Here is a 57,671-nt window from a genome sequence, read left to right as displayed (position 1 = left end):
GGTATTGACCATGCTGGGCATCATTATTGGCGTGGCGGCGGTTATTGTCGTGGTCACCTTAGGCAGCGGCGCGACCCGGCAAGTGAGCCAACAAGTCGCCAGCCTGGGCAGCAATCTATTAATGGTTAGCGTGGGCAAACGGATGGGGCCGGGACAGGTATCCGGCGCAGAAGCTTTCAAGCTGGCCGATGCAGAGGCGTTAGCCAACGACGTTTATGGACTGGCCGCCGTTGCGCCCGTGGCATCGGGTTCAACCACCGCTATCTACGCGAACGAAAACTGGTCGACGAACGTTTCCGGCACGACCGATGCTTTTTTTTCGGTCAGCAACCAGCCTGTTGCCGAAGGCCGCCTGTTTACCGCCAGCGAAGCGCGGCTCGGCACGGCGGTTTGCGTTATCGGACAAACCGTGGCGGCCAAGCTGTTCGGCCAGCAAAACCCCTTAAACAACCGGATTCGCCTGCAAAAATTGTCCTGCGAAGTCATCGGGGTCTTAAAAGCCAAAGGCCAATCCACCATGGGGACAGACCAGGACGACCTGGTCGTTGTGCCGTTACGCACATACCAACGCCGTATAGCCGGTAATCAGGATGTCAACCTGATCAAAGTCTCGGTGCAGGACGGCCAGGATACTGAAAAAGTCAAACACGAGATTGAAGGCATCCTGCGTACCCGCAGGCACCTTGCTAGTACCGAGGAAAATAATTTTAATGTCATGGACATGAAAGAGATCGCCGCGATGCTGTCGAGCACCACCCAAACCATGACTGGCATGCTCAGCGCAGTCGGCGCCGTCAGCCTGCTGGTCGGCGGCATCGGCATTATGAACATCATGTTGGTTTCGGTGACGGAACGGACGCGGGAGATCGGTATACGGTTAGCCATTGGCGCTTTGGAGAATGAAGTGCTGTTGCAGTTTTTGGTGGAAGCCGTGGTGTTGTCATCCTTCGGTGGCCTGATCGGCATCCTTCTGGCGCTGGGCACGGCATGGGGATTATCCGGCCTTATGCAAGTGCCGTTTGTTTTTCAAGGCGGTATTGTTCTTACCGCATTTTTATTTTCGGCGGCGGTAGGTGTGGTCTTTGGCTATTTCCCGGCGCGAAAAGCGGCCCGGTTAGACCCGATAGAAGCTTTACGGCATGAGTGACTGAATTTCTACAGGATAAAAGGAGCTTACGTTATAAGGACTTATTGGCTGACTAGTCTTTGATGTGACTAGTACTCAGTCAGTATTAATATGTCGTGTAAATAATTTGAGCGCGTAGCCTTTCTCCATTCATCCTTCGACAAGCTCAGGACGAACGGGGAAAGGCTACATGCTCCCAACGTAAATCCGCCCATCCACGGAAAAATCCGTGCCCAGAGACTTAAACCATTCATGCTTCGACACGCTCAGCACGAACGGTTTAAGTCTCTGATGTAGCTTTTCAGGCTGCATAGCCTATTGATTTATAAATTTTATTTCTTAATTGTGGGCAGTGCCCTTAGGCCGTCAGTTCACGCAGCCTTTGCTCAAGAAAACGCCGTTCGGGTTCTTGCCGCACTAGGCTAAGGGCTTGTTGATAAGCCATGATGGCTTCCTCCGATTTTCCTAGCCGCCGGCACAAGTCCGCCCGCACCGAATGCGCCAAGTGGTAACCGGCAAGGTCGCCGCGCCCGAGTATCGCATCGACGAGGGCTAGCCCGGCGGCCGGGCCGTCGCGCATCGCCACCGCCACGGCGCGGTTCAGCTCGATGACTGGCGATGGCTCGATTTGCAGCAACAGCCCGTAAAGGGCGGCGATTTGCGCCCAATCCGTGGCGGTGGCAGCGCTGGCGCTGGCATGCACGGCGGCGATGGCCGCCTGCAAGGCGTAGGGGCCGGGCCGGCGTGATTTTAACGATTGTTCCACCAACGCCGACCCTTCCGCAATCTGCTCGCGGTTCCAGAGCGAGCGGTCTTGGGCGTCGAGCAAGACCAGCTCGCCCGTTGGCGAGCACCGCGCGGCGCGGCGCGATTCGTGCAGCAGCATCAACGCCAGCAAGCCTTGCGCTTCGGGTTCGGGCAGCAACTCGACCAGCAGCCGCCCCAAACGGATCGCCTCTTCCGACAGGTCACGCCGGGTCAACGACGCACCGGATGATGCCGAGTAACCTTCGTTGAACACCAGGTAAACTACCCGCAACACCGATTCCAGCCGGTCCGGCAAGTCGGCGTGGGTGGGCACTTGATAAGGGATGCTGGCATCGCGGATTTTGGCCTTGGCGCGGACGATACGTTGGGCCAGCGTCGGCGCGGGCGTCAGGAAGGCGCTGGCGATCTCTTCGGTCGCCAGGCCGCAAACCTCGCGTAAGGTCAAGGCCACTTGCGCGTCCGGCGACAGTGCCGGATGGCAGCAGGTGAAAATCAAGCGCAGGCGGTCGTCCTCGACACCCTCATCGTCCCAAGGTTCGGTAAGCTCACTGACGGGGTCGGCCAGCGCGTCGGCATCTTCCAGCACATCGAAGCGGGCACGGCGGCGCATGCCGTCGATGGCTTTAAAACGCCCGGCCGAAACCAGCCAGGCGCGTGGGTTGGCGGGCAGGCCGGCACTAGGCCATTGCTCCAGTGCCGCGCGGAAAGCATCGTGCAAGGCTTCTTCGGCGACATCGAAATCACCCAGCAAGCGCACCAGCGTGGCGAAAATATGCCGCGATTCCAAACGGTAAAGGGCGTCCAACGCCTCGCGCACGGCGTCTGCGTTGATGGGCGATGAGGCTGCATTTGCCGGGGCGGCGTGATGGCTGTCTAAGGCGAGGAGGGTGTCATGCGTTTCCTGAATCATCACGGCCCCTTAAGCATGGGCTTCGGGCAACTGGCACGTCCCTGGACCAGCGGCAAGACTTGTCCGGTCAGGACATGGTTGAATTTGTCCGGCTCCTCGAACGGCGGGTTATGCGCGGACTGCTCGAACCACACCAATTGTTTGCAGGGCGCCGTTAGCGTGTCGAAATAATGTGCGGCCAGTTCGGCGGGGATATGGCGGTCGTAGCGGCCGAGCAGGAAAAATATCGGCACGTCGAAAGACCGGTACTGCTGGGTCAGGTCGAGCCGGGAAATCTCAGGATCCAGCAATTCCAAGGAAAAACGGTTGCCTTGCCCGAACTTGACGAGGTCAATGAGGTTCGCCTCATCGGTGCCTAGCGCGGCCCAAATCAGTTTACCGGTCGACAAGCTAGCATGGAACACGCCGCCGAAACGCTCGACCCAGTTGCCGACCGCCAGCCGCTCGTCGATTGGCGAGTACGGCGGCGGGCCGATTTCTTCCAGTTCCGAGACGGCTTTGGTATTGCCGCGCCGCTTGGCTTCGGCAAGCGCGAACCCGTAGGACAGCTGGTCGCCGTGCGGCATGTCGGCAATTTGCGCCACCCCGACGTAGGCCGCGACCTTTTGTGGATGCCGGGCGGTATAAATGACCCCCAGCGCGCTCCCCCAAGAATGGCCGAGCAACACCACCTTATCTTGGCCAAAACGATGGGTGACCTGCGCCACCAACTCGTCCAAATCGCTGACGAAGCGGCTGATAGTCATGGATTCCGGCGGAATATCGGCGTGGTAAGAACGCCCGGCGCCGCGTTGCTCCCAATACACGACCAGGAAGTGCTGTTCCAGAGCCGGATTGAAATGCCGGAACAGCGCCGATTCGCTGATGCCGGGGCCGCCATGCAGCAGGATCAGGATAGGGTTGGCCTGCGACACGCCACGGAACCAGACGCTTTGCGGCACGCCGCCGATGGCCAGAGTTTCCATAGTTGCGATGCTGCCGGGAATCATGCGGCCTTCCGCATCCGTGAACGGGGCGGTATGGATGCCGCAGCCAGTGGCCAACAGCAGCAACGCCAAAGCGGCGGCGCGGTTAAGGGAAACGCAGCGGGCGGATATTTGTTTCAGTGTTTTATGGAAATTGTCCATGCCATGCCCCTTCATAATTTCTGGATACAGTTGGTTGTGGCTAGAAATATTTCTGGCGTCATGCCGTTGCCATCGCCATGAGTGTGCACACAGTCCGCCAATTGCGGCTGGTCGCCGAAACACCCAGCAGCTTTTCCGCCTGGGCGGCGAGCTTGGACCGGCCTATCCCCTTTGGGGCATGCAGATAAAAAACCTTGCCGATCAGGCGGAAGCGTTCGGTTTCCTGCTTGATGTTTGCAAGCGTTTCCAGGCCAGGGGTTTCCGGTGCGGCGCTCAAAAAAAACAGGTGCAAGGTATTGGGTTCGGCTTCCGCTTCAGGGAAGGGGTTTGACTTAAGCGCCTGTTCCAGTTCCTGTGGCTCCAGCAACAACACTTGCGGGCTGAAACCACGGCTTGTGTTGATTTCAGCGCTGATTTTATTTGCAAGCTGTAGCGTATTTTCTGCCTTGCCTTGAAAAACCACATTACCGCTTTGGATATAAGCCTTGACATTGATTAGGCCGATATTTTCCAGGATAGCTACCAGCCCCTTCATCGGCAGGCTATTATTCCCACCAACGTTGATACCCCTAAACAGAGCAATGTAAGTCTTCATTTTTTCACCTTCCGAATTATCCCTTTCGGGACGATGGCCGTCTGGAGCAGGCAATCCGGCGCGGCCAGGATGAATCGGTTGACAGGATACACGCCTGTTCCCCGTTATGCGCCCACCCACGGGTCGTAGCTGCCGACGCTCCACAAGCGGCCCTCCAAATCGCGGCACGTAAAACCGCGCCCGCCATAATCTTCGTCTTTGATGTCGAGCTCGATTTTAGCTCCGGCGGCGACGGCACGGACGTACACCACATCGGCATCGGCCACCACCAGATAGGAACTTTGCGTTTCAAAGCCGCCGATCTCGTCCGGTTGCTTGATGTGCTTGGAAAATTCTGTCGGCTTCCCCGTGGATGCCAGCATCAGCATGCCGCCGCCGAGCTTTAATTCGGCATGGGCAATCGTGCCGTCGGGATTTTCAAAGGCCTGGTGCTGCTCGAAGCCAAACACACGGCACAGCCAGGCTATGGCGGCCGGGGCGTTGCGGTAACGTAACACGGGGATGATGGTGCTGGCGGTTTGGGACGAAGTGGTCATGGCCATCTCCTGGATCAATCAGTTAGGTGGTTTACGAAGGTTTATTGGCTCGGACCGGTATCGCCCGGTCTGGATTAGTGAAAATATGGACTGGCGGCTATTTACGAATAACTGAAACGGGTCACCGCAAATGCCTGAAAATCCGCCCGAAGCGGGCCAGCATCTCCGGGGTTCCTTGTTTGATCAAGCCTTTTTCAGCCGCGTAACCGTTCTGGTTTTCGCCAAAGCCCAGCGTCAGGAATTCGATGCTGGTCGCCACCAAGACCAAGTCCGGATGGGACGCCGGGCCAAGTTCCCCTATGGCCTTGCCGTCGCCGACGGTGATATGGAATATTTCGTCGTCGATACGGAATTCATAGGTCTCCGAAATCCCCTGCGCCGCTTTAGGGTCGAAAGTGACCAGCAGCGCCTGCATCGCCCAACGCGGCTGGAAGAACTCGCCCGGTTTCGGTGTGCCTAGCAACGAGAAGCCCCATTTCACCAGTTCGCCGACCACCTTGCCCAACCCCCGGCCACGCTCGGTGAGCCCATAGACGGCCGATGCCGCCGGTGGCGGCAGTTTTGCCCGTGCCACGAGCGCTTGGCTTTCCATATCTTTTAAGCGCGCCGACAACAGGTTAGGGCCGATGCCGGGCAGGGCATTCTGCAAGTCCTTGAAACGCTTGGCGCCGGACAACAATTCGCGGACGATCAGTAATGTCCAGCGTTCGCCGACGATATCCAGTGCTTTGGCCAGGGCACAGAACTGGTTGTAACTGCGGGGTGTTTTGTTCATGGCTGAAATTTTCCGCCACCGGCAAATAAAAGTCAAAATAATATAGTTGACGATATATATTTTTTAAGTTAAAACTATATAAAACTTAATCAATAGGAGGCATCATGAAATCGTATCTACATTGGCTGTTACGTAACCGCATTGCCGTGATAGCGGTCATCTTGGCAATCACCGCGCTTGCCCCGTAAACTAGGCGCGGCATCTGAAAATCATCATCGACCCCATGACGAACGCATCATCAGACACCATTCGGTAGGACAAAGCGTAGCGGGCGAGTCCCGATCTTTGCCCCTGTGACTGCGTCGATGGCTACCGGTTTAATGTCCTCTCCCGTTTCAACATCCTGGATACGTACCAACGGGCCGCCGCCGCGATACTGATGCCCCCAGGCGCCAATCATAACCAGCACCGGCAGAAAATCGCGGCCGGCGGCAGTCAACACATATTCCTCGCGCGGAGGACGCTCCGAATACAGCCGTTTTTCCAATAGCCCTTCCTCCGTCAGCGTTGCCAATCGCCGGGTCAGCATCGTCGGCGCGATGCCAAGACTTTTTCGAAACTGGTCGAAGCGGGTTAGGCCAATATGGGCGTCCCGCAGAATCAACAGGCTCCAGGTGTCGCCGAGGAATGCAAGGCAGCGAGCGATCGGACAAGGGTCGGCGTAAATATTTTTATCGTTCATACTGTTTTAGTAGTGACTTAGTTTCAAAATGGTAGTAACATTACTATCGAAATGATAGTAACACTTAACCGATAGACAATCCACCCCAATAAGGAGATTTGATATGAACAATAAAGACAGTGCTGTAGCCCTGATCACTGGCGCATCCTCGGGCATTGGGCTGGTAACGGCCAAGGCCCTTCAACGAGCGGGGTACCGCGTATTCGGAACCAGCCGCAAGGTGCTTGCAAGCGCCGACGGCATCACGATGCTGACCTGCGACGTGACCGACGAAGCATCGGTAAAGAACACGGTCGCCGAGGTATTGAAACAGGCTGGACGTATCGACCTGCTGGTCAATAATGCCGGTATTGGTTTGCTTGGCGGGGCGGAAGAATCGTCCACCGCGCAGGCCCAGGCCTTGTTTGACGTCAACGTCTTTGGCATTACTCGTGTGACCAATGCCGTGTTGCCGACCATGCGCAACCAAGGGAAAGGCAGAATCGTCAATGTCAGCTCAGTCCTTGGCTTGATCCCATCGCCTTACAACGCACTCTATGCCGCGACCAAGCATGCGGTTGAAGGCTATTCCGAATCGCTTGACCATGAACTGCGTACCTTAGGAATCCGGGTTGTGCTGGTAGAGCCGGGGTTTACCCGAACCTCGTTCGAGGAACGCATGACAAATCCCGATCAGCCGCTTGCTGTCTATGACTCGGTGCGTGCCGACATGACAGCGCTCATGCGGAATGGGGTGAATGCAGGCGACGCTCCTGAAGTGGTCGCGCATACGGTGGTAAAAGCGGCGACTACGGTAGCACCAAGACGGCGCTATACGGCTGGAAAACAAGCAAGCCAAGTACGTTTCCTGCGCCGTTTCCTTCCGGAAGCCGTGGTAGACAAGAGCTTGCGCAAGTTTAACCAGCTGCCGATGGTCTGAATAATTGAAAGATAACGATAGCGAGGTTTCCGGAACGGCTGGCCGGGCAACTCTATGCCTTGTTCCAAGGCGCCATCGTTTCCAAACAATTGCAGCGCCATTCCGGCGCGGCCGTTGATGCCACGTTGGCCGCCAAGATACTGATCGAAAACAGCATCGAATGATTATTTCGAATATTACCGAACCTTTTACCGAAGGAGGAAGCAACATGCCGAAACCCAAAACTCCGATGATGCCGTCAAGTCGGGACTGGCTTCACTCTCGATCCACCATCAAACTTAGGGGCCGGCTTTTAGCCGGATTGTTACTGCCGCTGATGATAAGCGCCGGATGCAGCGATCAAGATAAACAAACACAAGCAGTATCCAGACCGGTAAAGGTTTTTCGAATCGAGGAAACCGCTACGGTCGGTGTTATGAGCTTTGCCGGGGAAATCAGGGCAAGAATCGAGACGCCCTTATCCTTTCGGGTGGCCGGTAAACTGCTGGAGCGGAAAGTAGACATTGGCGACCCAGTACGTAAAGGTCAGCTGCTGGCGATATTGGATGGCAATGATTACCGCTTCGCCGTGCAGGGCCTTAAGGCTCAGCTGGCTTCCGCCCAGTCCGACAGCAATTTCTTGCGGGACGATCTGGTGAGATACCGCGAACTGCTGGCTCAGCAAGTCATCAGTCCGCCGGAGTTCGAGCGGCACGAAACCGCTTATACCACGGCGCGGGAGCGGACGGCGGCTCTGGAAGCACAATTGGGCCAAGCGCTTAACCAGCTGACCTATACCGAGTTGCATGCCGACCGTGACGGTGTGGTCACCGCGCTAGATGTCGAGGCCGGACAGGTGCTGGCGGCCGGACAGGCTGTGGTAACTCTGGCCCGGCTCGACGAAAAGGAAATCCATTTCGACGTGCCCGAGCATCGCCTGCCAGAAATCAAGCGCCGACAAGCCGTTAGTGTGGCTTTATGGGCTGACGATAACCGGCGTTTCAAGGCTCGCATCCGCGAAATTGCCTCGGTCGCCGATCCGGCCAGCCGTACCTATCGCGTCAAGGCCACCTTGCTCGAAGGCATGGACGCCGCGCAATTAGGCATGACGGCGACCGTTCATATCGCGGCGAGCACCGCTTCCCGCATAGGCATCCCGCTTTCCGCCGTCTATACCCCGCAAAACCAGCCTGATCATCCCTTAGTCTGGCTGGTTGACGAGCAGGCAGCCACCGTCAAATCCGTGCCGGTCCGGCTGGGCGAAACGCTGGCTGGCGAACGCATTGCCGTCGAGGGAGTCTCCGCAGGCCAATTGCTGGTCAGCGCCGGCGTCCAGCGTTTGTTCGAGGGGCAGGCTGTCCGCTTGCCGGAAGAACCGGGATTGCCTAACAATCGCGGTGGAGAGGGGCAGCAATGAAAGCATTTAATCTCAGCGAATGGGTGCTTAAACATCGCTCCTTCACCGGTTTTATGATCGCACTGGTCGTGCTCGGCGGCCTATTCGCTTATTACCGGCTAGGCCAGCAGGAAGACCCGCCGTTCACGTTCCGGATCATGGTCGTCAAAACCCTCTATCCCGGCGCGACGGCGCAGGAAGTGGAACAGCAGTTGACGGACCGGTTGGAAAAGAAAATCCAGGAGTTGCCTAACCTGGATTATTTGCGCAGTTATTCCAAACCCGGCGAATCGGTGATTTTCGTCACGCCCCGCGAGGATACGCCGCCCAAGGAGATTCCCGAGCTTTGGTATCAAGTGCGCAAGAAGGTCGACGACATCCGCATGACGCTGCCGCCGGGCAGCATCGGGCCGTTTTTCAACGACGAATTTGGCGATACCTATAGCCTGATCTACGCTTTCTCCGGCGAGGGCTTTAGTTATGCCGACCTGAAACAGGCGGCCGATTCGGTTCGCCAACAGCTATTGCGGGTCAAGGATGTCGAGAAAGTCGATCTGATCGGCGTGCAGGACGAAAAGATTTTCGTCGAATTTTCCGATAAGAAACTGGCTGAACTGGGTCTGGATACGGCGGCGGTTGCCCAGGCCTTGCAGGCGCAGAACGGCATGGCGCCAGCCGGCACGGTGTTTTCCGCGCAGCGCAATCTGCCGATACGCCTGACCGGCGCGTTCGACTCGGAAGACAGCGTCGCCAATATGGCGGTGCGCATCGAAAATCGAACCTTCAAGGTCGGCGACTTTGCCAAGGTGACGCGCGGCTATGTCGATCCTGCGGATTTCAAGATGCGTTTCAACGGCAAACAGGCCCTCGGTCTCGGCGTGACGATGAACAAGAAAGGCAATGTCATCGACCTGGGGAAAGCCTTGGAAGACGTGTTGGCCAGCATCGAAACCGAGTTACCGTTAGGCATGGACGTAGAGCCGGTCGCCAATCAAGCGCATGTGGTTAGAAATCAGATGGCGGAATTCGGCCGTACTTTCTTCGAAGCCCTGGCGACCGTGTTGGTGGTGAGCTTTTTGAGTCTGGGCTGGCGCACCGGTTCCGTGGTGGCGCTGACCGTCCCTCTGGTGCTGGCCGCCACCTTGCTGGTCATGCTGCTGTGCGGCATCGACCTGCAACGGATTTCATTGGGCGCTTTGATTCTGGCGTTGGGCCTGTTGGTGGACGATGCGATGATTGCTGTCGAGATGATGGCGCGCAAGCTGGAAGAAGGTTGGGACCGGATGCGCGCCGCGACTTATGCCTATAGCGCCACCGCCTTTCCGATGCTGACCGGCACCTTGATCACCATCGCCGGTTTCCTGCCGGTGGGTCTGGCGCAATCCTCCGCCGGTGAATATACCGTGGCGATTTTCCAGGTGGTCGGCATTTCGCTGATACTGTCGTGGATAGGCGCGGTGGTGTTCACCCCCTATTTGGGATTTTTGATACTCAAAGTGCATGCCAACGGCGAGCAAGCGGCCCACGACCTGTTCGATACGCCGTTCTACAACCGTCTGCGCTGTTGGGTGGATGCCTGCGTGGTGCATCGCAAGAAAGTCATTATCGCCACGCTGGCGTTGTTCGGCCTAGGTGTCGTGGCGTTAGCCCATGTCCCCGAACAGTTTTTCCCGCTATCCAACCGGCCGGAAGTCATCGTCGACCTGTGGCTGCCGGAGGGCAGTGCCTTCGAACAAACCGAAGCCGCCGCCAAACGCATGGAAGCACTGTTAGCAAAGGACGAAGACGTCGAACATGTCGCCAGCTATATCGGCAGCGGCACGCCGAGATTTTTCATGTTGATCGTGCAGCAACTGGCGAATACCAATCTGGCCGAATTGGTGGTGATGACCAAGGATAATGCGGCGCGCGAACGGGTGATGCAGCGCGTCCGGCAGGCTTTGTCCACGGATTTCCCGAATGTCCGCGGCCGAGTGAAGCGCCTCAATGTCGGGCCGCCGATGGATTACCCTTTGCTGTTCAGAGTGCTCGGCGAAAACCCCAATATCGTGCGCGGCGTTGCCGAGCGGGTGGCCGAAGTCGTGCGTAACCATCCCGGCACCGTGGATGTCAACGACGACTGGCATGGCCGCATGCCTTCGTTCCGCTTAGTTCTTGATCAGGACAAGGCCCGGACCCTCGGCGTTTCGACGGCCAGCTTGTCGCAAGCCTTGCAGGCGCATTACGCAGGCATCCCGGTCGGGCAATTGCGCGAGCAGGATAAATTGATCGACATCGTCTGGCGGGCCAGCCCCGAATTGCGCACCGCCGCCGACGAATTGCCGGATGTCGCTATTCGCACCGCTAATGGTAAGTCAGTATCGCTGTCGCAGTTCGTCAAGTTCGAGACCGTGTTCGAGGACGGCGTGCGTTGGCGCCGTAACCGCTTCCCGGCTATCTCGGTACGCGCCGATGTGGCCGACGGCATGATGGCACCGGACGTGGCGGCGGAAATTATCCCGAAACTTATATCCATACAGGATAGCCTGCCGGTCGGTTATTTCATCGAAACCGGCGGCTCCAAGGAAGACGCGGTGACCGCGCAGAAGTCGATTCTGATCTGGATTCCGCTGGTGCTGATCGTCACGCTGATCTTGTTGATGATGCAGTTGCAGAATCTGTCCAGGACTTTCATGGTGTTCAGCACCGCGCCTCTGGGGGTGATCGGCGCCGCCTTCGCCTTGCTGCTGTTCGGAGCGCCGTTCGGTTTCGTGGCGTTGCTCGGCATCCTGGCGCTGGCCGGCATGATCATGCGCAACTCGGTGATTCTGGTGGATCAAATCGATCAGGATGAAAAGTCAGGACTCGATACCTGGTCGGCTATCGTCGAATCGACGGTACGGCGCTTTAGGCCGATCATGCTGACTGCGGCGGCGGCCATCCTGGCGATGATACCGTTGTCGCGCAACGATTTCTTCGGCCCGCAGGCTATCGCCATCATGGGCGGGCTGACGGTGGCAACCGCGTTGACGGTGTTCTTCCTGCCGGCGCTGTATGCGGCTTGGTTTAGGGTGGAGCGAGGGCAGCCGGATGCCGAATCAGCCCCAGTCGGTTTGCCGCTGGCTGATGCCGCACTCACTGCCCCTAGAGTCTAATTTGGAGTCTAATATGAATAGCCGATATTTAACACCGCTAGCCCTTCTGTCCTTGGTTTGGCTAAGCGCCTGTACGCCGACCCGCGTCAGTAATCAGGTGCCGATCGATAGCCCGGCGCAATGGCAACATGCGCCCAACGCCCAAAGCGCAGGAACGGCAGACCTGAAGACTTGGTGGCAAGGATTCAACGATCCCTTGCTGAATGAATTGATAGACAAAGCCTTGGCCGCCAACTACGATCTCAAAATCGCCACTGCTCGCGTTCGCGAAGCCAACGCAATGGTGACCGTCGCCGAAGCGGCGTTGTATCCCAGCCTCGATTTCTCACTCTCCGGCGGCCGGGAAAAACGCATAGACCGGATAGTCGGTGTACCGAGCGGGCAAGGCATCAAATTGATTACGCCCACCGCCGATGCCGTCAGCGGCGGATTAGCGGCACGCTGGGAAATCGACTTGTTCGGCGGCCGGCATTTGGAAGCGGAAGCCGCCGTCGCGCAAGCCGAAGGCAGTCAGGAAGGTTTGCATGCGGCGCAAGTCGGTCTGCTGGCCCAAGTGGCGACAAACTATATGGAGCTGCGCGGCGTGCAGCAACGTATCGGCATTCTGCAAAGCAATATCGACTTGCAGCGCGAACGATTGAGGACTTTGCAGGTATTTCTTAAAGCCGGACTGGCTAACGAGGCGGATATGGCCCGCCAGCAAACGCTGTTGCACGGCACCGAAGCGACGCTACCGGTATTGGTCAATGCCGAGAAAAAACTCACCCATCGTTTGGGGGTTTTGCTGGGCGAGCCGCCGGAAAACCTCGAACAGCGGTTGGCCGTCGCCGGCCCGTTGCCGAAGCAAGCGCCGACTATGCCCAAGCTATTGCCGGCCGATTTATTGGCGCAACGTCCCGATTTGCGTCTGGCTCGAACCGAAGTCAGTGCTGCTGCGGCCAGCCTGGGTTCGGCGCGGGCTGATCTCTATCCAAAGCTGGTGCTGTCGGCAAGTGGCGGTGTCGGCGCGCTGGCGGTCGGCGGTTTTCCGAGTCTGGCCGAGAGCGTTTATGCGCTGGGCTCGGGCCTTTCGGCGCCGATATTCAACGCCGGGCGCATCCGCTCCCATATCGCCGCCGCCGATGCGCGGCTGGATCAGGTCGCGGCCAATTACGAGAAGACCTTTTTGCTGGCATTGGAGGACGTGGAAAACGCCTTCGTCGCGCATCGTTCCGCTTCTGATAGCTTCGGCCGATTGACTGAAGCGGAAGCCTCGGCGGAAAAAGCTTACCGGCTGGTCGATGCCTTGTATCAGCACGGTGCGGGCAATTATCTCGCCGTTCTGGATGCTCAGCGCAGCAAACTGGCCGTCAGCGACGAACGTGCAAAAGCCGAAACCGCGGTTAGCGTGGCCATGGTGTCGCTTTACCGGGCTTTTGGTGGCGGATGGACAATTGCTTCATCGGATAGTGGTATCGATAAAGTCTCGATACGGTAATCAACGGCTGACAAGATCGCACGGCAAGCACTTGGAAAAACGATGAAGGCCATCATCCTATCGGCATTCCTAAAATCTCTAACGATCTACGCACAATGCCAATCGCAGCCACAACCCGTTTGTCAAAAATCCTTTTTTTTATCTGGTTGTGGGCGGTGGCGATCCAGGAAACCGTCGTCAATAACCAGTTCAAACGCTTCCAGCACGGGCTGACCTTCCGTATCGGCGACAAATGGCTGAATGAAACCCCGGAAGGCGAAATTGCCGGTATCGTTTCTTTGACCAGAAGCGATTTCGTGATCAAACCGAAATTGGCCTATGCCATTAACGACGCGTGGAAAAGCACATTGGGCGCGAACCTGTTTGGCGGCGAGGACACGGCGTTCTACGGACGGATGCACGACAATTCGGCGGTGTTTGTCGAGGTTAAATTCAGTTTTTGACCGTACCTTCTGGACTAGCCGTAGGCCTGCTAGGGGGGGTGGCAATTGGGGCGGCACCCTCGGCCATCATGGCCAAGTGCCGCCAATTCCCCCTGGATAGACTTGGTTGCGCCCCTGTTTTTTGGCCCGGTACAATGCCTCATCTGCGGTTTTTATCAGGCTATCGGGTTCTAGGCCGGGTTTGGGGATGATTGCCGTCACGCCAATACTGATGGTGACGAAACCGAAATCGGACAATTCGTGAGGTAAGGCCAATTCTTGAAACCTTTTGCAAATGTCCTGCGCCATCTTGAACGCCGCCACCGTATCCGTGGCGGGCGCAATGAACGCAAATTCCTCCCCGCCATAACGCGCCACCAGATCGCCTTCACGGCAGACGGTGTCCGCCAAGACCTTGGCCACTTTTTTTAGGCACTCGTCGCCCATCTGATGGCCGTAGCGGTCGTTATATTTTTTAAACCAGTCCACATCACACAGGGCTAAAGCGACAGGCAGCCCCGAGCGTTCGGCGCGAAGCCACTCGCTTGCCAGCACGTCATCGAAATGGCGGCGGTTGGCAATGCCGGTCAAACCATCGGTTGTGCTTAAGGCTTCGAGTTTTTTATTGGCCCTTTGCAGCTCAAGCGTACGTTCCATCACGCGTAGTTGCAAATCGAGTTCCGATTCCTTCATGTTTTCGAGCAAGGCCAGTTGGGCCATTTCCTTGTCTTTGCGCATCCTATTAAAACGGTCCGCCAAGGCAAACGCCAACAGCAGCATTTCCAACACTGAACCGACTTGCACGCTGTAGATGGTGATGGTGGTGGTGGGCAAGACCCCCATGCCCCTCAATATCGTCGCCAACAGACCCAATATAAAAACAAAAAAGGCCACTAAGAAAAAGTAGGCGCTACGTTGCCGCTTATAGACACAGAACAAGCACGTCCAAATAATCAAAGCGATGGAGAATACATTGATTGGCAAGGTAAGCTTATAAATAGCTTGTAACGGCACTTCATGCCCAACCCATAAAAAAATCAAATAAAAGCCAATGGCTAGCTTAATCAGCCGGTCGGGCATTGGGGCCACTAGCCGGGTGTTGAGCATCTGCCTCATAAAAATGAAGAACGCCGAAAAGGACAGGTTCCCCATCGTGATGACAGAATTGTCCAGCCAGAAAGAGGAGTCAGGGACTATGAATTCTTTGAACAGGCCATTTAAGGCGGCAATGGACAGCGCCACACACAAACAACTACCGACATACAATAAGTAGATGACATCGCGCAGCGAAATGAACAGCAGCAGGTTAAACAAGAGCATTGCGCTCACCATGCCAAAATACCAGGCTTGGACAAGATAATCATCCCGCTCATGGGCGTGGAATGCCTGCGGCGCCCATAATCTTGCCGGGATGATGGTTGGCGCTTTGGATTGGATCCTAATGTAGATAGTTTGGTCTGATTGGGGCGGCAGGGATACAGGAAAAACGAAGTTATGGTTTTTGTAGGGCCGGGTAGCGAAGGGCATGGCCATGCCGGTCACGGTGGCCTGATAAACGCCATGGGCGTCCGGTTGATAAAACCGGACATCCGAAAGCCCCGCTTCGCTAATTTCCAGCATCCGTTCAATGGCTAGCTTGCCGCTATTGCGCAAGGTCAAACGCAGCCAATAGGCTGAAGCCGTCAAACCATAACTCAAGGCCTCGGCAGCGGGCTGGCCTGCGTTAAAACGGTTTGCGGCAGGGGGCTTTTGCACCTCAGCTAAGGTGAGCGTTGTGCTAGGGTCTTCCAGCACGGCAACATATTCCGTTAATGAAACGGGCGAGTGCAGCACTTGGCTGGCGTCTAGCGGTTTGTCTGCGGCCAGCACATTTGCCAGGCATAGTTGCAGCCCCCACAACATAACAAACAAGATAAGCGGCAATTGTTTTGGCGGGCTTAAAAACACACAAAAACCTTAACAGGCTTCAAAAAACTGACGGGTCAGAGCGTGATGAATTGGCGTATCTTGTCCAATAACCTCGAACCTATCCCTTTCACTTTAAGCACTTCGTCTAAGGATTCAAACGGACGTTCAGAAACGATGTTTTCCGCCAGTTTCTTGGAAATGCCTTTCAATGCCTCAATCTCTTCCAAACTGGCTTGGTTTAGTGAGACGGAGGCTGGCTGTTTTGGCTTGATTTTTTTAGCCGTTTTAGCGGTTGGTGGCTTTTTATTGTCGGCAAAAATGACATTGATGATATTGCTTTCATCGCTACGCACCACGGTAGGTTTGGTGCTAACCATATAAGGCACTGCAAAATTGATATGATCCCGGGTGATATAGCCTGCTTCAGTCCATTCCCGTAACATCAGCGTCAGATACCAGGTGCCGTCGCCGGGTTGCTGAAAAGGCATTTCATAACGGCAATCCGCTAGAAAATACTGTCCATAAAGTTCGCCTATGCTGTTGCCAGCCAAGGCCAAGCCATTAAAATCGCCTCCCCAATACGGTTGAGGCAATGCCCACAATTCAACGGCAAGCGTGCCGCTGATGTTGCCGGCATCACGGTTATTGGCAATTTCGGCAATGGTGATGATGACGCGGCCATCTTGAATGTCATAACCACAATTCCCGGCTAAGGTAATGCCAGGTTCTGTTGTCGGGTAATTTAGTGCTAAGTGGGTGTCCATTAAAATCTCCTCGGATAAAAGGGTCATTCTATAAAATTTTAAATAAAACATGAAGTTAATATTCTATTTGCCTCTCTCTATGGCTGGCCAAAGCTTTTATCCATCATGCCTTTCCTGAAAAGTGCCGCGGTACAATTTTGAGGGGCGCCAGCCTTGCATCGTCGAGGGAGCCATAAGCAATGGATGCCTGTAATCACCTGTATTTTTTGGGTTATCTTTTTTGTCATGGGTAATATGACCTATCCCACGGGTTAATTTACCTTAACGCCATCCGGGCAATAAGACTAAGCTGAAGCCTACTTTAGTTAGCTTTAGCACCAAGGTTCAAGAAAGCAACTCGATAGTGCAGGGCACAATAGGGGGCCTTAGTTCTCCGTGTCCCGCTCCCCCCACTTGCTTTTAGCAGGCGGTTGTTAAGTAGCCTTTTATTTCCAATAGGTTACTGGCATATCTCCAATTTCAACAATCCACCTCATCAATTTAGGACATCATGAAAATATCCCTCCCTTTCAAATCCCTCAACCCAAGCGGCCGCTCCAAAGCGCCGTTGTTGGCCCCTTTACTGTTTGCAGCGCTGCTGATGGCGAACGCCACCCCGTCAGAAGCATTACAAAACACGGCTTATGGGACATACGCACTTTTTTCAAACACTACGGGAAATTACAACACGGCTTTTGGCAATAACACCCTTAAAACAAATACGACAGGAAGTGATAATACGGCCAATGGCGCTTATGCGCTTTATTCCAACACGATAGGAAGTGATAACACTGCCAATGGGGGTTCTGCGCTTTCTTCCAACACCACAGGAATCCGAAATACCGCCAATGGCAGTTATGCGCTTAAGAGCAATAATTCTGGAAATGACAACACTGCGAATGGTTTCCAAGCGCTTTATTACAACACCACGGGATTAGGGAACGCGGCCAATGGGGCTTTTGCGCTTAACCGCAATACCGACGGCAGCAACAACACCGCCAATGGATATTTTGCGCTTTATTTCAATACGCTAGGATTTGAAAACACCGCCAATGGGCAGCACGCGCTTTATGAAAATATGACGGGAAATTTCAATACCGCCAATGGCAGCGACGTACTCCGCCACAACAGTACTGGAAATGTCAACACAGCTAGTGGCGCCCAAGCGCTTTATGCCAATACCATAGGCTATAGAAATACCGCTAATGGTGTCCAGGCACTTTATTCCAACACCACTGGGAATGAAAATACTGTCAATGGCACTTATGCGCTTTATGCCAACACCATAGGAAATCAGAATACCGCCGACGGTACCTTTGCGCTTTATTCCAATAGCACAGGCATCAGTAACACGGCCAATGGCTACTCCGCACTTTATTCCAACACCACCGGAAAGGCTAACACAGCCATAGGCTATAAGGCGGATGTCGTCACAGGCAACCTTATCAACGCGACAGCTATCGGCTATAAAGCGAAAGTCGACACCTCCAACAAAGTGCGGATAGGCAATACGGCAATCACTGTTATCGAGGGGCAAGTGCCCTGGACATCGACTTCCGACCAACGGCTCAAGAACCACATCACCGATTTGCCGCTGGGGCTTAACTTCATCAACCAACTGCGCCCTGTCGAATACATCCGCAACAATAATTCAGAACAGACCAAGGAATGGGGCATCATCGCCCAGGAATTGCAGAAAACGCTGCATGATTCAGGTTATAAAAGTGCCGGCATCGTTACCCAAGATGCTTCGGCTGAAAAATACTTGTCGGTGCGCTACAACGACCTGCTTGCACCGATGATTAAGGCCATCCAGGAGCAGGATAAAAAGATACATGACCAGGAAGAAAAAATGCAGGGCCAACAAAAAACCATTACGACGCAACAACAAGCGTTGGCATCCCAGCAAGAAATAAATATGGCTTTGCTAAAAAGAATTGAAGCCTTGGAGAATAAATAAGGCCCAATATGGGTTTCAGGGACTTCTTGAATGATGACGGCTAAAGCTTCATGGATGCCTGCTCCCAAGAGGGACTGGACACTTTAAAAGCAAGCGCACGGCAATTTTGGGGAAATGTTGTGTAGATACTGATGCCCGTGGAGCTAGATGGCCTGAAACGGGTCTCGTTTTATCCCGTTGAAGATGAGGATAATGTGGCTCTTTAACAACTTGGAAAAGGCCTAATAACCGGTGGAAAATTAGCCGGGCTATTTCTGCTTATCTAACAATCGGTTAATATAAGTGCGTTCCCCACGACCGTGGGGATGAACCGAAAAGCTATTTGGGCTAACTAAATGCGTAAGGGCGTTCCCCACGACCGTGGGGATGAACCGTTGGTCTTTTGGGTACGCTGTTGTATCGCCTTGCGTTCCCCACGACCGTGGGGATGAACCGAGTTTGTGCATAGTGAGGCAATTGTTACCAATGCGTTCCCCACGACCGTGGGGATGAACCGCGTTGCCGCCGCCGTCGCCTTTTCGGCCACCCGCGTTCCCCACGACCGTGGGGATGAACCGCAATTAATGCGTCAGCAGTGACGTTAGTGATTGCGTTCCCCACGACCGTGGGGATGAACCGCAGCAAACGGTGGTCGTGCTCGGGAATACGTGGCGTTCCCCACGACCGTGGGGATGAACCGTCTCGTTAATCTCTGATTGAACATCGGCGATAGCGTTCCCCACGACCGTGGGGATGAACCGCAAATCGGCGGAATAAACTATGTCCCTGCTGTGCGTTCCCCACGACCGTGGGGATGAACCGTTTATGGATTGCATAAAAAATCAATTGGTGGTGCGTTCCCCACGACCGTGGGGATGAACCGCTCGCGCATCAAATCTTCATCGCTCAATGATGGCGTTCCCCACGACCGTGGGGATGAACCGTTCCGGCGTGTCTTCTTTGTTTACCGAAATTCGCGTTCCCCACGACCGTGGGGATGAACCGCCAATTAATGCATATTTTAAAACAAAACCCATGCGTTCCCCACGACCGTGGGGATGAACCGTTATAGAACTGGTGACCGAAAACCAAAAAATCGCGTTCCCCACGACCGTGGGGATGAACCGAAAAAATGCTTGACATGCTGGGCGTCTGTTTTGCGTTCCCCACGACCGTGGGGATGAACCGAACGAATGGGCAAACCAACTTGAAGCTTGGGCGCGTTCCCCACGACCGTGGGGATGAACCGGCGGTTTTGGAACTGCACGAAGGCGACCACCAGCGTTCCCCACGACCGTGGGGATGAACCGGCGCTTTAACTGCCCAGCAAATTCAAACCGCTGCGTTCCCCACGACCGTGGGGATGAACCGTAATCCGAAAAAATACGGAAAACAGCGAACCCGCGTTCCCCACGACCGTGGGGATGAACCGTGACTCGAAAAATCGAGTTGGCACGGAAAATAGCGTTCCCCACGACCGTGGGGATGAACCGGCGGACTTGATGAAACGACGCCCGGTGAAGATGCGTTCCCCACGACCGTGGGGATGAACCGTTTGAGTGACACCGTCGTCACCCTAGCCCGTTGCGTTCCCCACGACCGTGGGGATGAACCGCCGCTAACGGGCATCACGCTAAAAAGCCAAATGCGTTCCCCACGACCGTGGGGATGAACCGCTGCTCAGGGCGTTATGGCTGGAGATGCACAGGCGTTCCCCACGACCGTGGGGATGAACCGTCTATCTGATGAGTACAGCATTAATTGTGCTGGCGTTCCCCACGACCGTGGGGATGAACCGCTCGTCGGAATAGCCTTTGATAAAAAAATTTCGCGTTCCCCACGACCGTGGGGATGAACCGTCTGGGTCATGCGTTTTAACTATTAGCGAGAGGCGTTCCCCACGACCGTGGGGATGAACCGCCGCCCTTTTATTCATCCAATTATCAACCAATGCGTTCCCCACGACCGTGGGGATGAACCGCTTTTTTGTATCTCCAGGGTTTTAGTCTGGAAGCGTTCCCCACGACCGTGGGGATGAACCGCCGCACAACATCGCGGCGATTGAGCAATTTCGGCGTTCCCCACGACCGTGGGGATGAACCGCGGACCATCTTCCCGATTCCGGGAAAATGGTAGCGTTCCCCACGACCGTGGGGATGAACCGCCGCCTGACACCACGTCAACACCGCCGCGCCAGCGTTCCCCACGACCGTGGGGATGAACCGCGTACATCATCAATCACTACCCGTACCTCATCGCGTTCCCCACGACCGTGGGGATGAACCGACTCAGAACAGCGCGTGGTAATTTTGGATACAGCGTTCCCCACGACCGTGGGGATGAACCGTCAATCTTTTGGAAAAAGCCAGCAACACTGGGGCGTTCCCCACGACCGTGGGGATGAACCGACAGCGAGGGATTCACCCTAGATTCTGGTGAAGCGTTCCCCACGACCGTGGGGATGAACCGTTTTTATCGGCATCGGCATCTTCTTCATCGCCGCGTTCCCCACGACCGTGGGGATGAACCGTATCCATCATCATCGTAACCGCGCCATTTATAGCGTTCCCCACGACCGTGGGGATGAACCGGTTACAGAGCCCTGGGCTTCGCCACCTTTGCCGCGTTCCCCACGACCGTGGGGATGAACCGTAATAGGGGGCGTAGCATCATGAATACAGTCAGCGTTCCCCACGACCGTGGGGATGAACCGCTGACGTTGTCCGCTAGGGACTATTACGCGGAGCGTTCCCCACGACCGTGGGGATGAACCGTCACCCGCCCGCTGGTGGGGTCGTGACGGATAGCGTTCCCCACGACCGTGGGGATGAACCGGCCTGATCAATCAGCATTTTACTAAGAATGGGGCGTTCCCCACGACCGTGGGGATGAACCGGATCTGGTCAGCCCGGCGCGGATGATATAGGGGCGTTCCCCACGACCGTGGGGATGAACCGTGACTCGAAAAATGGGTTTGGCACGGAAAATAGCGTTCCCCACGACCGTGGGGATGAACCGGCCGCGTTGTCGTTACTCAGTGTCGGGGCGACGCGTTCCCCACGACCGTGGGGATGAACCGCGGGAAAAAATAGCCTTGGAATTAGGGCAAACGCGTTCCCCACGACCGTGGGGATGAACCGTTTTACCTCACGAAAAAACGGCAGGGCCACTTGCGTTCCCCACGACCGTGGGGATGAACCGACGGCTTTATCTACATCGACACGGCTTCTTCGGCGTTCCCCACGACCGTGGGGATGAACCGAAAACCCATTACCAACCACGTTATCCAGGTTGGCGTTCCCCACGACCGTGGGGATGAACCGTCGGCACACCCACTCACCGCATGACTGTATTAGCGTTCCCCACGACCGTGGGGATGAACCGAATTGTACGACGAAAAATATGCAATCTTAGATGCGTTCCCCACGACCGTGGGGATGAACCGGTCAGCGTAATATTTTTTGTGCCAACAGCTGGGCGTTCCCCACGACCGTGGGGATGAACCGCCATGAACGCTGTCGCGCCACTGATTCCCCCCGCGTTCCCCACGACCGTGGGGATGAACCGCCATTTGATTTGGGCTTCCGGTATTTCTTGCCGCGTTCCCCACGACCGTGGGGATGAACCGATTGTGAGCAGATCGTGAGCGCGGGAGTTGAGGCGTTCCCCACGACCGTGGGGATGAACCGCCTGGAAACGTGATTGTTGGCGGATGCGGGAAGCGTTCCCCACGACCGTGGGGATGAACCGAAGAACAGCCGCCTGAAGAAAATCAAGGTGTAGCGTTCCCCACGACCGTGGGGATGAACCGGAGGTGCGGTAACGCAAACATTTGCCGTAATAGCGTTCCCCACGACCGTGGGGATGAACCGAAAACCCTCGATGATTTCCTGCTGACCATTAAGCGTTCCCCACGACCGTGGGGATGAACCGCTATGAACGATGGGATTGCCAACTGCAATTGGGCGTTCCCCACGACCGTGGGGATGAACCGTGCTTAACTATTATGGACTTTTTACCCGTTTAGCGTTCCCCACGACCGTGGGGATGAACCGCGGATCGGACAACACCAGCCTGGCCTCATCCTGCGTTCCCCACGACCGTGGGGATGAACCGCACTGGCGGCTTAAATGCCGGGGCATCGCCCAGCGTTCCCCACGACCGTGGGGATGAACCGTCATGGCTAGATGGCCGAGTCTTCAAACTCGCGCGTTCCCCACGACCGTGGGGATGAACCGCCATTGGCTTAACAGGTTCGGTTATTTGAAAAGCGTTCCCCACGACCGTGGGGATGAACCGGCCGGACAGTTGGGCTTGGAAGCGTACCTGCAGCGTTCCCCACGACCGTGGGGATGAACCGCCACCCGGCTTAATAGGTACGGCTATTTGAAAGCGTTCCCCACGACCGTGGGGATGAACCGGCAACGCATTGGATGGATATTCCAGATGTTGGGCGTTCCCCACGACCGTGGGGATGAACCGTTCGCCGGGACTGACGCAATAGTGTTATGAGGGCGTTCCCCACGACCGTGGGGATGAACCGCTTTTTGAAACAGGGCGCTGACTTTGTGAACAGCGTTCCCCACGACCGTGGGGATGAACCGATGGCGGCTTAAATGCAAGCTTGCCTAAACGTGCGTTCCCCACGACCGTGGGGATGAACCGCTTGGTTGCATAGCATCGCTAAAATCTTTGATGCGTTCCCCACGACCGTGGGGATGAACCGTTATTGATGCGTATAGAGTGGCAATGTTGGCAGCGTTCCCCACGACCGTGGGGATGAACCGGCGAGAGCAGAATATTGCCACAGCAAACAGCAGCGTTCCCCACGACCGTGGGGATGAACCGGCGAGAGCAGAATATTGCCACAGCAAACAGCAGCGTTCCCCACGACCGTGGGGATGAACCGCACAATCAGGCAATACCTGTTTCTCTGTTCATGCGTTCCCCACGACCGTGGGGATGAACCGTCATTGGCTAATTTTGTTCGTGCTAGTTGGGAGCGTTCCCCACGACCGTGGGGATGAACCGGATTGACGGCTGTATTAATCAACGAAGAAAGCGCGTTCCCCACGACCGTGGGGATGAACCGCCATAAAAACCCCCCGCCCTACTTTAACAGTAGCGTTCCCCACGACCGTGGGGATGAACCGGGACAACAGAAAATTAGGATAAAAATTCAAAAGCGTTCCCCACGACCGTGGGGATGAACCGCCCAGTACGATATAGTGCGGCAATACAAAATAGCGTTCCCCACGACCGTGGGGATGAACCGTCACCAGATATGGCCGCGCGAATATCCCGACCGCGTTCCCCACGACCGTGGGGATGAACCGACCTCAAACAGCTCGGACTGTACCAGCGAAATGCGTTCCCCACGACCGTGGGGATGAACCGTGCTGAACCAGGTCGGCCAGAGTGTTCAGGGCGCGTTCCCCACGACCGTGGGGATGAACCGTGTTTGAACCAGGCGGGGGCCTTGTCTTCTGAGCGTTCCCCATGACCGTGGGGATGAACCGCACCGCCTTTTGTTGCTTTGACACGGTCAACTGCGTTCCCCACGACCGTGGGAATGAACCGATTGAGGCCAAAAAAGCAGCTCCAGCAGCTCCGCGTTCCCCACGACCATGGGGATGAACCGAAACCGCCCACCCGTAGGGCTCATCTTCGCGGGCGTTCCCCACGACCGTGGGGATGAACCGGCCTGGGCTGATCAAATCAAAAAGGTCAGTTTGCGTTCCCCACGACCGTGGGGATGAACCGAATACATCGCTAAACGCAAGTATGGCAGCCGTGCGTTCCCCACGACCATGGGGATGTGTCGGTTGAAAGTGCATTGGCAAAGCTTCATAGGTGCTAAGCATAAAGTTGGCCGGGTGTTTGTTAGGACGGGTTTGTGACCCGTTCCGTGACGTTTTAGCACTTATAAATACCTTGAAACCTTAAGCACCAGTATCTTGCCGAAGGATTGCAGGCGGACTTCTTCCTCTAGCACCCATCCTGATTGCCCGAAAAGTGCCTGCCATTCAGCAAGTGTCCTTTCCCTACCTTGGGTGGCCATGAACATCTGCATATCAAAGGCTGCACTGGCAAAATCAGCTTTCGATCCGGCAACGACCATTTCCATCAGCGCAATGCGGGCGCCAGTGCCTGCACTGGCGACATTCAGGTTGCGCAGCACTTTCACGCAGTCCGCGTCACCCATGCCGTGCAGGATGGCGCTTAATAAATAAATGTCCTTATCGTCTTTGGCGGCGGGAACCGATTCGAGCATGTCCCCGGCTTGGAAAGACAAGCGGGACAGCAGGTCTGGCGGCTCTTTGCCAGCCCAATGGCCGGCTGCTGTTTGGGTCACTTGTTCCCGGTCGAAGACTAAGGCCGACAGATGCGGGTGCCGTTTCAATAGGGCCAAGGCTTTTCCGCCCTTGGACCCTCCCACGTCGATGATGCGATTGAAGCGCCCCCAATCAAAGTCGGTGGCAAAACTGTCGCCCGTCAATGCCGCGACATTGTCCATCGCGCGGGCGAACAGCGCGTCGAATCCGGCATGGTTGTCCATGTAGGCATACAGTCCGCTGCCATGGGACAGTTGGAACGGCACTTCCCCGCTGCGCACCCCTTGTTCCAGTTGCTGATACCAAGGTTGGCCCATCTCCGGTGAATTGTGCATCAGGATCATGGCGCGGACGTTTTGGGGATGGCTTTCCCGTAAGTGGGCGGATAGCGCGTTGTTTTTGAAGATCCGCGGTGACACTTCTTCAAACACCCCCATGGCCGCCAGCATACGCAGCAGGCGGTAAATGGCGTCAGCTTGTGCCGGGATGCGTGCCGCAATGGCATCAACCGCCAGGGCCCCGTCACCCAGAATAGCGGCAATGTCCAGACGTACGGCGACATAAAGCGCCCGCGACTGCCAAAATGCCGAGCCGATCTGGATGAGCCGGAAGGGTGGCGGCGTGAGCTTGTTGGGAAGGTTCTGCAACCAAATGGCAAATTTCATCAGCCAAGTAAAGCGGCGGACCGCGCCGGAGTTTTTTTGTAATGTCATGGCAAGTCCCCTGATAGTGGCTGTGCCGGCATCAAGCCAGTGGCGAATAGGTGGCCATTGAACCCGGCCAATTTTTCAAGGAAGGCCCTGTCCATCGCTTCCCCCATCTGTTCTTCAAAAATATCTTTTAGCAGCATGGGCATCATGGCGAGGCTGACAAATGCCAGGCGCACGATGTCCGGCTCTAATGCAGCCGAGGCTTGCCCGGCGGACTTTAAATCCCCGAGCTTTTTGGCGCCGCGTGTGCGCCCGCGTTCCAATAGCTGCTGGATGAAGCGCCGCCCCGGCCCTTGGTTGAGCGCCAGAATTTTCAGGATCAGTTTCGGGAATTCAGGCCGTTTGGACATGGTTTCGTAATACAGCAGAAAGTAATCTTTGAACCCGTTGGCAGACGTCAACAGCGGTCCGTCCAGCACGTTAAGTAGCGGGTTCATCATGTCGCGGATCATCTCCTCGTACAAACCTTCCTTGCTGCCAAAGTAGTAACGGATCATAGAAATGTTGGCGTCGGCCTTTTCTGCGATCAGTCGGGTCGTGACCTTGTGGTATTCGTCGGACAAGAAACTGTCGAGGGCCGCTTTCAGCAAGCGTTCGCGCACAGGATCAGCAACTTCAGGGAGGCTAACCATCGTTTTCTCCAATATCAGATAGTGGGTGCTAGGACTCAGTCACTGTTGAATTGTCACTGATGTTACGCAGACTTTTTCTGCGAATTGAAAATAAATAAAGTAGAGTCGCTATCGCGATGTTTTTTTAATCGAGTTCTCGCACCCGACGGCGAGATACTTTCTTTTGCGCCGCCAAAAGAAAGTATCCAAAGAAAAGGCGGCCCGGTTGCCGCTGATGTCTTGCGCTCCTCGCATTGGTCGGGGGGCGGCAAAAGGGTCTTCCTGCCCCTTTGCCGCCGTGCGGCATCCATGCCGCACCCCTTCGGGCTAGTCCCGACCAATACTGCGGTGCTCGACGCGGCAAACGGGATACAAACTACGTTACTGCGTAACGTCAGATTGTCAGTGTGATTTTCGTAGGGGCGGGCGGTTGCCCGCCTGACCGCTACGGATGTTGGCACAGGCCATAAACAAGGCGGACAACCGTCCGTCCCGGGTTTAGACTGACCCGACAAAAAATCAGTGGCTGAGCGCTAGGTTAGCAATTGCCAGACAGCGCCACCAGCAGTTTCGTCAATCAAATTGCTTGGTTTGATTGGCCCGGAAATCTGCTATGAGGAATGGGGCAGGTCAGGTGTATTGGGTGAACAGCCGCTGGCAATTTTATCGCAGGACATCAAGGCCATTTCCGGCATCCGCAAATGTTGGAGGGTATTCATCCGGTGTTGATAGGCTGCGCCCCACCCAACACCCCGCCATTGCCAAAGGGTTTTCCACAAGCGGGTGATGAGGGCAGTGCCGCAAGCGGATGCCGCACAATTCCCGTGAAAGGCATTGCCAGTACGGCCTAATCCGAAACTTACCCAAGGCCTTGGCTTGTTAATTGCTTTTGCAACAATCATCCACTTTATCAAGCACCCACGGATCCAATCATGGCACAGACAACGCTTCATAATAAGCCGCAGGAAAATAACGCTGCCGGCAATCGGTTTGCTCCAGCCTTACATAAACGGGTGCTAGGGATAGGCTGCGCCGTGCTCAGCGGTTTGCTGCCCGCCCTGGCCCATGCCAGTCCCAGCGTTTATCCGACCGGCACGACGCGCTATGACCCAAGCAAGGCGTACAACTCTTTTGTGCTGTTCAGCGGCGGCGACAATATCGCCCATCTGATCGACCTGAACGGCAATTCTGTGCACGAATGGAAAGACGCGGCGGCCCACAGCACGTTGATTGATCCGGCGGTGAACGGCGGTAAGTTGGGCCATGTGTTCGTGACCCTGGACACCGTGGAAGGCAAGGGGACGGACTTGGTGCCGGGGCAGGTCAACCGGAAGGTCGCCAAGACGGTCGGTGAATTGGACTGGGACGGCAAGGTGGTCTGGAGCTTCGGCGCCAAAGCCCCATGCGGTGCGGCGCAGCAGCATCATGATTGGGCGCGGCTGCCTAACGGCAATACCGTAGTGCTAGCTAACCTGGTCCATCCGGTGAAAGGTTTTAAGCAACCGCAGGTATTGGATGATGTGGTTTACGAGGTCAACCCGGCAGGCGAAGTGGTCTGGAAATGGGTCGCGTCCGAGCATATCAATGAATTCGGTTTTAACAAGCAAGAGCTTAAGCTGGTGCGCAATGCCGCGATTGCCGATTATTTGCACGTCAACAACTTGAAGGTCGTCGGCCCTAACCATTGGTTTGCCGCAGGCGACAAACGCTTCAACCCTGACAATTTGTTGTTTGATGCGCGTAACGCCAATTTCATCGCGATCATCGACAAGAAGACCGGCAAAATCGTCTGGCATTTAGGCCCGCACTACAAGGCCGCCAGCGAAGAACAAGCGCAGCCCCGCAATGTGCCCAGGCCGGTGGATCAAATCAGTGCCCAGCACGATGCCCATATCATTCCCGAAGGCTTGCCGGGCGCTGGCAATTTGCTGGTGTTCGACAACCAAGGCTTGGCGGGTTACCCAATGGCGGCGGTGCCCAGGACGGGCGGCTCCCGCGTGTTGGAAATTGATCCGGTCAAGAATGAAGTGGTTTGGCAATACACCGGCGAGGATTCCGGCGGCTCGGCTTGGTCGTTCCGTAGCACCCACATCAGCGCCGCCCGCCGCTTGCCCAACGGCAACACCTTCATCGACGAAGGCCAAAGCGGCCGCTTGCTCCAAGTGACCAACACCGGCGACATCGTTTGGGAATACGTCAACCCTTATTTCCGGGTTGGCAAAGACCCGCTGACTGGCCGCGCCACCGCCAATAACCAGTTATACCGAGGCCAGCCCGTGCCTTACGGATGGGTGCCCGCCGGGACACCGCATTCTGAAAAAAAGGTGGTCCCGCCCGAATTGGGCCAGTTCCGGATTCCGGCCGCGCCTTGATCTGGGTTGGGGTTTCAATGGTGTTGAAATAGCAACCGTGATGAACCCCTGTTGCGGGATCAACAGGCAACGCCGTTGGCCGCGGCATGTCCGCCAGTAAAATCTGCCCAACAAACGGGTCGAATAAGGGGTAAGTTGTTCTAATACAGGGGCAAGCAGGGAAAACGTGTTTAACTTGTCTCAAAGCGTAGTATTTGGTATGCGAATTGCTTTGATACTCCAATGTGTTATTTGTTGTAGCAACAGCAATCAAAAATCGGCTAGACCATCCCGCACCGGCCTGCCAATAAACCAGATTTTCCCAAAAGCCCATGTGGATTGTTAATATTGCCCTGCGCCGCCCTTATACTTTCATCGTGGCGGCCTTATTGATCCTTTTGTCCACGCCTTATGTGCTGCGCAATATGCCGACCGATATTTTCCCGGATATCGACATCCCGGTGGTCGCCATGTTGTGGGATTACAAAGGCATGACCGCCCAGGAGATTGCCGACCGTCTCGCCGGGTCGGTGGAACGCTCCATGTCCTTGATTGACGGCATCGAGCATAGCGAATCGCTGTCTTTTGGCGGCTCCTCGGTCATCAAAGTGTTTTTCCATCCCGATACCGACATCCGCACGGCGCTTGCCCAGGTGATGTCCAGCAGCAACTCGGTTTACCGTTCGTTGCCTACCAGCACCGCCCCGCCGCAGATCATCCAATATTCGGCTTCCGATTTGCCGTTGGTGCAACTGGGCATTTCCAGCAGCACCGTGCCGGAAACGGAAGTGAACGATTTCACCAATAATGTCGTCCGCAATGTGTTGCAATCCAAGCGCGGGGTTGCCGTCACTAACCCGTTCGGCTCCAAAAGCCGCCAGATCACCGTTGATGTCGATACGCCCGCCTTGCTGGCACGCGGGCTTGCCCCCGCCGATTTGGTCGATGCGATGGCGGTGCAGAACCTGATCTTGCCGACCGGGACTATCAAGATTGGCCCGACCGAGTACGATGTCACATTAAACGGCGCGATTGCGGCTATCCCTACAGTTGGCGATATTCCGGTGCGCACGGCCAACGGCGACACCACGCTGATACGCGATGTGGCGAACGTGCGCGACGGTTCGGCGCCGACCACGACCATCGCCCGCCAAAACGGCGAACGCGGTATCCTGAATTCCGTTTTCAAACGCGGCAATGTCTCGTCCTTGGACGTGGTGGACTTTGTCAAAGAGTCCATCCCGACGATGCTCGCGCAAATGCCCGAGGGCATCAATATGAAACTGATGTTCGACCAGTCCTTGTTCGTCAAGGCGGCAATCGGCAACGTGCTGCACGAGGCCCTGATTGCCGCAGGCTTGACAGCGGCGATGATTTTGCTGTTCCTCGGCAACTGGCGCAGCACCTGCATTATTGCCGTGTCGATCCCGCTGTCGATTATGTGTTCGCTGATCGTGCTGTATTTGCTGGGCGAAACCATCAACCTGATGACGATGGGCGGTTTGGCGCTGGCGGTGGGCATCTTGGTGGACGACGCCACGGTCGAAATCGAAAACATCGAGCGGCAAATGCTGATGGGCAAAAACCCGCATCAGGCGATTTTGGATGGCGCGGCGGAAATTGCCATGCCAGCGTTCGTGTCGACTTTGTGTATCTGCATCGTGTTTGTGCCGATGTTTTTCCTGACCGGCGTCGCCCGCAGCCTGTTCGTGCCGATGGCGGAAGCGGTGGTGTTCGCGATGCTGGCGTCTTATTTATTGTCGCGGACCTTGGTGCCGACGCTGGTGATGTATATGATGGCCGGGCATCATGGCCATAAAGGGCAAGCGTCGGCCCATGCCATTGCTTTCGCCTTTACACAAATCCACCAGGCTTTCGAACAAAGCTTTGAAACCTTGCGCGGCCACTATGTCGTGCTGTTAAGCCATTTGCTAAAAGCCCGATTACTGTACGGCTCGGCTTTTTTAGGGTTTTGCCTGCTGTCGTTGGCGCTCACGCCTTTGCTGGGCCGGGATTTGTTCCCGGCGGTGGATGCCGGGCAAATCAGGCTGCATGTCCGTGCACCGTCCGGTACACGGATAGAAGAAATGCCGCAATTGATAGACGAGGTGGAGACAGCCATCCGCGAACGCATCCCCGCCGCGGAGCTGGCCGATATGCTGGACATCATCGGCGGCCCGTACAGCACTAGGAACACTTTGTTCGGCAACTCCGGCACGGTGGAGACCGCCGACACCGAAATCATGATTTCGCTACGCGCTGGCGGCCATGCGCCTAGCGCCGATTACATCAAAGCCTTGCGCGCCGAATTGCCCAAACGCTTTCCGGGCATCGAATTTTTTTTCCAACCCGCCGACCAGGTCAGCCAAACCCTTAATTTCGGGATTCCGGCGCCTATCGACATCCAGTTTGTCGGCGGCAAACCCGATGAAGTGATGCCGTTGGTGGTCGGACTCAATAACCGCATCCGGCAAATCCCCGGTATCGTCGACGCCCATATCTACCAACGCAGCAACAAGCCCGCCTTGGCTTTGGAAATGAACCGCCCGCAGCTCCAGCAACTGGGCTTGTCGGCGCGGGATTTGGCGCAAAACCTGTTGCTGACGTTGAGCGGCAGCATGCAAACCGCGCCGACTTATTGGTTAAACCCGAATAATGGCAATACCGTCAACATCGGCGTCATGGGCAACCCGCTGGATTTGGACAGCATCGACGCGCTGATGCGCACGCCAGTGGGCGGTGCCGATAATAACCAGCCGCAAGTGCTGGGCAACTTGGTGAGCCTGAAACGCTCGGTGCAACTGGCGATGGTGACGCATTTTAATGCCAACAATGTGTTTAACATTTACGCTGGCGTCGAAGGCCGTGATTTGGGTTCGGTCAGCGTCGAAATTGACCAATTGATTGCCGACAGCCAAGCGAAATTGCCGCGCGGCGTCGAGTTGGCGGTGCGCGGGCAAATCCAGACGCTTAACAGTTCGTTTATCGGCCTGGCGACCGGGCTGGCCGTCGCCATCGTGTTGCTGTATCTGTTGCTGGTGGTCAATTTCCAGTCCTGGCTGGATCCGTTCATCATCGTCAGCGCCTTGCCAGCCGCGTTGGCGGGCATCGCCTGGACTTTGTTCCTGACCGGCACCACGCTGAGCATCCCGGCCTTGACCGGCAGCATCATGGCTATGGGCGTGGTCACCGCCAATAGCATCTTGCTGGTGTCCTTCGCCCGCACCCGTCTGGGTGATGGCGTGACGCCGGTGATGGCTGCTTTGGAAGCCGCCGCGACCCGCTTGCGTCCGGTGCTGATGACCGCTTTTGCGATGATCGTCGGCATGTTGCCGATGGCGGTCGGCTGGGGCGAAGGCGCCGAGCAAAACGCCCCGTTAGGCCGTGCGGTCATTGGCGGTTTGATGTTCGCCACGGTTTCCACGTTGCTGTTTGTCCCGCTGGTTTTCGCCGGTACCCACCGCTGGCTAGACCGCCGTTATTCGAACCGCGCCATCCTTATTACTGACTGACGTTACGCAGTAACGTCTTTTTATTCCCGTCTGCCGCGCTGAGCACCGCAGATTTTGTCGGGATCAGCCCGCAGGGGCGCGGCAGGGAAGCCGCGCATCGGCAGAGGGGCAGGAAGCCCCTTCTGCCGATCCCCGACAAAATCGAGGAGCGCAAGGCAAAAGCGGCAATCGGGCCGCCTTTTCTTTGGATACTTTCTTTTGGCGGCGCAAAAGAAAGTATCCCGCTTGTCGGTGCGGAAACCGACTTTAAATAAACTGTCGCGATAGCGACTCTACAGCCCATTTTTCAACAAGACAAAAATGACTGCGTAACATCAGTTACTAAATGAGACTGCCATGAATCATCGTCAAACCCACACTTTTGCTTTACCGTCCGTCGAGAACCCGCAACGCACTTTGGTTGCGGTCAAACGGACAACCATTTTCCTGGCCTTGTTTTTATTGCTGGCGGGTTGCTGGCGCTTAGTGCTTAACCAGAGTGAAGCCAAGGATTTGCAGCAACGCACTATCGCCAGCTTGCCGCGTAGCGTGATTGCCGTGCGTTCGCGTCCCGGCGAAAGCTCGCGCAAAATCGTCTTGCCCGCCAGTTTGCGCGGCAACACGGAAACGCAAATTTATGCGCGTAGCAACGGTTATCTGAGCGCCTGGCACAAGACCATCGGCGACCCGGTCAAAAAAGGCGAGCTGCTGGCGGTGATTGACGTGCCGGAATTGGAAGATGAATTGGCGCAAGGTCGGGCCGCCCAGGCACAGGTTAAAGCCAGGCTGGAACTGGCGAAATCAACCCTGAAACGCTGGACGCTGTTGAACGAAACCGACAGCGTCGTGCAACAGGAGTTTGACGAAAAACGCAGCGCCGTCCTGCAAGCGCAAGCCGATTTGGCGGCCGCCGACGCCAATGTCAAACGCCTGGAGAAAATCGAAGGCTACCGCCGCATCACCGCGCCTTTTTCTGGCGTCATTACCCGCCGGGCGGTCGAATTGGGCGGGCTGATTAACGCCGGTACCCAGGAACTGTTCGCGCTGACGCAAACCGACCCGCTACGCCTGACGGTTTGGGTGCCGCAAGCTTATGCCAACGAAATCAAGGACGGCCAGGAAGTGTCGGTGCGCTTGATTGAAGCCCAAGGCAAAACCCTCGCCGCCCGTATCGACCATGTTTCCGGGGCATTGGACCCCGTCAACCGTTCCCGCCAAGTGGACATTACCCTGCCTAACCCTGACGGCAAACTGTTGCCCGGTTCGTATGCGGAAATCTCGATCAACGTGGTCGGAAAAGCGAACCCTTTAGTGGTGCCTGCCAATGTCTTGGTGATTGATAAGGCGGGGGCGTATGTGGCTGTGGTCAATACCGAAAAGCGCATTGCTTTCCGTCCCGTCAAGTTGGGCCGTGATTTTGGGCGGGAAGTTGAAGTCTTGGAAGGTATCTCGCCGGATGATACCTTGGTGGCTAGCCCGTCGGATTTGTTGGTCGACGGCGAACAGGTGAGTGTCGCCGATGCCCATCAGAAACCGGATAATCTTGCCCGTGTCGCACGGGCGCCCCGCTAAGCGGTTTTTTCCTGCAATCGTCCGTTGGCCAGAACGTGCAGATTGGCAACGTTCCAGTCACTGCAAACACCTTTCATCATCATGCCGGGGATTGTTCACCCAATCACTGACGGGGGTCGCCAGCATTTGGGCATAGGCCTCATTGTTGAGCAGTGGCAAGGCGTGTTGTCCGTCCGTGGCCTTATCCAGCCATGGCCGGTAGTGATCCGGTGAAATAACCACGGGCATCCGTTCATGGATGGGTTGCATGATGCCCGTGGCCTGGGCCGTGATGATCGTGCAGGAATATAACGTGCCTTGTTCGTGCTCCCAATGCTCCCAAAGCCCGGCAAAGGCAAAGGGCTGCTTGTCTTGGCGGTGGATGTTAAACGCTTGCTTGCCGGATTCTGTTTTTGCCCACTCGTAAAATCCGCTGGCGACGACCAGGCAACGCCGCTTATGGAACGCCGCCCGAAACGAGGGCTTTTCGCTGACCGTTTCCGCACGGGCGTTAATCAGGTGGTGGCTGTTCTTGCTGTCTTTAGACCAGGATGGCACTAAGCCCCAGAACAAATTGACCGCTTTTAAGGAGCTATCCTCCAACCCGACGATGGTGAGGATTTTTTGGGCGGGGGTAATGTTGTAGCTAGGCTGGTAGCTTGGCAGTTTCTGCAAGTGAAAATGCCCGATGATGTCATCCGGTTTGGCTATTAAATAAAAACGCCCGCACATGCTTTCTGATTCCTACGGTTGGATGTATCTGGCGAGGAGTGGTTATTACCTACATCTCCTCCGTGCCTCGGCGTATCTTAGCTTGTTACGTTGGATGGTTTGAAATGCAAAAATTTGATCCCGATAGCGCAGGCAGCGCCCACCAAGATATAAGCGTAATTGACAATCAAGCCGGACAGGGTGCCTGGATTATGGTCAACCGCATCACGTAGGCCGGGGGTTACGGTTAAAGTCCAGACCATACAGGGGATCAGATAGGACAGAAAACCTAATCCGGCGGCGGACAAGGGGTTCTTCCCGGTCGCTTCGGCCTTTTTGTAAAACCAATAGGCGATCAGGAAAGCGGTAATTGTGCCAATCATAATAAAACTCCGTGGGCTATGTCAGTAATAGCGGCACAGTATCAAATTGCTTTCTTACACTCAAGCATCGCCCGAGATTGAAGTGCAAAGGGTATACATAGGAACTTATGCACAATAAGCATTGAATGGGGTTTGTCGTAATCAGGGATCCTTGTATGGCCCAAGGATTACGGGATCTGTGACGAAACCACACATCATAGATTATTGTAAATCCCATTTATTACTCATTTGTGTTCCAATGCCCTAACCGCCCATAGGACGTACGGACGGTTGATGTTGGCATATGCCCTGAACGGTCAAGTTTCCGTTTTTTATCATCTCCCTTTGAAAAAGCGCCCAAAGTGCAAAAAATCTCCCCTAACCCCTCTTTTTCAAAGAGGGGGGACTCAATTGGTTTTTTTGAAACCAACAATAGAACTCTCATACAAAAACCGAAAACCTGACCGTTTGAAATAAATGTGCCTATATGGCGTTAAAATGCGCTTCCGTATTTTACGAAGCGTCAGCACCCGATCTTAAGCCGCCAGCGCCAATCGCAACAGGCCTAGACGTGTCGGGTTTCGATAGCGAAGAATTCTCCCTGAACGAATAGCTCAAAAGGCATGCCTTCAAGAAGCATGGTAGGGCTGTCACGCGAGTGGTGTTGCATGCAGGGAACGTGATTGGCTACTATAGCCTACATACGGCTTCCTGGAATCACCAGCCGGTGGCGCTCATGATGGCGCTGGAAACCGTCCGTGCCATTTTGGCCGAACCTGACTGACAGCCACCAGAGCCAATCCCAAATATATTTTTCTGTTTTCATTATTCATGAATATCATCCATGGCATTTGGTTGCCACAAGCTACCCAAGATTTTATCCAATCCGGCGCATTTTATCTGTGGGTAGAAAGCGACGAAGTCCGCATCAAGGTTTCTGACGCAGTGCATCCTCAGCATTTAACAGAAAAAGCCTGCCTGGCTTATTTATCAACCGAATTGGCGGTGGCTGGCATCAAGCCAAATCTGGGGACAATGGTGCCGCTGTTATTGCCCACTTACGCGGGCAAACCTTTGCCTTCCCCTGAATTGCAGGCTGTCGATATCGAAGGCGAGGTCATTTTGCAAACGTGGCAGGTTTACGCTTATCTCTTGTCTAGTCCGCTTAAGACCATCAACAACATCCATTTCTTGTCCTGTTACCAAGTCAGCAATGTCCGGCTCGGTAGTGATTTTGTGTTTTGGTATTGGTTTAGCCAGTCCCTGAAACAATTTCTTGCCAAAGACCAATACCTGCCGATGTTACTGAGCCAAAAATCGGGCAAAAACATCAGCTTTTATCGGCGTTGGCAAATCGTGTCCAGCGGCTACGAAAGCCTGATCCAAAGGGCGCTTGCTTCCATGCCGCTGGTTTGCAGCCAGCACTACCAAGCCGAATCGGTGTTGAGGCATGTTGCCGAGGTGCTGGTGGACGACACACTGGCGGCTGCCGCCAAGGATATGCCGGACGTGTTCGTGAAAAAAGTCCGTGATGACTTCTTGGAAACGATATTGTTTCATAAACTAACCGAGGGAAGCATCAGGACATGCCTGCAAGTGCCGGATGAATTTATTGCTTGGCGGCAATGGCAACAAAAACTGCTGGGGACACCATCGCACAATGCCTTGCAATTAGGTTTGCAATTATTGGAAGCTCCCGCCGAACGCGTTGACCAATGGCGCTTGGCGTTCTTTTTGTCCTCGCAGCAAGACCCGTCGCTGAAAATCGATTTGGCGGATTTTTGGGCGCAGAAAAGCCATTTCTGCCAATTATTGCAACAAGCTTCCGGGGCAACGGTTGAACAACAGATATTGGTCAATTTGGCGCAAGCCGCCCGTATCTATCCCAAACTCTGGCAAGGCATGGAAGGCAGCAAACCGGACAGTGTGCAACTGAGTTTGGATGAAACGTTTGAATTCCTACAAGAAAGTGCCTGGCTACTGGAAGATGCAGGATTTAAAGTCATTATCCCGGCTTGGCTCACGCCCAAAGGCCGCCGCCGCGCCAAGATCCGGCTGCGTACCGGGAAAAGCACAGCCAAACCCGCGGCGGCAAAAGGCTATTTTTCCATGGACACCCTGACCGACTACCAGTACGAGCTGGCCTTGGGCGATGAAACCCTAAGCCCCGAAGAATGGCAACAATTGGTCGAGGCCAAAGCGCCGCTGGTGTATTTCCGTGGCCAATGGATGCAATTGGATAGGGATTCCATGCAGGAGATGCTGGCGTTTATGCAGCAGCCCCAGGATAGGCCGGATTGGGCTATGCAGGATTTGCTGAAAAAGCTGGCGGAAGAAGCCGATAGTTTTGAATTGGATGTCCACGACAGCTTGGCGCAAATGCTGGCGAAATTGTCCGACACCAGCCAGTTGGAGCTGATAGACAATCCGGCAATGCTCAACGCCCAGTTGCGCGATTATCAAAAACGCGGCGTGGCGTGGTTGCGTTATCTGGAACGTTTGGGGCTGAACGGCTGCTTGGCGGATGACATGGGTTTGGGGAAAACCATGCAAGTCATTAGCCTATTATTGTTAGAGCGCGAGCAAGACCAAGATAAGCCCGCGCCGACCCTGCTGATCGCCCCCACCTCGGTGATCGGCAATTGGCAGAAAGAACTGGAAAAATTCGCCCCGCAATTGACCGCCTTGATCCACCACGGCAGCCGCCGCGAACAAAATGTCGCCACTTTCACCGAACTGTGCGGGCGGCACGACGTGCTGATCACCTCGTACACCTTGGCCCGCAAAGACAACAAACTGCTGGAAGCACAGATCTGGCGGCGGATTGTTTTGGACGAAGCGCAAAACATCAAAAACCCCACCGCCGCGCAAACCAAAGCCATCTTAAAATTGCCCGCCGAGTCGCGTCTGGCCTTGACGGGTACGCCCGTGGAAAACCGCCTGATGGATTTATGGTCGATTTTCAACTTCCTAAACCCCGGCTATTTAGGCAAACAGGCGCAGTTCCGTAAAACCTATGAGTTGCCCGTGCAGCGTGACAATGACCCTGTCCAATCGGCGATACTGAAACGGCTAATCCAGCCGTTTATCTTGCGGCGTTTAAAAACCGACAAGAACATCATCAAAGACTTGCCGGACAAAATCGACAACAAAATTTACTGCAACCTCAGCAAGGAACAGGCTTCCTTGTATGAAGTGGTGGTGCAGGACGTGGTCAAACAACTGGAAGAAGCCGAAGGCATCCAACGCCAGGGCTTGATGCTGTCCACCTTGATGAAACTGAAACAAATCTGCAACCATCCGATGCAGTTTTTACAGGACGGCAGCGCATTCACACCGGAGCGTTCGCATAAGCTGGAGCGCATCGGCGACATGCTGGAAGAAGCGCTGGCGGAAGGCGACAGCGTCCTGGTGTTTACCCAATTCACCGAAATCGGCGAGCATCTGAACCGTTACCTAAGCCGCGACAAACACTATAAAACCTACTATCTGCACGGCGGTACGCAACGCAGCAAACGCGAACAGATGATCGCCGACTTCCAAAATCCAGACACCGGGTCTGCGGTGTTTATCTTGTCGCTGAAAGCGGGCGGGGTGGGCATCACCTTGACACGGGCCAACCATGTCTTCCATTTTGACCGCTGGTGGAACCCCGCCGTCGAAAACCAGGCCACAGACCGCGCCTTCCGTATCGGCCAGCAAAAAAATGTCTTCGTGCATAAATTCATCACCTTGGGGACGCTGGAAGAACGCATCGACCAAATGATCAGCGACAAACAAAAAGTGGCGGACAGCATCGTCGGTAATGACGAAAGCTGGCTGACCAAACTCGACAACCGGGCGTTTAAAGAACTGATCGCCCTCAACAAACACAGCATTATGGAAGACTGACATGGGCAAAGCCGCAAAAACCTGGTGGGGACAAAAGTTTATCGCCGCGTTGGAAGATTTTACCGACAGCGGACGTTTGCAGCGCGGGCGTTCCTATTCCACCGACAACCGGATCAAGCACTGGCGGGTGTACGACGGAAAAGTCGAGGCCAACATACGCGGCAACGTCAATCCCTATTTTGGCGTGTATAAGGAGCCGACCTATAAAGTCAGCGTGCAACTGGGGCATTTGAGCGACGCGCAATGGCAAACCATCATCCAAAAACTCACGCAACGGGCGAGCTTTATCGCCAAATTGTTATTGGACGAAATCCCCGAAAACATCGAAACCGTGTTTGCCGAGACGGGCGTACATTTATTGCCGAACAGCTATAAAGATTTTAAGGTGGCATGCGATTGCCCCGATTATGAAGTGCCGTGCAAGCATATTGCCGGAGTCTGTTACCGGCTGGCGGGGGCGTTTGATCAAGACCCGTTTTTGCTGTTTGAAATGCGCGGCCTGGCACCGGAAAAGTTGGTTCAGGAACTGGCAAAATCGCCTTTGGGCAAGGTCTTAAGCGATGCTAAAAGTGGTACGGAGGCAGGGCTGGTTCCTGTGGACAGTTATTACACCCGTCCCATCCCCGCTGATCTTCCCCAATCCATGGCTGCCAAACATTTCTGGCAAGGCCGACAGCCGTTACCGGGCAGCATAGAACCCGCCCAAGCCGCCATTATCCCGGCCATGCTGGTCAAAAAAGGCGGCGATTTCCCGGGCTTTTGGCAAAAACAAAGCTCGTTTATTGACGTGATGGAGGATTTTTATCTTAGGATGCGCAAGGGTGTTTTGAAAAACGTGTGATTTTCCGGATGGCCACGATGTTGGTTTCGAGTTTGCCGTTCGCGCGCGATGACGCGGCGTCCGAACCCGGCGTCATGGTTGACCTGCCCATGCCCGCCCTGGTTATGCTGGAGCGGGAACTGGCAGAAAGCATCGTGATCACCGAAGAAAAGCAATCTTCCGAAGAGAAATACCAGGGCAAGCAGCACCGGAAAAGCCAACAAATTGCCTTGTTACCGGAACCGGGGCCAACCCGCCATACCAGCGAGGGATTGCGGCACGAGGCCACGCGGTGGCGGGAGGGTGAGGGCAGGGAGGATGCCAGCGTTTTAAAGTGAAGGTCAAGAAAAATTGATGGTAGGCCAGTTCGGGTGGCAGTTGCCGCCCGAACTGGTTAGTTTTGTATTGCGTTATGTTTCAATCACTTGAATGCCTGTCGGAAGGGAAAATATTTTAGTTATTATCCCCGGGCAATACTATTGGCCCAATCAGGGGCGTTCCCGCTAGCCACCCTCAGCCCACCGTGGCCAGGTTGGCGTTCACGGCCACGTTGGTGGCATCCAGGTTGGGCTGGTCGGTGACAGGCACCTGGAAGGAGAGCGAAACGCCGGGGCGGAACACCAGGCAATGGGTGGAGCCGCCAAAATGGAACATGCCCAATTGGTCGCCCCGGCTGACGGTATCACCTACGTTGACGGTGATTTCGCTGCTGGACACTTCTGCCATACCCACCGCCACGAAAGCCATCAGGCCGATACCGGGGTCGTTGGCCTCGATGAAAATGACCGCCCGTGTCGCCACCGAGGTGATAAACGGTTGTGACGCATTGGGCGCGGAAGGGTCAGGATCAGGGCTATTCACGCCCTCGGCCATATTCTCCAGGTAGTAAGCCCCGTTGACCACAAAAGCCTGTTTGATGACCCCGTCCACGGGGCTGTGCCAGCGGTGGTAACTAAGCGCGCTCAGAAACGCCTGGTACACCGAGCCGCCGTCAAACTGGCTGGTCAACGGGTCGAAATTGAGCATGTTTTCAAGGGAGTAAGGCTGCCCTTTCAGCCAAAATTGGTCGCTCAGTTTTACGCCAGTATTGTATTGTAACGGTGCCGACTCACAGGCGCTCACCAGCACGGTGTCACCCAAGGGGCGTATGCCCGGTTGGAACTCGCGGACAAAGAACTGGTCCCACGAGGTGAAGCCCAGGTATACGGGGTCGTAGGGGTCGGGCACTTGGAAAATGTCTTCGAAAGTGTAATTCTTGCAGTCAGGGTTGTTGCTGGGTTGGCAGGCCACGGCCACTATCTGTTGCTTGGCCTGTGGGCTCAGCCATGCGATCGAGGGCGGGTCAGTGTCGGGGGTGCCATAAGCCAAGACATAACGGGAAGCCTCGGTGGTCAAAAACTGTCCCCAGTATTGGAGGACTTTTTGGAGTTGGCGGTTAAACAGGTCGGATGAAAATACCGAATAGCCGGCGGTGGTGCCCATAGGCCAATCCAAAACGGCATTGATGGGGAAACCGACCAGGCCTTGCGCATCCCCGTGGCTATCCACGATAAATTCCGGGGCGGTGGTCATGATATTGTTGAGCACCCCCAGAAATTGCGGCCAACTGGTCAGGGCAGGGGCGCCGGTAGGGTCGTTTGGGTCGTATATGTAGGCTTCGGTAAACATGGCTTGGGTGGACGCATTCAGGCTAAACGTGCTGGCCACCAAGTTCTGCAAGTCTTGGATAGGCTGCACATAATCTGAAGGCTCGGCCACTGGTTTGGCCAATAAATTGGCGACCCATTTGCGGAGCACTTCGGGGTTGGATGGTAGCCATCCCCCTATGCGGCGTTTGTTGGCTCTTATCATGGTTTTCTCCTGGTTCTGGTTGACGTATAGGGATTCACGGGATGGGCAAGGACAGCCTACCCGGGGGTTAAAACAGGCCTTAAACGGACTCTGACGATTGGATCGCCCCTTTTAGCCAATTTGTCGGGCCGAGAATGGGAAAAAGTATAAGAAAAACGTGGTGCCCCTAAAATGAACTATGACCTCCCCAAACGTGAGTTTTTCACTTAATATAGCCATATAAGCCCTAATATCATGAAATAACTCACTAAATTTAATGACGATTTTCTAGGGACGGGCAAAAAAGAAGCGCTTTTTAGCTTTTGATGGTGGCTCTATCTTAAACAGGCGGCAAAGGCTGCCAGAAAACCGCCAGCCAGGCACTCACAGTCTGGGTTTAGGTCAATCGGGCGGGCGCGGTCACAAATTTTCCAAGTTTGAGGGTAAGGTAAGGCTCCGTGCGCCTCGGCAGCTGCTCCCCTCTGGTCCTCCCTAGGCCGCCCTTGTGGCGGCATCCTTGCAGCCGTTGCACCCGTGACACTTTTAAAACACGTTCTGAGCCAAAACCCCGGTTAACGCGGGTCATCCCAAGCAGCCGCCTGCGCATCCGTTTGACACCCATGCGTCCTTTTGGAGTTTGCCTGATCATGTTCAAGGCCGCCTGGCGGATGATACGGAATACCGTGAAATTACGAAATATCGTAATTTTAGTCACCTTGATTATGCCTGGTAATTTCTGGTATTTTTAATAACTTATTGATTTTATTAATTTTTATGTAATTGGCAAGGGATTTGCAAAATACCGGTTAACAACCTGTAAGCAATACCCAAGGAGATTCCGGGTCATGAAACCTATCCCCAACCGCCAAACCAGCGTCGCCGCCAGCACGCACGGAATACGCTTGCCTGTAACCCCATTGGTTACGGGAGCCCTATCATGAGCCTTGATGACGATAACACCCGCGCCGCTTGGGCGCCGTTGACCCACGACAGCCTGAATGCGGAGCTGGCTGGTAAAAGCTCGCTGGGCGCCAGCCAGTTTGTCTTGCTGAATTTCGCCTTGCTGCTCGGCAATGTGCTGGTGCTGTTCAATACCGGGGCGTTTGCGTCGATCAGCCTGCATGCCACTGGCGAATTGGGCGTAAGCCCTAGCCATGCATCCTGGATCCAGACCTATTATTTCATCAGCCTGGCTATTGCGTTGCCGGTCAGTGCCTGGCTGGCGGCGCGTTTCGGTGAAGTGCGTTGGTATCTGATTGCGATGCTGGCGATGGCCTTGGGTTCGCTGCTGTGCTCGCTGGCCCATGATCTGACCTGGTTTTTGCTGGGCCGAGCCTTGCAAGGTTTTTTCGGCGGGCTGACGATACCGCTATCGCAGACCTTGCTGTTGCGCGAATACCCCGAATCGAAAAAAGCTTTTGGCATCTCGCTGTGGAGCATGGCGGCGCTCAGCCCGTTTACGTTGGGGCCTTTGCTAGGCGGTTGGATTGCCGATAACTTAGGATGGCATTGGCTGTTTTATTTGAATGTGCCATTGCCGCTGTTATCGGCGGCGCTGGTTTGGGCGTTGCTGTCCGACCGGGTTTCGGTGCGCAGCTTGCGGCCGTTCGACACGATGGGTTTTGTGTTGCTGGCGATTGCCTTGGCCTGTTTGCAAACGGCACTGAACCAAGGGCAGGATGAAGACTGGTACAACTCGGCGTTCATCGTGTCGCTGGCGATTGCCGGGGTTTTGGCCTTGGTTTATTTCATCATCTGGGAGCTGGGCGAGCGTTACCCGCTGCTGAACCTGCGCCTGTTCGCCCGCCGCAATTTCGCCATTGGCACCATCGGCCTGAGCGTGAGCTTTTTGTTGATGTACGGCCTGCTTTCCGTGCTGCTGGTGCGTTTGCAATCGGTGTCCGGTTACACGTCTTTTCTGGCGGGTGCGGTGTTGGTGCCATTGCTGTTTTTTGCCAAGCCGATGGCGGGCTTTTTTCACCTGATCGTGCACCGCTACGATGCACGCTTGCTGGTCTGCCTGAATATGCTTAGCTTCGCGTTGTTTTGCTATATGACCAGCACCTATGACTTTTTTCAGCGCAACAGTTGGTTTACCCATACCTTGTGGTCGCAGGTTTTGGAAGGCTTTTGCTTAGGAGGATTGTTTGTGCCAATGACAACGCTGTTTTTGTCCGGACTTAACGCCAAACGCCAAACCCAGGCCGTGGAATTGGGCGGGATACTGCGCATATTGGGTGGCAGTGTAGCGTCGCCGCTGCTGGGCGTGCTTTGGGAGCGGCGCACCGCTTTCCATCAAAGCCATATCGTCCAAACCCTGGGCACTTACGATGCTTTGGGTAGGGAGGCGCTTACCAGCCTGGACACCGCAGGTTTCCATGGCCAGCTTACCATCGCTAGGCTGGCGCAAGCCGCCAATCAACATGCCGCCATCCTGGGATTGGATGATGCCTTCCGTCTCTCGGCTTGGATATTCTTGGGCTTGGCCACCTGGGTCTGGTTTGCCTACCCGGTAAAACCAATAACCAAAATGGGCAAAAAAGAAAGGCTGCGCGAAAATGCCCTGGAAAGCCTGGTGGAGGAGCCATGATGAACCGCATTAACCATCGAAAATGCATCCTGCCGCTGCTAGCGTCAACGTTACTGATGAACGGCTGTGCGTGGTTGCCTCAAGAAGGCGTACGGGAAAAATTGATGGCCATGCCCGGCATGGCGCAGACCTTAACGTCGGGCCAGGATGCTGAAAAATGGGTGCAGGCATGGCCCGGGGCGCAGTGGTGGAAAGAATTCCACAACCCGGAACTGGATCGTTTGGTGAGCACCGCCTTGCAAGGCAGCCCCACGTTAAAGGCCGCCAGCGCCAGGGTGGGACAGGCGCAGGCGATGGCGGATTATCAGGCGGCGGAGCTATTGCCCAGTATTGGCGCCAATGCAGATTTCCATACGCGGCATTTTTCCGGGAAAGACTTTTACGGCCCGGCTGGGGACCATACGTTTACCGGGGCTTATATTGACCCTTTCATCTTCCGTTACCACCTGGATTTATGGGGCAAGGATAAGGCGGCTTTGGAATCGGCGGTGGGCAAGGAGCGGGCGCAAGTGGCGGAACTGGCGGTGGCCCGGCTGTTATTGGGCACCAGTCTGGCACGCGGTTATTTTCGTTTATGCGCGGCAGAAGAAGAGGCCAAATTAAGCCAAACCTTGATTGCCAACGCCGGACGGCAGCTACGTTTGGCCAGACAACGGTTTGATAGTGGCTTAGACAGCCTGGACCCTGTTTATGCCAACGAACAGAAACTGGAGGCCTTGCGTCAGCGTGAAGCCAGTTTACAGGCCGAAGCCCAGATCCTGCGTAACCGTTTGGCGGCATTGGCAGGGCAGGGGGCGGACTGGGGCAAAACGATTGCGGTTTCACCCGCCCGCTATGAAGGGCAATTCCCTTTGCCAAAAAACTTGGCTTTAGGGTTGCTGGCGCACCGGCCGGATGTGGCGGCGGCATTATGGCGGGTGGAAGCCGCCGCACAAACGGTGAAAGTCGCCAAGACCCATTTTTACCCTGATGTCAATTTGGTTGGGTTTACCGGTTTGCGCAGCTTGAATTTGAAAGATTTGGTGGCGTCGCAAGGTGCGAGTGCCGCGTATTCCATCGGGCCGACCATCACCTTGCCAATCTTTGAAGGCGGACGTTTGGAAGCCGGGCTTGCGAATGGACAGGCCGGTTACGACAGTGCCGTGGCCAGTTACAACAGCACCTTGTTGGCTGCGGTGCAACAAGTCGCCGACGCGCTTGCCCGCTGGCGGGAAAGCCAACACCATGATGAAGCCCAAGAAAGCGCGGTGCATGCGGCGCAAGAACACGCCAAACTGGCGGCGACACGCTATCAGGCTGGCCTTAGCAGCCGCGACGGCGAGCTTGATGCGGATGCCGGGTTACTTGAACAACGCCTTAAACTCAGCCAGCTTGAGGCCGGGCATCTCCAGTCTGCGGTCGGTTTGATCGAAGCCTTGGGGGGTGGATATGAAAATAGGGCAGGAGGTAAACAACCATGATGGACACTGTAAAAAAATCTAGGCACCGGTTCAAAAACATCGCTAATTTACTGGGCGATAAAGCAGGCGGGCAGCTGCGGCAATGGCGGTACCGGCGTAACCGCCGCCTGTTGTCGGTGACCTTGTCCGCCGTTTTAGTCGGGGTGGTTTATTGGGCTTACTGGCAGCGCCATGCCAGCCATTTCGTGACCACCAACGATGCTTATGTGATTGGCAATCTGGTCGCGCTCAAAGCGCAGACTAGCGGTACGGTGGTTGATGTGCGCGTGGACACCACCCAATATGCGCATAAGGGCGAGGTGTTGGTGCGCCTTGATGGTTTGGCGGCAAAGGTCGCCCTGGAGCAGGCCGAGGCTAATCTCGCCGAAACCGTGCGTCAGGTCGAAACGCTGTCCAGCACCGCCGAGAGGTTGCGCCAAAAAATCGCCGCCCAAGAAGCGCCATTGGGGCGGACACGCCGGGATTTGCTGCGTTACCGAAGCGTTGCGCAAGAGGGCGCCGTGTCCGCCCAGCAAATAGAAAACACCGAATTTACGGTGCGTGAACTGGAAGCCGGCATCCGGCAAACCCGCGCCGAATTGGGCGGGGCAGAAGCTTTGATACACGGCGTCGCCTTGGAACACAACCCAAAAGTGCTGCAGGCCGCCAGCGCACTTAAGCAAGCCTACCTGGATAAGGTCAGGCAAAATATCGTTGCCCCCGTGTCCGGGTACATCGCCAAGCGCCATATCCAGCCCGGCGAACAGGTGCATCCTGACACGCCATTATTGGCGATAGTGCCTTTGGATTATTTATGGATAGAGGCCAATTTTCTGGAAGACGAATTGACGGAGGTGCAACCTGGACAGGCGGCGGAAATCACCGTTGATTTGTATGGTTCCGAGATTGTCTACCATGGTGAGGTGTTGGGCATAGGCGCGGGTACGGGCAGCGTGTTTGGTTTGCTGCCGCCCGATAATGCGACGGGGAATTACATCCACATCACCGAACGGGTGCCGGTCAGGATTAGCCTGAGGCCGGAGGAGTTGAAAGCCCATCCATTACGGCCCGGATTGTCGGCGGTCGCCCGCATTGACACCCGCCAAAAGGGGCGTTCGGTTTTGCAACCTTTTACAGCCACGCCGCCGGAATCCTACCGCACCGACGTTTATGATACACAGCTTGACGGGGCCGAGGCCTTGGTTGATAAGATTGTGAAGGGCAACCGCGCAATGGCACGGGCACCGGTTTGACGCCAAGCCACTTTTATGGGGCTTGCAAAAGGTAAGGTTATTCCGCCCCGGCCCTGCAACATACATGGGGGAAAATTGGGGGACATACCCTTTGTAAATTGGCTTTCTGCAAACCCTATCGCCTTTCCGCTTCAGTTAAGCCGTTGAAACACTAATCAGGCCGAGCTTTAGTGCGGCGATGTTTTTCCTAAGCGGGTTAACAGGGTTTCCAGCGCATCACCCTTTTCAGTGCTGACGGTGATGGCATCGTCCTGTTCCTCCCCCTGTAGCGGTTCCGCCGTCAGCCGCTGTTGCTGCAAGACCGCCACCGTCGCCTCCGAAGCGTCATGCTGCCGTTGCCCGATGCGTCTGCCCAAGGTTTTGTCGGACGCTTGGACATCAATGATAAAAAAGGGGATTTGGCAGTCTTCGGCAAGTTGCCGGAACAAGCCCCGTTGTTCCTGCTTCAGGAAGGCCGCATCGACAATGACCGGAAAACCCGCCTCAAGCGCCATCCTGGCCAGCCCGCACAAATGCCGGTAAGTTTGTTGGCTGGCTTCCTGGGTGTAAACGCCACCGCCAAGCCCGCTACCAGTAGGGGCCTGGGCGGCATAGCCGAACAGCCGCTTGCGTTCAATGTCCGAACGTATCTGTAAGCCGCCGATTTGTTCGGCCAATTGGCAAGCCAGCGTGGATTTTCCTGAACCTGAAAAACCGTGGGTGATGGCCAGCACGGTCTGTCCCGTTTGGGTAAAGCGCTCGGCCAAGTTGGCAAAAATGCCATATTCGGAACGGATTTGGGCATAAACATCGGCGTCCCGGTTTTGGTCCGCCCGCAGCAAAGCGATTTTAGCCCGCACCAATGCCCGGTAAACCAAGTAGTAGCGCAATAAGCCTAGCCCTTGGTAATCGCCAGTCTCCTGGAGATAGCGGTTGAGAAAACGGTAGGCATAAGCTTCATAACCAAAACGCAGCAAATCGTTCATCAGAAAGGCCACTTCGCTCATGACGTCAATCCAGCGCAGCATCGGGTTGAACTCAATACAGTCAAATAGGACGGCTTGGCCGTCGATCAGGGTCATATTGCCTAAATGCAAATCGCCGTGGCATTCGCGCACAAAGCCTTGTTGCTTGCGTTGTTGCATCAGCGGGGATTTGTTGGCCCATTCGTCGCCACCCCAGGATTCGATGGTTTCCAATTGTTGCAACTGGTGCGTATCCTCCAGTAAAGGCCGGATACCGTCGAAATTCTCGACAAACCAATACTTGATTTCCTGGCCGTCACCGTAAGGGGACTGCCCGTCGGTTTTGGCAACCGTCTTATGGAAATTGGCAATCAGGCGGGTGATCTGGTCAATTTCATCACTTTTTAACTGGCCACGCTCGGCTGGCTCACGCAAGGTCTGCGCCGAAGGGAATTGCCGCATTTTGACGGCATATTCGATGGCCTCGCCTGAGCCGGCCATTTTAGGATGGTCGGGGGAGCCTGTTATCGGCACCACCCCAAGATACCAGTATGCCGCTAGGCGTTGGTTCAGCCTTACTTCCTCATGACAAAAAAACTGGCGTTTTTCTAAGGTGGAAAAATCCAGGAACCCGAAATTGACCGGCTTTTTGATTTTGTAGGCGTATTGCCCGGTCAGCAAGACCCAGGAAATATGGGTTTCAATCAGATGGATAGGGCCGGTCGGGTGGGGATAAGTTCCCGCTTCGCAAAGGGCTTGAATCAAAGTAAAACTAGAGTCCTGTATGCGGTTTGTGTCGTTCGCTGTCATTTGCTTCTGAAACCATAGGTATCCACGCGGATCCTGATTGCAACATAAGCCACGGTGATTTTCAACTGGGAACCTAATTTTAAATGTTAGAAAAACCTGGCTTAATAACATCTAAATTAATGATAGCGGCTCATTTTGACATCATGTAAACGGTTACTACTCCCCAAATGATGCGGCTTTGAGCGAAAGCCACAATCCGTATTAAATAAGGCTTTGCGCCGAAAAAAAACGCTTCAACCAATAACGGTGACATAGCCTAAAAACAAAGCCCGACGGAAACGCTGGTAGGGCTTAATGCGCAATCTACTTGATTTTATAGCCCGTTCTAAAGTTAAACGGTTTTAGAGTGAGATGGGGGTAAGATTAAAAGGGGGGATACTGGATATGATTATAAATGCAAGAATCAGCTTGGAATATGGCTAAAAACCGTTAGACTCTAACGTTTTTGAAGCAATTTAGATTTTTAATCATAAGCATAGGAAAGAATAAGCATCATGACAGTAAAACACACGCTCACCGCCTTCAAACTTGTCCTGCTGCTATTCGGTAGCCAATCGGTAATGGCAGCCAACTTTAGTTTTACCGGCAATTTCACCTACGACAACGACATACAGTTTTTTGATTTTTCCATCGCGGCCGATTCGCCCGCCGTCCTTATCCACACCTTTTCACTGAATGGCGGTGTCAACGCGGATGGCACACCTATAGCGGGCGGTGGTTTTGATCCCTATCTTGCCCTATTCAACAAAGCCGACGGGGCTTGGGTTTATTCTACCGAAACGAAGAACGATGCGGATGAGGCGGTTATTACCGCGAACCCTTTATTAGCCGGTGATTACATTTTGGCATTGACGCAATTCGACAACATCAGGGCTGGAGATTTTTTGTCAGATGGCTTTGCTTACGCGCTAGGATTGACTAATTTTGGCGTTGCACCCTTTACTGCCTATAGCGGCGGCAGTAGCGGCCATTGGGCGGTTGACATCAGCAATGTCGATGCAGCCAGCGCTTCGTCCAGTGTCCCGGCACCTGCAACGTTGACATTGACACTCATCGGCCTGATCGGTTTGGGTGCCAGACACCGCAAAACCCGCATCCCCTCCCTTGTTACAGCCTGATCCTCCATAACCTAAACGCAAGGAACCGCCATGAATGCCCACCTAAAATCCCTCCGCGCCCTTATCCTGTTAGCCAGCCTTAGCCCGTTGGCGGCCCAGGCCGTGGTTGTCCCCCTCTCCGCCGACACCAACGTGGCCTTGCCGAACGTCGGCGCCGCCCAAGCCATCAACATCCGGCCCGCCACCAAAGCGTTGTTGGCTTTTGATTTGTCAACCTTGCCCGGCGGCATCACGTCCAGCGACATTGCCAAAGCGACGCTGGTGTTTTATGTAAAAACCGTGCCGGCCAGCGGCAAGATCCAAGCCAGTCCCGTTACCCAAGCCTGGAACGAAACTACCGTTACCGCCGCCCCCAGCCAAAGCGCGGCAGCGGCAAGTAGCGCTGTCATCAGCCGAGGCAACACTTATTTTGCTCTCGATGTCACCCATCTGGTGCTGGACTGGGTTGATATTCCCGCCAGCAACAAAGGCCTCGTGCTTGAGCCGGATAGCTCGACACCGGCAGCGTCTATCACGCTAGATAGCAAAGAAGCCATCCAAACCAGCCATCCCGCCTATATCGAAATCACCTTGAAAGGGCCTGCGGGAGCTGCTGGTGCGAAAGGTGACACGGGCGCGACAGGTTCGCAAGGCCCGGCTGGTGCAACGGGTGCAAAAGGTGACACAGGGGCGAAAGGTGATACGGGAGCAACGGGTTCAAAAGGTGACACGGGCGCCACAGGCACCTTTCAAACCGGTACGCAAGCCGGTCAAATGCTTTATTGGGATGGTAGTGCGTGGATTACCATAGCGCCGGGAACGCATAAACAATCACTAAGCTATTGCAACGGCGTACCCACATGGGGGGATTGCCCAATATTAGTGGGTGATGACTACCTAGGCGGTAAAGTCGCGTATATTTTACAGGCTGGCGATCCAGGTTACGATGCCCATGTCCAGCATGGTTTAATAGCGGCCCCCAGTGATCAAAGTACTCATATCGGGTGGGGTTGTGATAGAACAGCCATTTCAGGAGCCCATGGCACCGCCATAGGTACCGGCCAACAGAACACCTCAGCTATCAAAGCGGGTTGTTTAGAACTAGGGGCAGCAAGATTTGCTACCATAAATGGTTATAACGACTGGTATTTACCCAGCAAAGACGAGTTAAAGCAATTGTATGTCAATAGAACCGCTATCGGGGGTTTTACCGATCTCTCGTACTGGAGTTCGTCCGAGGTCATCAACACCCTCGCGTGGTGCCAGTTCTTCGACAACGGCCTTCAGAGCAACTGCGTTAAGTTCGGCCCGATGGCAGTCCGTGCGGTGAGGGCTTTTTAACCCTTCAACCTTGGTGGTTAGGTTTTGACTTGGAGCGCGGACATCTTGACCACATAAGGCGCGGACAGCGAGACCTGCGCTCCAGCTAAGGCCACCACGCCAACCCTTTAATCGTTTAACAGAACCTTGTAGCGGTCAAATTTTTGGCGTAAAAAACCAGCTTCTTACGTCGGCTGAAATTTACTAAAAATCCATTTACGCGGACCCTAAAATCTCCAAGGAACCACCATGAATTTTCCAAATGCACTTCGGGCCCTTATCCTGTTAGCCAGCCTTAGCCCGTTGGCGGCCCAGGCCGTAATCGCCCCCCTCACCGCCGACACCAACGTGGCCTTGCCGAATGTCGGAGCCGCCCAAGCCATCAACATCCGGCCCGCCACCAAAGCGTTGCTGGCTTTTGATTTGTCAACCTTGCCCGTCGGCATCACGTCCAGCGACATTGCCAAAGCGACACTGGTGTTGTATGTAAAAACCGTACCGGCCAGCGGCAAGATCCAAGTCAGCCCTGTTACCCAAACCTGGAACGAAACCACCGTCACCACCGCCCCCAGCCAAGGCGCGGCAACGGCAAGCAGCGCCATCATCAGCCGGGGCAACACTTATTTTGCCCTCGATGTCACTAATCTGGTACTGGACTGGGTTGATACTCCCGCCAACAACCAAGGCCTCGTGCTTGAGCCGGATAGCTCGACACCGGCAGCATCCATCACGCTAGATAGCAAAGAAGCCATCCAAACCAGCCACCCTGCCTATATCGAAATCGCCTTGAAAGGCCCGGCGGGGGCGGTGGGGGCAAAAGGCGATAAGGGTGACAAAGGTGACACGGGCGTACCAGGCTTGGCGGGCGCAAACGGCCTAACCACCTCCGTGAATGGTGTCACGCAAATTGCCGGTGCCATCACCTTAAAGACAACCCATATTGGTTTAGGCAATGTGGATAACACCAGCGATGCGAACAAACCCGTCAGCACGGCTACCCAAAACGCATTAGCTGGAAAAGCCAATCTCGCTTCGCCCACATTCACTGGCGTACCCGTCGCACCGACCGCCACGGCGGGGACCAACACCAACCAACTGGCGACGACGGCTTTCGCCAGCAATGCCGCAGGTATCCATGCCATTGGCGAGAGCTATGGCGGCGGTAAAGTATTTTATGTTTATGATGGCGGACGGCACGGTTTAATCGCCGCCACAACCGACCAAAGCACGTCCATACCATGGTATAACGGAACTTATAGAGTTACCGGCACCACAGGCGATGGCGTAGGCGCCGGTGCCATGAACACCGCGATGATAGTGGCGACCCAAATCAGCGATACTCTAGCGGGTAATTTTGCTGCGAAAGTGTGTGCCGATTATTCAGTGACCGTTGACGGCGTTACTTATGGTGACTGGTACTTACCGTCAAAATTTGAGCTGAATCTGATGTACCAGAACATCGGGCCGGGGGCTGCCGCGCCGTTAACCAATGCCGGGGGGTTTGCCGCCGCCTTATACTGGGGTTCGTCCGAGTACGACGGCAGCAACGCTTGGTACCAGTATTTCGCCAGTGGCGCCCAGAATAACAACAATAAGCGCTACGCGTTTTATGTCCGTGCTGCGAGGGCTTTTTAACTATTTTTCCCACGAAGAGGCGGTCGATTTTTTTGGCGTAAAAAACCTGTTTTTTACGCCAGCTAAAATTTACCTCCCGCTTTGCGGCCTAATCATCTCCCCCTGCAAGGAACCGCCATGAATTTCCCCCTAAAGTTTCTCCGCGCCGCTATCCTGTAAGCCAGCCTTGCCAAGCCGATGGCCTTGTTCTGACTTCAGTATGCGTAGCGCGGCCAGATAATCTTCCACTTCCCGGAAGCTGGTTAAAACCGTCTGCCAGTGCGGCGACGCTGGCATCGAAGTTGTTCATGGCGGCGGTCATTTGCGCACTGTGCGAGCCGCCGTCAAACAGCGGCAAGGCTAACGCGGCAGGCTCTAATGGGCCCAATATTAGCGGCAGTCGTATGTCCCACTGTTTATACTCTGAACGGTCACAATTCGATTTTTTATGTAGGGCACTCATTTATGCGTGTCCTACAAAAGCGTGTGAGCCGTAAACATAACCGCGCGAAAGCATGAACAAACCTGACAGATTTTAAATATCCGCCAGGTTTTTATCCTCATTGCACTGCCCGTGGGCTATTTGAACTTGTTAAATACGCTTTTAACCGTTTATTCCCTAAGTGCGTCACCGCACCGATTCTAAATGGTGTTTTTAGTAAGCTCTTCCAACGTACATTCATTGCCAAAATGCCACAATTATCAGCCATCGCGGGGAATTGCGCCCGGGTCTGTTGGGAATGAAACCAAAAGCACGGGGCTGCAACAACCCTTATTGGGGGGTGTGCAGTAACAAATAATCCGCTGGACAATAAAGTGCCTGAAAAGGCCTAGGAGAAAGCCATGTATAAAGCCATTTTTTGTATCGCCCCAACGATCGGCCAGGCAGAGGCCATTGTTAATAACCTAATGACGGCTGGTTTTTCAAATAATGACATATCAGTGCTGTTTGCCGACAAATCCGGCAACCAAGGTTTGACGCATGAAAAAGGAACCAAGGTTCAGGAAAGGATCGCTATTGATGGGGCAGTGGCGTTTGGCGGGGGGCTCGAATGGTTAGCGGGGATGGGCAGCCTGACTATCCCGGGGACTGGCCCGTTTATTGCCGCCGGCCCCATCATGAGCGCATTGGGCAATACCCCGGTTGGTGTTGCCAGAATGGGTTTGGCTGAGGCTTTAATTGGGGTGGGCATTCCCGAGTATGAGACCAACGATTATCAAGAAAAAATCAAAGAAGGGGGGGTGCTGTTTTCGGTCAATACGGCAAGTTCCGAAAACCGGGACAGTGTGAAAGAGATTTTTGGGCAAGCTGATGCCGAGAATATTTCTTCGACTGAGGAATCATCCCCAGCCACTACTTATTAAGTGGATGGCCATTAAAGGCATAGGCGTGTGTTAATCGCCATAAGACGAATGGGCGATCCTAACGGTAAGACATAGGGCGGCTTGTGCGCACCCTTGCCAGCATCCAGTTTAGCTATCATGCCTGTCCTTAAGCATTTGGGGTTTTAGCAGTAAAGCCTGTATCGAAGTACATGCGAACTGAATTTATCTGCCAACGCCCTGTTGGATGCACACAGATTGGCATGGAATGGCAGCGCCGCGGTAACCCGCCAGATGGTATTGCCGACATCATCGGCGACTAGCAACGCCGCTTGTTTGTCCAGCACAACGCCCACAGGCCTACCGAAGGCATCGCCATCTTCGCTGACAAAACCAGTCAACACATCTAAAGGCTCGCCAAAGGGCTTGCCGTTTTTGAACGGGACAAAAATAACCCGGTAGCCACTGCGCGGTTCACGGTTCCACGAACCATGCTGACCGATAAAAACGCCATTGTTAAAGGGTGCAGGCCAGACGGTATTTTTTGCAAACACCAAACCCAGTGACGCGGTGTGCGAACCCAGTGCGTAATCTGGCACACTGGCTTTGGCGACCAAGTCTGGGCGTTGGGGCTGCACCCGTTCATCCCGATGCGGGCCAAAGTAGCTGTAAGGCCAACCAAAAAAACTACCGTCAGTGATTGAAGCCAGATAATCGGGCACCAAATCGCTGCCAATTTCATCGCGTTCATTGACCACCGTCCACAGCGTCCCATTATCCAATTCCCAAGCAAGCCCGTTCGGGTTGCGCAGCCCGGACGAGTAGATGCGGTAGTTTCCGCCCTTTAAATCCACTTCCCAAATCGCGGCACGGCCTAATTCCTTGTCTATGCCGTTTTCAGCGGCATTACTGTTCGATCCGATAGTCACATAAATCCGGCTGCCATCCCGACTGGCGAGAATATTTTTCGTCCAATGATGGTTAATGGACCCCGCTGGCAAGTCCAGAATTTTAATGCCTGGCTGGAGGATTTGTGTGGCACCGGATTGATAGGGAAACTTCATTAGTGCATTGGTGTTGGCAACATAGAAATCGTTGCCTATTAACGCCATGCCGAAGGAGGAGTTAAGTCCTTTTAGGAACACCGTCCGCGTTTCCGCCACGCCGTCACCATTGTTGTCGCGTAATAGTGTGATGCGGTTGGCGCTGGCCATGCCTGCGCCAGCCCTGTCCATGACCTGCTCCATGAACCAACCTTTGATGCCTTTACTCTCTTCGGGGCGTTGTGGCGCATTGGTTTCGGCAACCAACACATCGCCGTTAGGCAATACATAAAGCCAGCGCGGATGGTCTAGTCCGCTGGCGAAAGCGTTTACAGCCATTCTTGATGCCGCGATGGGTTTTCCATTTGCAGGCCAGCCCACAGCGGGCGCGATGTTTACTGTGGGAACCAAGGTCGGGTGGGGTGGCGGCAATTGCGGATGGCTACCGACACCCGCCGAAAGCGGCAACTGTGCCACTTCGCCACATGCCGCCAAGGCTATCGCCATAAGCGCCGACAAACAAAGTTTTAGCTGGAAGGCTATCATCAAAAAATCTTAATGCTTCACGTCCGCCATTTGCCGACAACTTTCGGCACAGGCTTTACAGGCTTCAACACACTCATCCATACCGCCCATTTTTTCGCAGTCCAGCGCACAGGCTTCGCAAATTTCCGCGCAAACGGCACAAACCTGATGGTGAAAATGGGAATTGCTGAGCTGGAAATTGGCTGAAGTTTGGCAGATTTCGGCGCAGTTCATTATCAGACGGAAGTGTTCAGCTCCAACATGCTCGCCGCCTGCTTCCAGGCAATGGTTCATGGCGGTTTGCAAACAGGTTTTATGGCAATGGCAACAGGCTTTTATACAAGCTTGCATCGCTTCTACAGATTGGCTCAAGTGGTCCATTAGGATGCTCCGGGTTGGCAACTGGCGGCTTAAAAAAGCGGCTACCCACTTAAGGCGTTGCCGCTTAAATAGAAAACCGGGGGCTGAGCGGATCGGGTCATGAACGGCTTTTGTGCCTTGGCACGGCCATTCACCCGACCATCTCAGGGCGCACTCTAGCCATAAAAACCCACGCAGTCGGTGCGTTATCGCACAGTGCTAAGGCCAACCCTCTTGTGTCCAATAATTTGCCGGCCCCATAGCGGGCTTTATGTGTCACAACGCACCGACAACCGCAGGACTTGGCATTATTGTTTGACCCCTAAACGCCGCTAATCAACCGCCAGCACACAAGAGACAATTATGAAAAATCCAACCGTAATGACCGATGTTAAAACCCTGCGCGAACGCGCCCGCCAACATATCGAAGCCGGTGCGGTCACCTCAGGCTATCTTGCTGACCGGACGACCGTGCTGAAACTGCTTAATGATGCGCTGGCGACTGAAATCGTCTGTATGCTGCGCTACCGTCGCCATCATTTTATGGTGCGGGGCATCCACTCCCAAGCCATTTCCGAAGAATTCCAATTGCATTCTGACGAAGAGCTGGAACATGCCGATTTGCTCGCCGAACGCATTGTCCAACTAGGCGGGGAGCCTGATTTTTCACCTGAAAATTTAATGGCCCGTAGCCACGCCGAATATGTGGAAGGGGTCACGCTGGCGGACATGATTGAGGAAAACCTTGTCGCGGAGCGTATTGCCATCGACAGCTACCGAGAATTTATCCAGTACCTAGGCAACCAAGACCCCACCACGCAACGTCTGCTGGAGTCTATCCTCGCCGTGGAAGAGGAACATGCGGATGATTTGTCCGATTTGCTGTTTGCCATGCCGCCGAAACAGACGGTTAATTAGCCAACCACCAACCTATCCCCACCCATGACGGATACCTTGCCGTCGCTTAAGATCACCGCTTAAGATCACCTGGAGCAAGCTAATGGCCCAAACCTCAACTACGGATTTAACTGCACCAGAAGTACCGCCTATTGCTATTGGTAACGGCGGCGAATGGCATCAGTCCGCCACCGCCGACCAACCCACATTGACAACCAATCAAGGTTTGCCGATTGCCGACAACCAAAATTCCTTGCGTGCGAATCCCAAAGGCCCGACCTTGCTGGAAGATTTTATCCTACGCGAAAAAATCACCCATTTCGACCACGAGCGCATTCCAGAGCGCATCGTCCACGCGCGTGGCACAGGCGCACACGGCTTTTTCGAACTGACCCATTCCCTAGCGAACTATACCATTGCCAAAGTGCTGACCGAAGTGGGGGTGCAAACGCCGTTGTTCACGCGTATTTCTACCGTTGCGGGCGGATCGGGTTCTGCCGATACCCCGCGTGATGTCCGGGGGTTTGCGGTCAAGTTTTACACCAAGGAAGGCAATTGGGATTTGGTCGGTAACAATATCCCGGTATTTTTCATCCAAGACGCCATTAAATTCCCCGACCTGATCCATGCCGTCAAAATGGAGCCTGACCGGGGCTTTCCGCAGGCGGCCACGGCGCATGACACGTTTTGGGATTTTATTTCCTTAACGCCCGAAGCCATGCACATGGTGATGTGGATCATGTCCGACCGCACCTTGCCGCGCTCGTTGCGCATGATCGAAGGCTTTGGCGTCCATAGCTTCCGGCTGATCAATGCCAATGGTGAATCGACTTTCGTGAAATTCCACTGGCGGCCTAAACTGGGTTTGCAATCGATGCTTTGGGATGAGGCGGTCAAAATTGCCGGTGCCGATGCTGATTTTCATCGCCGCGATTTGTTCGAAGCCATCAGCGCGGGGGATTTTCCTGAATGGGACTTTGCCGTGCAGTTGTTCACGCAAGCCCAAGCCGATACCTTCCCGTTCGACCATCTCGACGCCACCAAACTGATACCCGAAGAACTGGTCCCCTTGCAAGTGATCGGACGCATGATGCTAAACCGCTGGCCGGACAACTTTTTTGCCGAAACCGAACAAGTGGCTTTCTGTCCGTCGCATGTCGTACCGGGCATTGATTTTTCCAATGACCCTTTATTGCAAGGCCGTTTGTTCTCGTATTTGGATACGCAATTGTCGCGCTTGGGTTCGGCGAATTTTCACCAAATTCCCGTCAACGCGCCGCAGTGCCCGTTTGCCAATCACCAACGTGACGGGCACATGCAAATGGCGCAACCGACTGGACGGGTGGCTTATGAACCC

At 54.9% G+C, this 57,671-nt stretch carries 41 protein-coding genes and 1 CRISPR repeat array (2 of these 42 running past the window's edge); of the genes, 23 read left to right on the top strand and 18 right to left on the bottom strand.

Going from position 1 to position 57,671, the window contains the following annotated elements:
* Positions 1 to 1,147 carry the 3' portion of an ABC transporter permease gene (locus tag METMI_RS0118390; protein ID WP_019867772.1) on the top strand. Its footprint begins 59 nt before the window's first position, so the window shows 1,147 of its 1,206 coding nt (coding positions 60-1,206); the start codon falls outside the window, past its left edge; its stop codon occupies positions 1,145 to 1,147.
* A gap of 337 nt (positions 1,148 to 1,484) precedes the next feature.
* On the opposite strand, the gene METMI_RS0118385 is transcribed toward METMI_RS0118390, so the two are convergent.
* From METMI_RS0118385 to METMI_RS0118355, 6 genes are all read right to left on the bottom strand, one after another.
* Positions 1,485 to 2,804: an RNA polymerase sigma factor gene (locus METMI_RS0118385; RefSeq protein WP_019867771.1), complete on the bottom strand. Its 1,320-nt coding sequence runs from the start codon at positions 2,802 to 2,804 to the stop codon at positions 1,485 to 1,487.
* Entirely contained in the window at positions 2,804 to 3,931 is a 1,128-nt protein-coding gene (locus METMI_RS0118380; protein ID WP_019867770.1) for an alpha/beta fold hydrolase, read from the bottom strand. The genes METMI_RS0118385 and METMI_RS0118380 overlap by 1 nt, the downstream gene beginning before the upstream one ends.
* A 58-nt stretch (positions 3,932 to 3,989) precedes the next feature.
* Positions 3,990 to 4,526 (bottom strand): DUF1697 domain-containing protein, encoded by a 537-nt coding sequence (locus tag METMI_RS0118375; RefSeq protein ID WP_019867769.1) that lies wholly within the window; start codon positions 4,524 to 4,526, stop codon positions 3,990 to 3,992.
* A gap of 104 nt (positions 4,527 to 4,630) precedes the next feature.
* On the bottom strand, positions 4,631 to 5,062 hold the full coding sequence (locus METMI_RS0118370) for a VOC family protein (protein WP_019867768.1): 432 nt from the start codon (positions 5,060 to 5,062) through the stop codon (positions 4,631 to 4,633).
* A gap of 121 nt (positions 5,063 to 5,183) precedes the next feature.
* Positions 5,184 to 5,837, bottom strand: a complete 654-nt coding sequence (locus METMI_RS24565; RefSeq protein WP_019867767.1) for a winged helix-turn-helix transcriptional regulator — start codon at positions 5,835 to 5,837, stop codon at positions 5,184 to 5,186.
* A gap of 238 nt (positions 5,838 to 6,075) precedes the next feature.
* Positions 6,076 to 6,519: a winged helix-turn-helix transcriptional regulator gene (locus METMI_RS0118355; protein WP_019867766.1), complete on the bottom strand. Its 444-nt coding sequence runs from the start codon at positions 6,517 to 6,519 to the stop codon at positions 6,076 to 6,078.
* 103 nt (positions 6,520 to 6,622) lie between these two features.
* Here METMI_RS0118355 and METMI_RS0118350 point away from each other — a divergent pair, with 103 nt between their 5' ends.
* The 5 genes from METMI_RS0118350 (at position 6,623) to METMI_RS0118325 (ending at position 13,867) form a co-directional block, all read left to right on the top strand.
* Positions 6,623 to 7,438 (top strand): oxidoreductase, encoded by an 816-nt coding sequence (locus METMI_RS0118350; RefSeq protein ID WP_019867765.1) that lies wholly within the window; start codon positions 6,623 to 6,625, stop codon positions 7,436 to 7,438.
* Positions 7,439 to 7,598: 160 nt separating this feature from the next.
* Complete coding sequence (locus tag METMI_RS0118340; protein WP_232215252.1) at positions 7,599 to 8,834, top strand: efflux RND transporter periplasmic adaptor subunit; 1,236 nt, start codon at positions 7,599 to 7,601, stop codon at positions 8,832 to 8,834.
* Positions 8,831 to 11,947 carry an efflux RND transporter permease subunit gene (locus METMI_RS0118335; RefSeq protein WP_019867762.1) on the top strand — a complete coding sequence of 1,039 codons (3,117 nt, stop codon included), beginning with the start codon at positions 8,831 to 8,833 and terminating at the stop codon, positions 11,945 to 11,947. The genes METMI_RS0118340 and METMI_RS0118335 overlap by 4 nt, the downstream gene beginning before the upstream one ends.
* Positions 11,948 to 11,960: 13 nt before the next feature.
* A complete protein-coding gene (locus METMI_RS0118330) occupies positions 11,961 to 13,424 on the top strand; it encodes an efflux transporter outer membrane subunit (protein WP_019867761.1) in 1,464 nt (487 codons plus the stop codon).
* A 119-nt stretch (positions 13,425 to 13,543) separates the two neighbouring features.
* Positions 13,544 to 13,867, top strand: coding sequence for a hypothetical protein (locus tag METMI_RS0118325; protein ID WP_156829893.1), 324 nt, complete (start codon positions 13,544 to 13,546; stop codon positions 13,865 to 13,867).
* Between the two features lie 66 nt (positions 13,868 to 13,933).
* Here the strand turns inward: METMI_RS0118325 and METMI_RS0118320 are convergent, their stop codons facing one another.
* Together METMI_RS0118320 and METMI_RS25715 are read right to left on the bottom strand one after the other, a co-directional pair.
* The gene (locus tag METMI_RS0118320) at positions 13,934 to 15,793 is read right to left on the bottom strand and encodes a sensor domain-containing diguanylate cyclase (protein ID WP_019867759.1); all 1,860 of its coding nucleotides are present in this window, start codon (positions 15,791 to 15,793) and stop codon (positions 13,934 to 13,936) included.
* Positions 15,794 to 15,828: 35 nt separating this feature from the next.
* Complete coding sequence (locus tag METMI_RS25715) at positions 15,829 to 16,518, bottom strand: ComEA family DNA-binding protein (RefSeq protein ID WP_083930503.1); 690 nt, start codon at positions 16,516 to 16,518, stop codon at positions 15,829 to 15,831.
* Between the two features lie 490 nt (positions 16,519 to 17,008).
* Here METMI_RS25715 and METMI_RS0118310 point away from each other — a divergent pair, with 490 nt between their 5' ends.
* On the top strand, positions 17,009 to 18,457 hold the full coding sequence (locus METMI_RS0118310) for a tail fiber domain-containing protein (RefSeq protein ID WP_019867757.1): 1,449 nt from the start codon (positions 17,009 to 17,011) through the stop codon (positions 18,455 to 18,457).
* Positions 18,458 to 18,741: 284 nt separating this feature from the next.
* Positions 18,742 to 24,260: direct repeats of the CRISPR family, unit length 29 nt; unit sequence GCGTTCCCCACGACCGTGGGGATGAACCG.
* Between the two features lie 99 nt (positions 24,261 to 24,359).
* On the opposite strand, the gene METMI_RS0118305 is transcribed toward METMI_RS0118310, so the two are convergent.
* Together METMI_RS0118305 and METMI_RS0118300 are read right to left on the bottom strand one after the other, a co-directional pair.
* Complete coding sequence (locus METMI_RS0118305) at positions 24,360 to 25,484, bottom strand: methyltransferase (RefSeq protein ID WP_019867756.1); 1,125 nt, start codon at positions 25,482 to 25,484, stop codon at positions 24,360 to 24,362.
* Positions 25,481 to 26,113 (bottom strand): TetR/AcrR family transcriptional regulator, encoded by a 633-nt coding sequence (locus tag METMI_RS0118300; protein ID WP_019867755.1) that lies wholly within the window; start codon positions 26,111 to 26,113, stop codon positions 25,481 to 25,483. The genes METMI_RS0118305 and METMI_RS0118300 overlap by 4 nt, the downstream gene beginning before the upstream one ends.
* Before the next feature lie 84 nt (positions 26,114 to 26,197).
* On the opposite strand from METMI_RS0118300, the gene METMI_RS27145 reads away from it, so the two are divergent.
* The 4 genes from METMI_RS27145 to METMI_RS0118280 all read left to right on the top strand — a co-directional run bounded on the left by METMI_RS27145 (position 26,198) and on the right by METMI_RS0118280 (position 33,506).
* On the top strand, positions 26,198 to 26,503 hold the full coding sequence (locus METMI_RS27145; protein ID WP_156829892.1) for a hypothetical protein: 306 nt from the start codon (positions 26,198 to 26,200) through the stop codon (positions 26,501 to 26,503).
* A 521-nt stretch (positions 26,504 to 27,024) separates the two neighbouring features.
* Positions 27,025 to 28,464: an arylsulfotransferase family protein gene (locus METMI_RS0118290; RefSeq protein WP_019867753.1), complete on the top strand. Its 1,440-nt coding sequence runs from the start codon at positions 27,025 to 27,027 to the stop codon at positions 28,462 to 28,464.
* 311 nt (positions 28,465 to 28,775) lie between these two features.
* Positions 28,776 to 31,955, top strand: a complete 3,180-nt coding sequence (locus tag METMI_RS0118285) for an efflux RND transporter permease subunit (protein WP_019867752.1) — start codon at positions 28,776 to 28,778, stop codon at positions 31,953 to 31,955.
* A gap of 336 nt (positions 31,956 to 32,291) precedes the next feature.
* Positions 32,292 to 33,506: an efflux RND transporter periplasmic adaptor subunit gene (locus METMI_RS0118280; protein WP_019867751.1), complete on the top strand. Its 1,215-nt coding sequence runs from the start codon at positions 32,292 to 32,294 to the stop codon at positions 33,504 to 33,506.
* Positions 33,507 to 33,563: 57 nt separating this feature from the next.
* Here the strand turns inward: METMI_RS0118280 and METMI_RS0118275 are convergent, their stop codons facing one another.
* From METMI_RS0118275 to METMI_RS28205, 3 genes are all read right to left on the bottom strand, one after another.
* Complete coding sequence (locus tag METMI_RS0118275) at positions 33,564 to 34,217, bottom strand: SOS response-associated peptidase (RefSeq protein WP_019867750.1); 654 nt, start codon at positions 34,215 to 34,217, stop codon at positions 33,564 to 33,566.
* Between the two features lie 77 nt (positions 34,218 to 34,294).
* Positions 34,295 to 34,579, bottom strand: a complete 285-nt coding sequence (locus tag METMI_RS0118270; RefSeq protein WP_019867749.1) for a hypothetical protein — start codon at positions 34,577 to 34,579, stop codon at positions 34,295 to 34,297.
* Between the two features lie 676 nt (positions 34,580 to 35,255).
* A complete protein-coding gene (locus METMI_RS28205) occupies positions 35,256 to 35,384 on the bottom strand; it encodes a hypothetical protein (protein ID WP_269634464.1) in 129 nt (42 codons plus the stop codon).
* A 5-nt stretch (positions 35,385 to 35,389) separates the two neighbouring features.
* Between METMI_RS28205 and METMI_RS0118260 the strand changes: the two genes are divergently transcribed.
* Genes METMI_RS0118260 through METMI_RS0118250 form a run of 3 tightly spaced genes read left to right on the top strand, consistent with a single transcriptional unit; the run spans position 35,390 to position 39,607 of the window.
* Complete coding sequence (locus METMI_RS0118260) at positions 35,390 to 38,449, top strand: DEAD/DEAH box helicase (protein WP_019867747.1); 3,060 nt, start codon at positions 35,390 to 35,392, stop codon at positions 38,447 to 38,449.
* A 1-nt stretch (position 38,450) separates the two neighbouring features.
* Positions 38,451 to 39,290 carry an SWIM zinc finger family protein gene (locus METMI_RS0118255; protein ID WP_019867746.1) on the top strand — a complete coding sequence of 280 codons (840 nt, stop codon included), beginning with the start codon at positions 38,451 to 38,453 and terminating at the stop codon, positions 39,288 to 39,290.
* Positions 39,291 to 39,307: 17 nt separating this feature from the next.
* Entirely contained in the window at positions 39,308 to 39,607 is a 300-nt protein-coding gene (locus tag METMI_RS0118250; protein ID WP_156829891.1) for a hypothetical protein, read from the top strand.
* 175 nt (positions 39,608 to 39,782) lie between these two features.
* Here METMI_RS0118250 and METMI_RS0118245 read toward each other — a convergent pair whose 3' ends face one another.
* Positions 39,783 to 41,120 carry a phosphatidylserine decarboxylase family protein gene (locus METMI_RS0118245; RefSeq protein WP_019867744.1) on the bottom strand — a complete coding sequence of 446 codons (1,338 nt, stop codon included), beginning with the start codon at positions 41,118 to 41,120 and terminating at the stop codon, positions 39,783 to 39,785.
* Between the two features lie 916 nt (positions 41,121 to 42,036).
* Here METMI_RS0118245 and METMI_RS0118235 point away from each other — a divergent pair.
* The 3 genes from METMI_RS0118235 to METMI_RS0118225 are packed head-to-tail and all read left to right on the top strand — an operon-like array spanning position 42,037 to position 46,381.
* Entirely contained in the window at positions 42,037 to 43,689 is a 1,653-nt protein-coding gene (locus METMI_RS0118235; RefSeq protein ID WP_019867742.1) for a DHA2 family efflux MFS transporter permease subunit, read from the top strand.
* Complete coding sequence (locus METMI_RS0118230) at positions 43,686 to 45,149, top strand: efflux transporter outer membrane subunit (protein ID WP_232215251.1); 1,464 nt, start codon at positions 43,686 to 43,688, stop codon at positions 45,147 to 45,149. The genes METMI_RS0118235 and METMI_RS0118230 overlap by 4 nt, the downstream gene beginning before the upstream one ends.
* On the top strand, positions 45,146 to 46,381 hold the full coding sequence (locus METMI_RS0118225; RefSeq protein ID WP_019867740.1) for an HlyD family efflux transporter periplasmic adaptor subunit: 1,236 nt from the start codon (positions 45,146 to 45,148) through the stop codon (positions 46,379 to 46,381). Before METMI_RS0118230 ends, METMI_RS0118225 begins: the two co-directional genes overlap by 4 nt.
* 167 nt (positions 46,382 to 46,548) lie before the next feature.
* Here the strand turns inward: METMI_RS0118225 and METMI_RS0118220 are convergent, their stop codons facing one another.
* A complete protein-coding gene (locus tag METMI_RS0118220) occupies positions 46,549 to 48,135 on the bottom strand; it encodes a bifunctional aminoglycoside phosphotransferase/ATP-binding protein (RefSeq protein WP_019867739.1) in 1,587 nt (528 codons plus the stop codon).
* Between the two features lie 494 nt (positions 48,136 to 48,629).
* Here METMI_RS0118220 and METMI_RS0118215 point away from each other — a divergent pair, with 494 nt between their 5' ends.
* From METMI_RS0118215 to METMI_RS25710, 3 genes are all read left to right on the top strand, one after another.
* Positions 48,630 to 49,253: a DVUA0089 family protein gene (locus tag METMI_RS0118215; RefSeq protein WP_019867738.1), complete on the top strand. Its 624-nt coding sequence runs from the start codon at positions 48,630 to 48,632 to the stop codon at positions 49,251 to 49,253.
* 30 nt (positions 49,254 to 49,283) lie between these two features.
* Positions 49,284 to 50,573, top strand: a complete 1,290-nt coding sequence (locus METMI_RS28200; RefSeq protein WP_019867737.1) for a DNRLRE domain-containing protein — start codon at positions 49,284 to 49,286, stop codon at positions 50,571 to 50,573.
* Between the two features lie 228 nt (positions 50,574 to 50,801).
* Positions 50,802 to 52,187 carry a DNRLRE domain-containing protein gene (locus METMI_RS25710; RefSeq protein ID WP_019867736.1) on the top strand — a complete coding sequence of 462 codons (1,386 nt, stop codon included), beginning with the start codon at positions 50,802 to 50,804 and terminating at the stop codon, positions 52,185 to 52,187.
* Positions 52,188 to 52,335: 148 nt separating this feature from the next.
* On the opposite strand, the gene METMI_RS27535 is transcribed toward METMI_RS25710, so the two are convergent.
* Complete coding sequence (locus tag METMI_RS27535) at positions 52,336 to 52,629, bottom strand: hypothetical protein (protein ID WP_019867735.1); 294 nt, start codon at positions 52,627 to 52,629, stop codon at positions 52,336 to 52,338.
* 380 nt (positions 52,630 to 53,009) lie between these two features.
* On the opposite strand from METMI_RS27535, the gene METMI_RS0118190 reads away from it, so the two are divergent.
* Entirely contained in the window at positions 53,010 to 53,531 is a 522-nt protein-coding gene (locus METMI_RS0118190; RefSeq protein WP_019867734.1) for a hypothetical protein, read from the top strand.
* A gap of 143 nt (positions 53,532 to 53,674) precedes the next feature.
* On the opposite strand, the gene METMI_RS24550 is transcribed toward METMI_RS0118190, so the two are convergent.
* Positions 53,675 to 55,078, bottom strand: a complete 1,404-nt coding sequence (locus tag METMI_RS24550) for a PQQ-dependent sugar dehydrogenase (RefSeq protein ID WP_083930397.1) — start codon at positions 55,076 to 55,078, stop codon at positions 53,675 to 53,677.
* A 9-nt stretch (positions 55,079 to 55,087) separates the two neighbouring features.
* Positions 55,088 to 55,438 (bottom strand): four-helix bundle copper-binding protein, encoded by a 351-nt coding sequence (locus METMI_RS0118180; RefSeq protein ID WP_019867731.1) that lies wholly within the window; start codon positions 55,436 to 55,438, stop codon positions 55,088 to 55,090.
* 342 nt (positions 55,439 to 55,780) lie between these two features.
* On the opposite strand from METMI_RS0118180, the gene METMI_RS0118175 reads away from it, so the two are divergent.
* Together METMI_RS0118175 and METMI_RS0118170 are read left to right on the top strand one after the other, a co-directional pair.
* Positions 55,781 to 56,335, top strand: coding sequence for a ferritin-like domain-containing protein (locus tag METMI_RS0118175; protein ID WP_029151790.1), 555 nt, complete (start codon positions 55,781 to 55,783; stop codon positions 56,333 to 56,335).
* Between the two features lie 82 nt (positions 56,336 to 56,417).
* A protein-coding gene (locus METMI_RS0118170) for a catalase (protein WP_019867729.1) crosses the window boundary here: on the top strand, positions 56,418 to 57,671 show its 5' portion. The gene runs 837 nt beyond the window's last position; the window shows 1,254 of its 2,091 coding nt (coding positions 1-1,254); it begins with the start codon at positions 56,418 to 56,420; its stop codon lies off the right edge, out of view.

The organism is Methylovulum miyakonense HT12, assembly GCF_000384075.1.
Classification (GTDB): domain Bacteria; phylum Pseudomonadota; class Gammaproteobacteria; order Methylococcales; family Methylomonadaceae; genus Methylovulum; species Methylovulum miyakonense.
The sequence above is the reverse complement of the archived record's forward strand: the minus strand, read 5'-3'. Positions and strand labels throughout refer to the sequence as shown.

Bases quoted from the DNA above. Each gene is read 5' to 3' on its own strand.
- METMI_RS0118215 (WP_019867738.1), top strand. From the start codon at position 48,630: ATGACAGTAAAACACACGCTCACCGCCTTCAAACTTGTCCTGCTGCTA.
- METMI_RS27535 (WP_019867735.1), bottom strand. From the start codon at position 52,629: ATGAGTGCCCTACATAAAAAATCGAATTGTGACCGTTCAGAGTATAAA.
- METMI_RS24550 (WP_083930397.1), bottom strand. From the start codon at position 55,078: ATGATAGCCTTCCAGCTAAAACTTTGTTTGTCGGCGCTTATGGCGATA.
- METMI_RS0118370 (WP_019867768.1), bottom strand. From the start codon at position 5,062: ATGACCACTTCGTCCCAAACCGCCAGCACCATCATCCCCGTGTTACGT.
- METMI_RS0118385 (WP_019867771.1), bottom strand. From the start codon at position 2,804: ATGATTCAGGAAACGCATGACACCCTCCTCGCCTTAGACAGCCATCAC.
- METMI_RS0118355 (WP_019867766.1), bottom strand. From the start codon at position 6,519: ATGAACGATAAAAATATTTACGCCGACCCTTGTCCGATCGCTCGCTGC.
- METMI_RS0118380 (WP_019867770.1), bottom strand. From the start codon at position 3,931: ATGGACAATTTCCATAAAACACTGAAACAAATATCCGCCCGCTGCGTT.
- METMI_RS0118180 (WP_019867731.1), bottom strand. From the start codon at position 55,438: ATGGACCACTTGAGCCAATCTGTAGAAGCGATGCAAGCTTGTATAAAA.
- METMI_RS0118260 (WP_019867747.1), top strand. From the start codon at position 35,390: ATGAATATCATCCATGGCATTTGGTTGCCACAAGCTACCCAAGATTTT.
- METMI_RS0118290 (WP_019867753.1), top strand. From the start codon at position 27,025: ATGGCACAGACAACGCTTCATAATAAGCCGCAGGAAAATAACGCTGCC.
- METMI_RS0118350 (WP_019867765.1), top strand. From the start codon at position 6,623: ATGAACAATAAAGACAGTGCTGTAGCCCTGATCACTGGCGCATCCTCG.
- METMI_RS0118175 (WP_029151790.1), top strand. From the start codon at position 55,781: ATGAAAAATCCAACCGTAATGACCGATGTTAAAACCCTGCGCGAACGC.
- METMI_RS28205 (WP_269634464.1), bottom strand. From the start codon at position 35,384: ATGAAAACAGAAAAATATATTTGGGATTGGCTCTGGTGGCTGTCAGTC.
- METMI_RS0118340 (WP_232215252.1), top strand. From the start codon at position 7,599: ATGATTATTTCGAATATTACCGAACCTTTTACCGAAGGAGGAAGCAAC.
- METMI_RS0118280 (WP_019867751.1), top strand. From the start codon at position 32,292: ATGAATCATCGTCAAACCCACACTTTTGCTTTACCGTCCGTCGAGAAC.
- METMI_RS0118255 (WP_019867746.1), top strand. From the start codon at position 38,451: ATGGGCAAAGCCGCAAAAACCTGGTGGGGACAAAAGTTTATCGCCGCG.
- METMI_RS0118300 (WP_019867755.1), bottom strand. From the start codon at position 26,113: ATGGTTAGCCTCCCTGAAGTTGCTGATCCTGTGCGCGAACGCTTGCTG.
- METMI_RS0118270 (WP_019867749.1), bottom strand. From the start codon at position 34,579: ATGATTGGCACAATTACCGCTTTCCTGATCGCCTATTGGTTTTACAAA.
- METMI_RS0118305 (WP_019867756.1), bottom strand. From the start codon at position 25,484: ATGACATTACAAAAAAACTCCGGCGCGGTCCGCCGCTTTACTTGGCTG.
- METMI_RS0118230 (WP_232215251.1), top strand. From the start codon at position 43,686: ATGATGAACCGCATTAACCATCGAAAATGCATCCTGCCGCTGCTAGCG.
- METMI_RS0118335 (WP_019867762.1), top strand. From the start codon at position 8,831: ATGAAAGCATTTAATCTCAGCGAATGGGTGCTTAAACATCGCTCCTTC.
- METMI_RS25710 (WP_019867736.1), top strand. From the start codon at position 50,802: ATGAATTTTCCAAATGCACTTCGGGCCCTTATCCTGTTAGCCAGCCTT.
- METMI_RS24565 (WP_019867767.1), bottom strand. From the start codon at position 5,837: ATGAACAAAACACCCCGCAGTTACAACCAGTTCTGTGCCCTGGCCAAA.
- METMI_RS0118330 (WP_019867761.1), top strand. From the start codon at position 11,961: ATGAATAGCCGATATTTAACACCGCTAGCCCTTCTGTCCTTGGTTTGG.
- METMI_RS0118225 (WP_019867740.1), top strand. From the start codon at position 45,146: ATGATGGACACTGTAAAAAAATCTAGGCACCGGTTCAAAAACATCGCT.
- METMI_RS0118245 (WP_019867744.1), bottom strand. From the start codon at position 41,120: ATGATAAGAGCCAACAAACGCCGCATAGGGGGATGGCTACCATCCAAC.
- METMI_RS0118250 (WP_156829891.1), top strand. From the start codon at position 39,308: ATGTTGGTTTCGAGTTTGCCGTTCGCGCGCGATGACGCGGCGTCCGAA.
- METMI_RS0118275 (WP_019867750.1), bottom strand. From the start codon at position 34,217: ATGTGCGGGCGTTTTTATTTAATAGCCAAACCGGATGACATCATCGGG.
- METMI_RS0118375 (WP_019867769.1), bottom strand. From the start codon at position 4,526: ATGAAGACTTACATTGCTCTGTTTAGGGGTATCAACGTTGGTGGGAAT.
- METMI_RS0118310 (WP_019867757.1), top strand. From the start codon at position 17,009: ATGAAAATATCCCTCCCTTTCAAATCCCTCAACCCAAGCGGCCGCTCC.
- METMI_RS28200 (WP_019867737.1), top strand. From the start codon at position 49,284: ATGAATGCCCACCTAAAATCCCTCCGCGCCCTTATCCTGTTAGCCAGC.
- METMI_RS0118285 (WP_019867752.1), top strand. From the start codon at position 28,776: ATGTGGATTGTTAATATTGCCCTGCGCCGCCCTTATACTTTCATCGTG.
- METMI_RS0118220 (WP_019867739.1), bottom strand. From the start codon at position 48,135: ATGACAGCGAACGACACAAACCGCATACAGGACTCTAGTTTTACTTTG.
- METMI_RS25715 (WP_083930503.1), bottom strand. From the start codon at position 16,518: ATGGACACCCACTTAGCACTAAATTACCCGACAACAGAACCTGGCATT.
- METMI_RS0118235 (WP_019867742.1), top strand. From the start codon at position 42,037: ATGAGCCTTGATGACGATAACACCCGCGCCGCTTGGGCGCCGTTGACC.
- METMI_RS0118190 (WP_019867734.1), top strand. From the start codon at position 53,010: ATGTATAAAGCCATTTTTTGTATCGCCCCAACGATCGGCCAGGCAGAG.